The following is a 49,146-nucleotide window of genomic DNA, read 5'->3' on the forward strand; positions in this document are numbered from 1 at the left end:
GCGTTCTCGTCGCCGACTTCAGCCGGGTACTGGCCGGCCCGCTGGCCGCCGCGACGCTCGCCGACCTGGGCGCCGAGGTCATCAAGGTGGAGCGGCCGGGCACCGGCGACGACACCCGCGCCTGGGGCCCGCCGTTCGCCGCGGAGGGGACCGCCGCGTACTTCGACGCCGCCAACCGCTCCAAGCGCGGCCTGGCCCTGGACCTCGGCGACCCGGACGACGCGGCCGCGGCCCGCGAGTTGGCTCGCCGGGCCGATGTCCTGATCGAGAACTTCCGCCCCGGCTCACTGGCCAAGTACGGCCTGGACCCCACCGCCACCCGCGCCGCCAACCCGGGCCTGGTGCACTGCACCATCACCGGCTTCGGCTCCGGCCCGGGCGCCCGGCTGCCCGGTTACGACTTCGTCGTGCAGGCCGTCGGAGGGCTGATGAGCATCACCGGCGAACCGGGCGGCACCCCGCTCAAGGCAGGGGTCGCGCTGGTGGACGTGCTGACCGCGAAGGACGCCACGACCGGCATCCTCGCCGCGCTGCGGCACCGCGACCGCACCGGCCGGGGCCAGCTCGTGGAGGTGAACCTGCTCTCGTCCCTACTGGGTTCACTGGTCAACCAGGCGTCCGGGCACCTGGCCACCGGCCGGGACCCGGGCCCGATGGGCAACCGCCACCCGAGCATCGCCCCGTACGAGACACTGGCCTGCCGGGACGGGCAGCTGCTCGCGGTGGCGGTGGGCAACGACCGCCAATTCCGGATGCTGACCGAGACGCTGGGGGCGCCGGAACTTGCGTCGGATGCCCGGTTCGCCCGGAATCAGGACCGGGTGAGGAACCGTACGGACCTGATAAAGGCACTGGAGGAGCTGCTGGCCGCCGACACCCCGGGGCGCTGGGCGGAGCGGCTGACCGCCGCCTCCGTCCCGTGCGGCCCGGTCAATACCCTCTCCGAGGCACTGAAGCTGGCCGAACGACTCGGGCTCGACCCCGTGGCACTCGTCGGCGAGGGCCGGATCCCACAGGTCGCCAGCCCGCTCCGGCTCTCGGGGACACCGGTGCGCCCGCCCTCGGCGCCACCCCGCCTGGACGAGGACGGCGCCCTGCTGCGAACCTGGCTGTCGGGACCGGCCAACCACCCCCTGCCGCCGCGAATGTGACGTTCGTCACAACGCAACCCCGGCCGCAACCAAACTCGCCCGCTCGCGCTGTTTACCAGCACGGAATCAGACAACGAACCACACAACACCCCCGTATGGAGCAGCTCGTGACATCGCCGGACAACTCCGTGGCCGCTCGGTCCCGCACCCCGCACCAGCTCCTCCAGGCGGCCGGGCAGCAGGCTCCGGGCGCGCCGCGCCGTGCCCGACGGGCGCGCCGGACGCTGACCGTGACCGCCCTGTTCGCGGCGGGTGCGCTGGCGCTGTCCGCCTGCGGCGGCGACGCGTCGGCCGGTGGCGCCGACGACGGCAAGAACGGCCAGGCCGGTGCGGACGCCGCGGCCAAGAAGGACGCCTCGGAAGCGAAGATCACGGTCTCCGCCAAGAACGGCGCCACCGACGCCAGCATCAATGACACCGGTGTGAAAGTCACCGGCGGCAAGTTGACCGACGTCAAGCTCACCGTCGCCGGCACCGGCGCCGCCGTGGAAGGCGCCATATCTGCCGACGGCACGTCCTGGAAGCCCGGCGCCCAGCTGGAGCGCGGCACCAAGTACAAGGTCGTGGCGAACGCCAAGGACGCCAAGGGGCGCGCGGCCACCGAGAACGTCACCTTCACGACGGTCTCCTCGGCGAACAGCTTCATCGGGACGTACACCCCGGACAACGGCGCGAAGGTCGGCGTCGGCATGCCGGTGTCCTTCAACTTCGACAAGTCCATCACCAACAAGAAGGACGTCCAGTCCCACATCACGGTGACCTCCGACGGCGGCCAGGAGATCGTCGGCCACTGGTTCGGCTCCCAGCGCCTGGACTTCCGGCCGAAGGACTACTGGAAGGCCGGCTCCAAGGTCACCATGAAGATCGACCTGGACGGGGTGAAGGGCGGCGACGGCATCACCGGCGTGCAGTCCAAGACGGTGTCCTTCACGATCGGCCGCTCGCAGGTCTCCACGGTCGACATGAAGACCCAGATGATGACGGTCGAGCGGGACGGCAAGACGTACAAGTCCATCCCGATCTCCGGCGGCAGCTCCGAGCACCCGACCTACAACGGCCAGATGGTGATCTCGGAGAAGTTCAAGCAGACCCGTATGGACGGCTCGACGGTCGGCTTCGGCGGTGAGTACGACATCAAGGACGTCCCGCACGCCATGCGGCTGTCGAACTCGGGCACCTTCATCCACGGCAACTACTGGGGCGACCCGTCGATCTTCGGCAACGCCGGCACCAGCCATGGCTGCGTCGGCCTGCGCGACAACAAGGGCGGCGGTGGCGACACCCCGGGCAAGTGGTTCTTCGACGAGACGCTCGTCGGCGATGTCGTCATAGTCAAGAACTCGCACGACAAGACCATCCAGCCGGACAACGGCCTCAACGGCTGGAACCTGTCGTGGGCGGACTGGAAGGCCGGCAGCGCGGCCTGACCCGTCCCCGTATGACGGCGCGAGCGTGAACAGGGCGGTGGCCCGGTCCCTTCCGGAAGGGACCGGGCCACCGCCCTGTTCATCGACTTACGGGTCGACGAGGCTCAGGCGGTCAGGCGGTCAGGCGGCCTCGTCGAACCCCGTGTCGCGCGCCATCCGCTTCAGCTCCAGCAGCGCATGCTTCTCGATCTGCCGGATCCGCTCACGGGTCAGGCCGTGCTGCTTGCCGACCTCGGTCAGGGTGCGCTCGCGGCCGTCCTCGATGCCGTAGCGGGCCTTGATGATCGAGGCGGTGCGGTGGTCGAGGCGGTCGATCAGATCCTCCAGCTCCTCGCTGCGCAGCAGCGTGAGCACGGACTGCTCGGGCGAGGCCGCGGAGGTGTCCTCCAGCAGATCGCCGAACTGGGTGTCGCCGTCGTCGTCCACGGACATGTTGAGGCTCACCGGGTCGCGCGCCCAGTCCAGGACGTCGGTGACGCGGGCGGGCGTGGAGCCCAGCTCGCTCGCGACCTCCTCCGGCTCCGGGTCGCGGCCGTTCTCGCGGTTGAACTCGCGCTGCACCCGGCGGATCCGGCCCAGCTCCTCGACGAGATGCACGGGCAGCCGGATCGTGCGCGACTGGTCGGCGATGGAGCGGGTGATGGCCTGGCGGATCCACCACGTCGCGTACGTGGAGAACTTGAAGCCCTTGGTGTAGTCGAACTTCTCCACCGCACGCACCAGACCGGCGTTGCCCTCCTGGATCAGGTCCAGCAGGGGCAGACCGGCACGCGGATAGCGCCGGGCGACGGCGACGACGAGCCGGAGGTTGGAGCGGATGAAGACGTCCTTGGCCTTGGCGCTCTCCGCGGCCAGCGCCTCGAGCTCCTCACGGCTGGCACCTGCGGCGTTGCCGTCGGCGACCTCGCCGTCCAGGATCTGCTGGGCGTAGACGCCCGCCTCGATGGTCTGGGACAGCTCGACCTCCTTGGCGGCGTCGAGCAGGGGCGTACGCGCGATCTCGTCGAGGTACATGCCGACCAGGTCGCGGTCGGCGATCTCCCCGCCTACGGCGCGAACACTGTTGGCCCCGTCAGAATCGCTGGTGCTTTCCTGGCGACGGGCGACGGCACGGGTTGCCATGCGTGTGCTCCCTTTGCGATGTTGGGGTCTCCCCTGCTCGAACGAAGCCGAGAGCCCGGGGAAGGTCGCGGGACGGTGGGCGGGCCGGTGGCGGCATCGATGACCGTGCGTCCACGGCGGTGCACCGACTGCGATGGCTGTGCACCCACCGTGTATCCACCGCACATCGACTGCGATGCTTGCCGAGTGGCCCGTCCGATGGAAACAACGGCTGGAATCCGGACAGAATTCCCACGCGGCTCCGATATTTTTCTGATCATGCAGTACCCTGCCCCCTCGCAGAGGAGGTCGCATGCCGGTCGAGCACGGGGAAGTGCAGGTCAGAGCGGCCGTCGAAGCAGACCTCCAGGCCCTTACGGATCTTCACCACAGCTACATCCGTGAGACCTGCATCACCTTCGACACGGAGCCCTTCACCGCCGAGCAGCGTCGCCCGTAGTTGCTCTCCCACCCAGAAGACGGTCCCCACCGCCTTCTGGTTGCCCAGCCCGCGCCCGAGCCCGGCAACGCGCCCCTCACCCCCACACACGCGCCGCGTCCGGACCCCGCCCCTGATCCAGTTGACGCGCCCGGCCCCCGGGTGTCGCCTGGATGGAAGGGCGGGGGAAGGGCAAGCGAGAGGAGCCCGCCATGGACCAGCACGCCCGCCGGCACGGCGGCAGGGCCGCCGGCTCACACGGCACGGTCGAGACCGAACACGGCGCGACGCCGGAGACCGGCGACCGGCCCCCCGAGCAGACCTCCCGCCTGGCCGCCATGGCCGGACGCGTCCCGCCGACCGTGTCCCTGCCGATCATCGCGGCGCTCGCCTTCGGCTGCTTCACGATCTTCCGCGCACACGCCGCCGGCATGAAGGGCGGCCCCGCCCTCCTCTACGGCGTGGCCGCAGCCGTGGTCACCGGCGCCCTGGGGCTCGTCGTGGTGCACTTCCAGAGGACCATGCTCACCGAGACCCGGGCGATCGCGTACGGCGCGCTCTTCGGCGCGGCGGTGGGCTGGAACTACAGCCTCGGCGGAGAGACCGTCCTCAAGTCCTCCGGCTTCGGCTTCGCCCTGGGCGCGGTCATGCTCGTCACCGCCCTCTACATCTTCCGCACGCACCGCGTCCGCGAACCCCACGGCGAACACCGCCCCCACGAGCGCCGCTTCCTCCCCCCGGGCACCCACCGAGCCCTCCCCACCCGCTGAGGCCCGCCGCGCCGCGGTGGCAGCCACACACGTCCGTCCTCACACCGTGCACCCCGATCGCGGCTCCTTGACCTCAAGCGCGATCGAGGTCCTAGCTTCGAAGGCATGACCGCCACTCCGGACACACCACCCGTCTTCACACCCACGGAACGCGCATACCTCGCCGGGCAGCCACTGGCCCGCCTGGCAACCACCGGCCCGGGCGGCGGACCGCAGGTCCGCCCCGTCGGCTTCGTCCTGAACGACGACGGCACCATCGACATCGGCGGCCCCGCACTGAGCCGCAGCCAGAAATACCGCAACGCCCAGGCCCGTCCCGAAGTCTCCCTCCTTGTGGACGACATAGCGCCGGCCGACGACCCGGTCGCACCCGGCTGGGGCCGCGGGGTGGAGATCCGCGGCCGCGCCGAACTGCTGACCCTCGACGCACCGCCGATGTACCCCGACTTCTTCAGCAACGACGTGATCCGCATCCACCCTCGCCGGATCATCAGCTGGCACCTCGAACCGGACGCTGCGCTTGGCTGACCTTCCCACGTTGTCGTCTGCGGCGCCGTACCTTCCGTTTCGCCGTGGCGCCTGCGGCGGGCGTGGGTTTGTCGGGTGCGGGTCCGCTCCTCCGGACTGCCGTCCTGCGGAGCGGCCCCTCCCGTGAGGGGGAGGAAAGACGGTGAGTGGGGGCGTACGCGAGGGGTCCACTGCGGACACGTACAGGGTTACGGTCACCCCCACCGGTCGTTTCCCACCCACGGTAGGGGGCGCACCGCAGGACGCCAGTCCGGAGGGGCGCACCCGTGACGTACAGCCCCGCGCAGCGGAAAACAGCCCGCCGCCAGGCGCCACGGCGAGAAAGCCAACAACGTGGGAGGGCAGCCAAGCGCAGCGGAACGGCGAGAAAGCCAAAAACGTGGGAAGCAGGCCAAGCGCAGCGGACCGGCCCTACGACCTTCGGTGTACGCGGCGTAGGACGGAAGCCCGTTCCGGGGCGGTATGGGGCGACCTAGCCTCGGGGGCATGAATACGGCGAGCGGAACACTCGATGAGGCCTTACAGCGCCTGCACCTCTCCGGCCCCGAATTCCAGGGCTTTCTGGCCAATCATGGCCCGATGGCGGTCGAAGCCATGGTCCGCAACGGCCAGGCCCGCACCGTCCACCGCTGGCTCGACTCGTACGAGAGCAAGCTCGAGGACGTACCGAGGGCCCGCGCACGGATCACGGACGCCAACTGGCGGGAGGCGCTGGGTGATCCCGGCCGGGTCACCGACTGGACCACGTACTTCGCCGAGCTGCTCGGCGAGCGCCCCTGGCGTGAGGTCCTGGCCGCATGGTGGCCGCGCCTGCTGCCCGGCATCGCCGGTGCCGCCACCCACACCGTCATCCGGCTGGGGCATGCCGTCCGCGGCATCCTGGAAGGGGAAGGAGGAGGGGAAGAGGCGGCGCGGGTCGCGGAGTTGGCGCATGCGCTCGGCTACTGGGCCGCCCGCCACCTGGCCCTGCCCGTCCCCGTGCACCCCGCCGGCCACGCCACCCCGGCCGAGGCGCTGGCCGCGCTCCCCCGCATCGCCCGCCGAGAGGTTTCGGTACTGCAGGGATACGGCCAACTTCCGCACACACCGGGCTGGTTGAGCGCCACCGAGGCGCTGCACGTCCCCGAGGATCCCGAGGCCGCACGCGAGGGGCTGACCGCGCTCGTACGGGCCGCCACCCTCAACTACGCCGACTACGGCCACGGGAACGCCGTCATGCTGGTGCACGCCGCCACCGCGCCGAACGCGGTCCTGCGCACGCTGCCCGCGCTCCCCCGGGAGCTGTGGGCGGGCTCCTTCGCGGCGGCCTGGGCCGCGACCTCGGCGGTCACCGCCATCTTCGCGGCCGGCACGCCGCGCCGCCCGGCTCCGGACGCCTCCGCCTCGTCGGTCACCCCTGAGGAGATCTTCGAGCGGGCGGTCGCCCACGGTGACGAGCATGTGATCAAGTTCGCGGACACCGCACTGGACGTGGCGTCGTCCGGCGACGACGAGACCCGCACCCGTGCCGTGTCGGCTGCGCTCAACGCCGTCCAGCTGATCGAGGAAGGCGCCTGAGGGCCTGCCCCCCGGAGGACACGGGCTCGACGTGGGCCCTGGCACGGGATGGCCCGGCATGATCCGCGCCATGGGCCCCGACGTGATCGCCATGAGCCCGGACATGGGCCGGAGGCGTCGAGTTTCAGCCCCTCCCGATGTCGTCAAAAGTTAAAGAGCTCTCTGAGCGGTGAGAGAGTGGATGGTATGAGCAACAAACCCGCAGCCGAGCCGCGCTGGCTCACCGACGAGGAGCAATACGCCTGGCAGTGCTACCTCCACGCCACCACGCTCCTGGAGGATCACCTCGACCGTCAGCTGCAGCGCGACGCCGGGATGCCGCATGTCTATTACGGGCTGCTCGTCCAGTTGTCCCGCGCACCACGACGCCGGATGCGGATGACCGAGCTGGCCCAGAACGCCAAGATCACCCGCTCCCGGCTCTCGCACGCGATCGCCCGCCTGGAGAAGAACGGCTGGGTCCGCCGCGAGAGCTGCCCGTCCGACAAGCGGGGGCAGAACGCGCACCTCACGGACGAGGGGATGCGGGTGCTGGAGAAGGCCGCGCCCGGACACGTCGCCGCCGTCCGGGCCGCGATCTTCGATCGGCTCTCCCCGGAGCAGGTCGGCCAACTGGCCGAGATCTGCCGAGTGATGACCGAAGGCCTGCAACCGCGCGGCGCCGACCTCCCCTGGCTCCGCTGACGGCCACGGCCGGTCTCTGAGCGGAGCCGGAAGAGGCCGGCGCCTACGGGATCAGGGTCTACGGGATCAGCACCTACGGGATCAGGGCCTACGGGATCAGGTCAGTGCGCCATCACGGGGACGTGGACCTCGTCCTCGCCCCGGGGCGCCCCGTCGGCCGTGCCCGCGCCGTCCTCCGAAGAGGCCGTCGGCGAACCGCCACCCGGCCGTCCGGTGTTGACGAGGGTGAAGGCGATCACGCCGGCCAGCAGCAGGATGCCGACCGCCCACCAGATGGCGGCGGTGTAGCCGTGCACCATCGACTGGAGCTTGAGCAGGTCCGCCGAGCGGGCGCCGGCCGCGTGCGAGGTGGCGTACGCCGTGGTGGCGCTGGCCGCGATGGTGTTCAGCAGCGCGGTACCGATCGCACCGCCCACCTGCTGTGACGTGTTGACCATCGCGGAGGCGACACCGGCGTCCCGCGGCTGGACCCCGTGCGTGGCGAGCGACATGGCCGGCATGAACGCGGTACCCATACCGAGGCCCATCAGCAGGAACCCGGGCAGGATCAGCGCGGGGTACGAGGTGTCCAGGTCGATCTGCGTCAGCACCAGCATGCCGAGGGCGGCGAGCACGAAGCCGGGAGCCATCAGCAGCCGCGGCCGGATCCGGGTCATCAGCCGGGCACCGATCTGCGTCGAGCCGGTGATCATGGCGGCGACCATCGGGAGGAACGCCAGACCGGTCTCGACCGGCGTGTAGCCCTTTACGATCTGGAGGTAGTAGGTCAGGAAGAGGAAGAGACCGAACATGCCGATCACGGCCAGGCCGAGCGAGACATAGACACCGGCACGGTTGCGCTCGGCGACCACCCGCAGCGGCAGCAGCGGGGCCTTCACCTTGGACTCGACCAGCACGAACGCCAGCAGCAGCACGACGGCCGCGATGAACAGCCCGAGCGTCGGACCGGCCAGCCAGCCGTCGGACTCGGCGCGGGTGAACCCGTACACCAGCGACACCAGGCCCAGCGTGGCCAGGACGACGCCGGGGAGGTCCAGCCGGGAGCGGTTACGGCTCCCCGCGGGCTCGCGGATGACCAGCAGGGCGCCGACCGCGGCGACCACGGCGAACGGGATGTTGACGAAGAAGGTCCAGCGCCAGTCCAGGTACTCGGTCAGCAGGCCGCCGAGGGTCAGGCCCACCGCGCTGCCGCCACCGGCGATCGCACCGAAGATGCCGAACGCCTTGGCGCGCTCCTTCGCCTCGGTGAACGTCACCGCCAGCAGGGACAGCGCGGACGGCGCCAGCAGCGCGCCGAAGACGCCCTGCAGCGCGCGGGCGCCCAGCAGCACTCCCTCGTTGGCCGCGATCCCGCCGAGTCCGGAGGCGATCGCGAAACCGGCGAGTCCGACGATGAAGGTGCGCTTCCGCCCCCACAGGTCGGCGACCCGGCCGCCGAAGAGCAGCAGACCGCCGAAGGCCAGCGCGTAGGCGGTGATCACCCACTGCCGGTTGGCGTCGGTGATGCCGAGATCCGCCTGGGCGGAGGGCAGCGCGATGTTCACGATGGTCGCGTCGAGGACGACCATCAGCTGGGCGAGAGCGATGAATATCAGCGCTTTCCAGCGCCGGGGATCGACGTATGTGGCCGTTTCGGGCATGGGGGGATCCGCCTAGTGGTGCGAAGTGAGCGAAGAACGGGACGAGTGGTTCGGGAGCGAGGCGTGGTTCGGGACGGAAGGAGCGAGGCGTGGTTCGGGGCAGGCGAGTGGTTCGGGACGCAGGAGCTATTCAGGACGGGCGTTGCGCGCGCGACGCCTCAGGTCCGCCAAGGTCGCGGCGGAGCCGGGAAGTTCGGAACGGGCGGGCGTCTGCAGACCGTCCAGGAACAGTTGCAGATGCCGGTGCACGAACATGTCGAACCCCGGACACGCACCCCCGGGCTCCACCTGGGCAGCTCCCCATCCGGGAAGCGGCCGGGTGAGCTGGGTGATCGCGACCATCAGGTCCCCGACGTCGATGTCGGTACGCAGTCGGCCGCTGTCACGCGCGGCGCCCATGAGGGCCGCCACGGCCCCCTCCAGGCGCTCACGCGCCGCGACCAGATCCGGGTGGTCGCGGTCGACGCCGTCGGAGAGCAGCGGACACAGCGCCCCGATGCGCTCCGCCACCGCGTCGTGGGCGAAGCGCCTCAGCGCTTGGAAGGCATCGGACTCCTCGGCAAGGGCGCGCTCCGCGCGGTCCGCTGTACGGGACATGACGGAGAGCGTGACGTGGTGGATCAGCTCCAGGCGATCCGGAAAGTGACGATAGAGCGTCGCATTGCCGACCCCCGCGCGTCGAGCGATTTCATCGAGGGGGACATCGGCCCCGGACTCGACCATCGTCTCGCGGGCGGCCGCGATGATCCGTTCCCGGTTGCGCAGCGCATCGGCCCGCAGGCGGGGCGGCTTCCCCTCCTTGCCGGCCTTTTCCTTACCGGATTCCGCGCAGGCGGCGACGGTGGCCATACGGCTCTCCCTCCTCCCGATGGTCGATGGGCGATGATTCGGTGGGCGATGGACTTCCCGGATCTGCCGGACGTGTGGTGAAACGGGGAACACCTCCCCGGTTATTTCCCGGGCCGCCCGTGACCTGCGCCACACCCCCGAAGTCAGCCCCTGGGCGGGTCCCGGGTGGCCCCGTGACTCCGGTGGATGTAACCCCGCGCGCCAGCGGCCATCCGGCGCCCCAGAGTGGGTGGTATGAAGCACAAGGTTTCCGCGGTGCTGGCGGGAGCCGCGGCCACCGCGACCGCGGCGATAGCCCTGGGCTCACCACCCAGCGCCGTGGCCATACCCACGGCGCCCGGCGTCCGCCCCAGCGGCCCCTGCGCCCTGCGCGGCATCGCCGACGACGTCGGCGAATCCGCCGACACCCCGGACGGCTTCGCCCGCTCCTCCGGCCCCGTACGGGCACTGACGCTCTTCGTCGACTTCCCGGACGCGCCCGCCACGATGTCGCCCAGTGCCCGCTTCGCCGAGTTCTTCCCGGCCGTCACCGACTTCTTCCGCGACAGCTCGTACGGCAGGCTGAGCTACCGGCCGATACCGCTGTTCCGGTGGATACGCATGCCGCGGCCGCTCGCGGCGTACGGCATCACGCGCGGCGCCGACTTCGACCCGGCCTCGGAGAGCGGCTACCACGCACTGTCCCGGGAGGTCGTCCGCGCCGTCGACCCGATCGTCGACTTCCGCGACTACGACGTCGTCAACGTCATCGCCACACCGAACGCGGGCCCGCCCGCCACGAGTACGGTCCTCTCGGTCACCTTCAGCGGAGGCGACATGGGGCTGCCGACCGCCGACGGGGTGCCGTTCCGGAATGCATCGTTCATCTGGAGCCGGCAAGCCGGACCGAGCGCCTTCCGCGTCCTCAACCACGAGAACGCGCACAGCTTCGGCCTGCCCGACCTCTACTACTCCGACGCCCGCCACACCCACACCCCGCCCCTCGTGGGCCACTGGGACCCGATGGACGAGGACTGGGGCCCCAGCAACGACTTCCTCGGCTGGCACAAGTGGAAGCTCGGCTGGCTCTCCGCCGACCAGGTGCACTGCGCACCACGCCACGGGACACCCGGCGAACACACGCTCACCCCGGTCTCCAGCCCCGGCGGCACCAAGATCGTCGTGATGCCGACCTCGCCGCACACCGCCCTGGTGGCCGAGGCCCGGACCCGCGGCCTGCTCGATCCCGCGGTCTGCCGCCCCGGCGTCCTGCTCTACCGCGTCGCCGCCGATGTCCGCTCCGGCCACGGCCCGCTCCGCATCGTGGACGCCACCCCGCACAGCGGCGGCTGCTACCCGGATGACGCATACGTCCATTCGGAACTGACCGACGCCACCTTCCGCACGGGCGAGACCTACACCGACCCCAGCGGCGCGGCGGTCACGGTCCTCACCGAGAACCAGGACGGCACCTACCGGATACGAGTGACCCCGGCCCGCACCTGAGCTGTAGCCGTTGACACAACAGCGCCCCCACCTCCGGCCATGCCGGTCGTGGGGGCGCCTTCGTCATCGGCGGCTCAGACAGGGAACTTCACGCCCTTGACTGCATCGACGAACGACGACCAGGCAGACGCCGGGAAGGCCAGCGCAGGGCCGTGCGGGTCCTTGGAGTCACGGACGGGAACGACGCCGGGAACATTGGCGGCGACCTCGACGCAGGAACCACCGTTGCCGCTGTAGGAGGACTTGAACCAGGTGAGGGGGAGGGAGTCGGTCGTCACAGGGTGCCCTTTCGTACCTGCTCGATCATGGCCACTGATTCCGCCTGGGAAAGCGCTGCGGCCTGTAGTTGATGGTAGGCCCTCACCAACGGCAGTACGGATGTGATCTCCCTGTCCAAGTGCCCGTTGGTCTCGGACTCGACATAGGACATGACGGAGCGGTCGGGCAGGGTCAGCAGATTCACCAGCCGGTTGAACGGGCGGCGCTCGCCTATGACATAGGGGGCCAACTGGAGTGCGGTGTCCGGCTGGTCAGCGAACTCGATCAGGTGAGCCAACTGGCGGTCCATGACCTCGGCACCTCCGATCGGCCGTCGGATACAGCTCTCGTCCAAGACCACGATCACCACGGGCGGATTGCGCCGCACCAAAGCCGCTTGCCGTTCCACCAGGAACGTAACGCGTTCATCCGCCTGTTCGGGGCTGAGAGTGCCCCGCTTCACGTTGCCCTCTTCCATGGCTCTGGCGTACTCCGGCGTCTGGAGCAGCCCGGGGATCGCACCTACCTCGAACAGCCGGATCTCTGCCGCGCGGGCCTCCTGCCCCAGGTACTCCGGGAACCCTTCCAGCAGACTGCCGTTGCGAATCTCCCCCCATGCGCGCTCGAACGACTCTGTGGTCCCAGTTAGCCCGAACGCAACGTCCACGGCCCGCGAGAAACGGTAAGTTGGCGGTTTGCGGCCGGTTTCGACTGCCGAAATATGCCTGCCCGAGTAGCCCACCCGCTCGGCCAACTCGTCCTGCTTCCACCCCCGCGCATCACGCGCACTGCGCAGACGCGCCCCGAAGGCCGCCCGGGGCGAGGCTTCCGGGTTCAGCTCCTTCAGGTTTACCAACATGCCCTCCTTTTCTGAAACGTTGAAGACGGCTCGACTGTAGGCCACGCTGAGGGCACCCGGTAGCCGTTTCACTACAGAGAGTGGGGTGCATGACTATGGCGGTGAAGGCGGTACGGACGGCGACAGTCGTTCGAGAGCGGCTGGCGGTGCTGCTGGAGTCGATGCCTGAGGCGGTGATCCGCTGATGAGCGGCTATCAGGAGAAGCCCGTGGAGCTGCCCTGGCCGTACAGCCCGCAAGATCTCGACCCGGAGCCGGTAGAAGGCTGTGAGCGGTGTGCGGTGCTGGCCGAGGAGCGCCAACAGGAGCGCGACCAAGGTCAGTTCGGGCGGGCCGTCATCGCCGGCATGAAGATCGCCGAACATCGGCGGTGGGGCTCCCACAACGACGCCCCCGAGACCGCCGAGACGCCCGAGATCCCCGAGTCCCCCGGCTAGCCGTCCAGCCAGTGCCGTTGCCCGATGGTGATCAGTCGCAGCTGCCGGCGTGCGGTCCGCACCACCCGCTCGGCCGCGCCCGGCTCCCCGTCGCCCCCGCCCTCTCCGCCCTCCGCGTCCTCCACTGCGTCGAGCAGCGCCGTCGCCGTGGTCACCAGCCGGTCCACGTACAGCTCGGCCAGCATCCGCACCTCGTCGGGGCGCCAGCCCTCCGACTCCGGCTGTGCCGTGAGCGCCTCCGCCACCTCCTCCGCGAACCGGTCCAACTCTCCGGCGATGGCCTGCCGGACGGCACGTACGCCGCCGTGCCGCTCGCGCGCCATGAAGCGGATGTGCAGGGGGTGTTGCCGTACATGCCGCTCAACGACCGCGATGGCGCGGTCGATCCGCTCCTCGGCCAGCTCCTGCTCGGCGAGGATCGCCCGCACCATCGCATGCAGACTCCCCAGCGCCTCCTCGACGAGCGCGACGCCCAACTCGCCCATATCCCGGAAGTGCCGGTAGAACGCGGTCGGGGCGATGCCCACCACCCGCGTCACCTCCCGCAGCCCCAGGCTGCTCAGGCTCTGATCCGCCAGCAGGCCGAGTGCTGCGTCGAGCAGCGCCTGACGGGTCTTCTGCTTCTGGGCCTGCCGGACCCCGAGGGTGTGACTCATATCATCCAGTAAACAACCGTTCTCTGAATGCTTCCAGCCGTGGCTCGCCCTATGCCGGCATCACTGAGTGAACAACTGTCCTCTCAGTCTCTCGAGCGCTCCCTCTGCACCTCTACGTCTCTGCACAGCGGCTCTCGACGTTGTGAGCCTACTTCCGGCCCCCGAACGGGAAAGGCAGATCATGCTCTTCCTCGTCGCAGCCCTCGCCCTCATGGGGATCGCGCTGGGCGCCGCGGCACACCTTCCCCTCTCCGTCACCCTTGTCGCGGCGGCCGCCATCTCCGGCTGGCTGCTCGTCTTCTCCCTCCGCGAACTCCGCGCACGCCACCACCAGGCCGAGGTGACCTCCCGATGACCGCGCTCGGCAAAGCCCGGCCGCACGCCGACGGTATGGCCGTGGCCTCCTTCGTCCTCGGCCTGGTCGGCACCCTGGTCCTCAACCTCGTCCTCGGCCCCTGCGCCCTGATCCTCGGCGGCCTGGCCCTGGCCCGGGGGACCACCCGCCGCGGCCGCGCGCTGCTCGGCCTCGCCCTGGGCGTCGCCGACCTGCTCCTGCTCGTCTTCCTGGTCACCGCGGACGGCACCGTCAGCTGGCACATCCCGGGCTGACTCCGGGGGCACCCACGCGGCGTGCCCACATAGTGATCACCCCCTGGACAACGATGCGAATCCTTCTCATCATTCGATCATGACCCGTGCAGCGCTCCCACCGACCGCGGCCCGTACCAGATCTATCGGACCGTCAGCAGTCCGCGAGATACTGGCACTTACCGCACGCCCCGAGGTGGTCTCGTTCGCCGGCGGACTGCCCGCTCCCGAGCTGTTCGACGCGTCCGGGATAGCAGCCGCGTACGAGCGCGTGTTAGCCGAAGCGCACGGGCGCGCACTCCAGTACACGACCACCGAGGGAGACCCCGAGTTACGCGAGGCGGTGGCGGCCCGGCTCGGCGCGCGCGGCCTGCCGACCGGCCCCGACGACCTGCTCGTGACCACTGGCTCCCAGCAGGCGCTCACCCTCGTCGTCTCGACGCTGCTGGACCCCGGCGACACCGTACTGGTAGAGGATCCCGGCTACTTGGCCGCTCTCCAGTGCTTCGCCTTCGCGGGCGCCCGCGTGGTGCCCGTGCCGACCGATGACGGCGGACTGTCCCCCGCCGCCCTCGAAGAGATCGTGGTACGGGAACGTCCCAAACTGCTCTACCTCGTACCGACGTTCCAGAACCCGACCGGCCGGACCCTTTCGGTCGAGCGCCGCCGGGCCGTGGCCGAGATCGCCGAGCGGCACGGCTTCTGGATCGCCGAGGACGACCCGTACGGCGATCTGCGCTATGAGGGCACACACGAGCCGTGGATCTCCGCACTGCCGGCCGCGGCCGACCGCACCGTCCTGCTCGGCTCCTTTTCCAAGATCATGGCCCCTGGTCTGCGCCTCGGGTTCCTCCGGGCGCCCGTCGAGCTGCTGCGCACCTGCGTGATCGCCAAGCAGTCGGCCGACCTGCACACCTCCACCATCGACCAGGCCGCGGCGGCCCGGTACTTCCGTGACGCGGACCTCGACGCCCATCTGGCGCGCCTGCGGGCCGCCTACCGGGAGCGCCGGGACGCTCTGCTGGACGGCCTGCCGGACGCCTTACCGGCCGGCAGCAGCTGGAATCGTCCGGACGGCGGGATGTTCGTCTGGGCCCGGCTGCCGGAAGGTCACGACGCCACCGAGCTGCTCCGGGCCGCGGTCGAGCACGACGTCGCCTATGTCCCGGGCGCTCCTTTCTACGCGGGGGTGCCGGACCCGAGCACGCTCAGGCTGTCGTTCATCACGCACGCGCCCGACGAGATCGGCGAGGGACTGCACCGGCTCGCGAGAGCGTGTACCGAGGCGCCCACCGCTCCAGTTACGGGAAGGTGAAATCCCCGTCAAGGAAATGGCGTTGGGCGTCAGGAAAGCGATATGGGGCGTCGGCGGACGGAGTCAGGCGCCGAAAGAAACGGGGGTTGGACGTGAGGGCAGCACATCCAGGAAGACGGGAACCGGCAGGGGCTGCGAGGGTGTTGAGAGAACTGCCGCGGGGACGCCGCGCGGGGGATCGGCCCCGACGACGGCTTGCGGTTGACACCCCAAACGTCGGACGGCAGACGGGAATTCACGTCTGATCGGGTAACGGTCGTTGGATAAGCCTGCGTTGCTGCTCATCATGTTCCCCCAAATGAACGATGCGCTGACCACCCGGGCACACGCCCGGCCAGTCGGGTCCACCGCCCGGAAGTCAAACGGAATGGAAAAGTCAAGATCAAGAGTCTTCTCGTGTGATCCGTGTCTCGATGCGGCAAGGAACCCTGATGTCCACCTGCCGCACGCCCTTGACCTCGCACTCTTCGCGATGGGCACTTGTCGATCTTTCCCTCAGGGGCTAGTGTCACCTCCCAGTTGCTGCGAGGGCCGAGGGGCACGGCCCGTGCGACTGTTCGCCTGACATCGACAGGTCGACGCAAACCTCACGAACAACGGTGTCGTGGTTTGCGTGTATCGGCTCCCCGACGGAGCCGGCAGTGGTCTTCACACCCCCGCCAAGGGCCGGCTGGGCTCGTCATCCGGGGGGCGTTTTATCGCCGAGTGCGGCAATTCGCCCCTCCTCACCCGTGGTCGCGTCGTCTTCCTTGCGTGGGCCTTCCCCAGGACGGATCGGCGATGTCGGCGCTCCGCCGGACACTTCCTTCCGCAGCAAATTTACGACTTCATCTTCAACCGCCTTCCTTGTCACGCAAGATGGCGCACGGAGGAACCTGATGTATTACACGGTCACCAACAGCATCGACAAGATCTCCAAGCCGCTGCTGGACAGCTTTGGCCGACTGAGCGCGGACCCGTACCTCAAGGGCGACTTCGTTTTCCGCTACCGGTCCTTCGGTGAAGGACGCGTCAAGGGTGAAGAGGTCCTATGGGTCGAGGAAGGTGACTTCTTCCAGAGCTCGGACATCAATGGCTACGCCGGGGGTATGCAGCGCAGGTTCGCACCGCTGGGGCGTGAGGCCCGGGAGTTCGTCGCGCAGCTGATGGCCGATCCGGCCACGCGCACGATGTTCGGCGGCGAGGAGCTGACCATCGGTGTCCACCAGATGCGAGTCATCGCCGACGACGCGCACACCGGATATCCGGCGCCCGAGGGTTTCCACCACGACGGCTTCGACTATGTGGCGGTCACCGCGATCGCCCAGCACAACGTCAACGGCGGAACCTCCATGATCGCCGATGCCACGAGCGAGGAGATCATCGTCTTCGACCGTGCCATGAACGCCGGCGAGACCCTGATCCTGGACGACAAGGCGGTCAAGCACTACGTCTCCCCGTTCACTCCGAAGCTGCCGGGTCAGGCACGCCGCGATGTGATCGTGGTGACCGTCAAGGTCAATGACTGAGGTCGCCGCCCGGCCCGCCCAGCCGGCCGAGAGCGCATCGGCACCGCGCGGCGACTTCGGGCAGGCGCTGCGTGACACCGTCCCGGTGGCGATGGGCTACACCCCGCTCGGCGCCGCGTTCGGAATTCTCCTCGTCAACAGCGGGCTCGACTGGTACTGGGCGCCCTTGTCGGCGGCGCTGATCTTCGCCGGGTCGATGGAGTTCCTCGCCGTGGGAATGATCACGGCGGGGACTCCGCTGGTGCAGATCGCGGTGATGACGCTGGCGGTGAATTTCCGGCACGTCTTCTACGCCCTCTCCTTTCCCATGCAGTTGCTGAAGGGCTGGCGCCGCCGCGTCTACGGTGCTTTCGCGCTCACCGACGAGACATATTCGCTGCTGGCCACGATCCCCCGGGAGGAGATGACCGCGAACCGCCTGATGTTCATCCAACTCCTCAGTCATCTCTACTGGGTGGGTGGCAGTCTTATCGGCGCGCTGCTCTCCTTCGGGCTGCCGGCGTCCATCGACGGGCTGTCATTCGTCCTGACGGCGCTGTTCGTGGTGCTGGCGCAGGACTGCTTCTACAAGCGCAAGGATTCCGCTCCCACCATGATGGGACTGGCAGCGGGGTTTGTCGCTCTCACCGTCGGCGAGAAGAGCTTCCTGGCAGTGGCACTCACCGTCTATGTCGCGATGCTGCTCGGCTGGTATCTGCTCCAACGGAAGAGGGTTCCGAAGGAGTTGAGCGCATGACGGGCAGCCTCTACATTCTGTGCGCCATTCTGGTGATCACGGGTGTGACATTCGCGCTGCGCGGCCTGCTGTTCGTCGCTCTGCGGCGGGTTGCCGACAGCGACATCATGCGCTACTTCGGTGTGGCCATGCCCGGCGGCGTCATGCTCATCCTCGTCTTCTACACCGTAAGCTCCACGGACTTCTCCCACTCCCCTTACGGGCTGCCGAGTATCGCGGGTATCGCCGCGACCTCGGCGGTCTATCACTGGCGGAGGAATCCCCTGCTGGCCATCGTCGTCGGCACCGGCATCTTCCTCGTCCTCAACCGGACTCTCGGCTGAGCTCCGCAAGTCCGCCCACACCCGATGGAATTCAATGGCGCGCAACAACATCTTCCGCACCAAATCAGTCGAGCAGTCGATTGCCGATACTGACGAGCCGCGGACCAAGCTACGCAAAGTCCTCACCGCCTGGGACCTGACGGTCTTCGGGGTCGCCGTCGTCATCGGGACCGGCGTGTTCACGCTCGCCGCCAGTACCGCCGGCAACATGGCCGGCCCCGCGGTGTCGGTGTCCTATCTGCTCGCCGCCGCGGCCTGCGGGCTGGCGGCCCTGTGCTACGCGGAGTTCGCTTCGACCGTTCCGGTCGCGGGCAGCGCTTACACGTTCTCCTATGTCGCCTTCGGGGAATCCATCGCCTGGATCCTGGGCTGGGACCTCATCCTGGAGTTCGCGCTGGCGGCCGCGGTGGTCTCCAAGGGCTGGTCGACGTATCTGGCGCAGTCCGTCGAACTCGTCACCGGATCGCACCTGTCCACGACCGTCAGCATCGGCGGCGTGGCAGTCGACTGGCCGGCGGTCCTGCTCGTCGCCGTGCTGACCACCATGCTGGCGCTCGGCACGAAGCTCTCCTCCCGGGTCAACCAGGTCATCACCGCCATCAAGATCGCGGTGGTGCTGCTGGTCATCGTGGTCGGCATCTCCTACATCGACCCGGCCAACTACTCCCCCTTCATCCCGCCGGCCGCCGCCCCCGACGCCGGTAACAGCGGGCACAACCAGTCGCTCTTCTCCCTGCTGTTCGGCGGCGGCGAGACGAGCACCTACGGGATCTTCGGTGTCCTGGCCGCCGGTTCCCTGCTGTGCTTCGCGTTCATCGGCTTCGACATGGTCGCCACCGCCGCCGAGGAGACCCGCAACCCCAAGCGGGACATGCCCCGGGGAATCCTGGGCGCGCTCGCGATCGTCACCGTGCTGTACATCGCGGTGTCCCTCGTGGTCACGGGCATGCGTCCGTACACGGCGCTGAAGTCCAAGCCCGACGGCACCAAGGCCACCATGGCCACCGCGTTCGCCGACCTCGGCGTCGACTGGGCGGCCACGGTCATCTCGATCGGCGCGCTCGTCGGCCTGACGACGGTCAGCATCGTGACGCTTCTGGGCCAGACCCGGGTGCTCTTCGCGATGTCGCGCGACGGGCTGCTCCCGCGGCAGCTCGCGGTGACCGGCTCCAGGGGCACGCCCGTACGGGCCACCGTCCTGGTGGGCGTCGTGGTGGCCGCGGTCGCCGGCCTCTTCCCCGCCGACAAGCTGGAGGAGATGGTGAACATCGGCACCCTGTCGGCGTTCGTCCTGGTGTCCATCGGGGTCATCGTGCTGCGCCGGACCCGGCCGAACCTGCCCCGCGGCTTCCGTACCCCGCTGGTGCCGCTGATCCCCATCCTCGCCTCGCTGGCCTGCCTGTGGCTGATGTTCAACCTGAGCGTGCTGACCTGGCTGCGCTTCCTGGCCTGGATGGTCATCGGTGTGGTGATCTATTTCGCCTACGGCATGCGCCACTCGGTCCTCGGCAAGCGGCAGCGCGCGGCCGAGGCCGCCGAAGTCCCGGCCGACGGCACCACGGCCCCGGCCGAGGCCACGGACACGCCGGTGCGCGGCTGACCCGGATGCGCCGGTGGGAGGTCCGGTCCCCGGGGCCGGACCTCCCACCGGCGGCGCTGCCCCCTCCCCCCCCCCGTTCTGCCGCCTTCTCTCCTCAACCGCCCGACAGGAGCTACGTCTTGATCGCCACCTACACCATCCAGCAGTGGCTGTTCGCCGAGGCCCGCGGCCGCTACGACATCGACCTCGCCGAGAGCGGTGTGCAGTTCCAGCGCCTGCGCGACCTCGCGCTCGACCCCGAATGGGAGCTGGACTACAGCATCGACCAGGGTCAGCCGGAGCTCCGGGAGGCCGTGGCCCGCCTGTACCAGCGGCCGTGGTCCGACGACGACATCGTGATCACTCATGGCGCGCAGGAAGCCCTCTACCTGCTCTACCGCAGCCTGCTGTCCGCCGGTGACCACGTGGTGACCACCAGCCCCGGGTGGCAGCAGTCGTGGGAGGTACCCGCGCACATCGGGTGCGAGGTGTCGGTCCTCCCGCTGACGCCGGGCGAGCCTTTCGACGCCGAGGCCCTGGCCCGGCTGATCACTCCGCGGACGAAGCTGCTGGTGCTGAACAGCCCCGGCAACCCCTCCGGGTACCGCTTCACCGAACAGGACTGGAAGGTCCTCCTCGATGTCGCCCGCGCGCACGACCTGACCGTGGTCAACGACGAGGAGTACCTCCTGGACTTCGCCGAGTCCATCGTCCACCGCTACCCCAAGGCGCTGTCGGTTTCGGGGCTTTCGAAGGTGTACGGGCTTCCGGCGCTGCGTATCGGATGGGCCGTCGGAACGCCGGATGTCATCGCCGCGATGGTCAACTACAAGCGGTACACCACGGTTTCGAACTCGTGGGTCTGGGAACGCGTCGCGGCGGATGTGCTGAACGACCGGGACCGGCATGTGCGGCGGTACCGCGAGTTCGTCGACGGCGGCATCGGCCGGCTGACCCGGTTCGCGGAGGAACACGCCTCGCATGTACGGCTGGTGCACCCGGCCGGTACGCCCTTCGCCTGGTTCAACCTCCGCACGTCGGCCGCCTCTCAGGAGGTCGCGGAGCGGCTGCTCGACGAGGAGCGGGTCCTGGTCATGCCCGCCGAGGTCTTCGGCTCCGAGGCGGGCCTGAGGATCAGCTATGCCCGGCCGGCCGACGTCCTCGACGAAGGACTCAACCGCCTGGGCAGGCTGCTCACCGGCCTGCCGGCCGCGCATTGACAGTGAGGTGCAGGGCGGTGCGGGGCGGTGCGCGGGGCCGGCCGGCCGGCGCACCGCTGCCGTGCGGCTTTCGTGCGTCACACCGAAGTCACCGCTTTTTTGCGGCGCTTTTACGCGCGTCCCAGCTCACGCCAACTAGCCGTCATGAATTTGTCGTTCGGTCGCCAAAGCTATTGACGGAGATCATCTTCGCCTGGTGAACTGACGTCGCGGAAACGGGAAAAACACTTCTCGCCGCCAGTCGCAGTATCGCGGTTACCGCCATCAATGAATTCCCTGCAGCCCGTCGGCGGCCGCAGATTATGAGAGATGAGCAATGACACAGCGTACCGATTTCTCCCTCAGTGAAGTAGAGCTCAAGCAGTTCCACCAGGACGGCTTCATCGGCCCGTTCGATCTGTACGAGAAGGACGAGATGGAGGCCAACCTCCAGGCTCTCCGTCCCAAGCTGCTGAACACCAAGAAGGCCATCTACAGCCAGGACAAGGCGGTGTCCGGCAACACCAACCTGGCCAACTACGACCGGCACCTGGACGTCGACTTCCTGGCGGAGCACATCACCCGCCCGGAGATCGTGGACCGGGTTTCCAGCATCCTGGGCCCGGACACCATGTGCTGGCGTTCCGAGTTCTTCCCGAAGTACCCGGGCGACGAGGGCACCGACTGGCACCAGGCCGACAACTTCTCCAACGTCGCCGGCTCGAAGTACCCGCAGATCCTGTGGCCCGAGGACGCCGAGTTCGGCGGCACCATCACCGTGTGGACCGCGTTCACCGAGGCGAGTGTCGAGAACGGCTGTCTGCAGTTCATCCCCGGCACCCACACCTCCATGAACTACGACGAGTCCAAGGTCATGGAGTACGACGAGAACGCCATCAACAGCGTGGAGAAGGGCGGCGTCAAGCGCGGCTTCTTCGGCTACGACTACCGCCAGCTGCAGAAGGACCCCAACTGGGAGCCCGACGAGTCCAAGGCGGTCTCGCAGGTCATGCGGCAGGGCCAGTTCATCGTCTTCTGGTCGACGCTGATGCACGCCTCGCACCCGCACAGCGGCCTCACCGACCAGATGCGCCTCGGCTTCGCCGGCCGCTACCTGCCCACCCAGGTCCAGGTCTACCCGTACTCCGAGGGCCTGGAGGAGTTCGGCGGCAAGGCGAGCCTGGACAAGTTCGGCAACGTGCTGACCTCCGGCAAGAACGAGTACCGCCACAACCGCTTCGTCGACAGCACCGTGAACGGTTTCCGTTTCCCGGTCCGCCAGAAGGGCTGAATGCAGTGAGCACGATGGAGACGCAGGAAGACGTCGAGCGCTGGGTACTCGCCGTGTGCCAGGAGATCGGCCTGCGCGCCGACAGCACGGACGCGGACTTCTTCGAGGCCGGCGGCAACTCCCTGTCCGCGATGCGGATCATTTCCCAGGCCGAGGAGAAGTACGGCGAGGACGCGCTGCCGCCGGACGACCTGTTCGCCCGGAGCCGCATCGGCGATATCGCCAAGTCCATCATCGCCAACAGCACGTCGGCCGGCGCCCCGGCCGAGGGCTAGGGCCACGCGATGCAGCCTGACGACGACAAGTGGGTCATCACCATCAAGCAGGCCGTCGAGCGGCCGAGTGTCAGTCTGATCTGTTTTCCCTATGCTGGAGGCAGCCCCGATCTCTTCAGGGCCTGGTCGGATGGCTTTAGTGACGATGTACAGCTTCTCGCCGTCAGGCTGCCCGGCCGGGGAAACCGCATCAAGGAAGCCCCCTACCAGGACTGGGACGTCCTGCGCCAGGACACACTGGACGCACTGGCGGACCACCTCGCCGGTCCGCACGCCTTCTTCGGCCACAGTTTCGGGGCCCGCCTCTCGTACGAACTGGCCCAGCTGACCGCCGAGAAATTCCCCGGTATGACCCGCCGGCTCTTCCTGTCCAGCTCCCGGAGCCCGGATCACCCGCAACGCCGGCCCTTTATGCATGAGATGTCCGAGAGCGGGTTCATCGACGCCCTGCGCGAGATGGGCGGAACTCCCGCGGAAATCCTGGACAACAAGGTCATGATGCGGTTCTTCCTGCCGAGCATCCACGCCGAGATCCGGCTCGCGGAGCTCTGGCACGACCGCCACAAAACCCCGCTGGATATCCCCGTCACCGCCATGTACGGGCGTACCGACCCGATCGACGACTACGCCAGCATGATCGGCTGGAAGCAGTTCTCCCGGCAGGAGAGTGAACTGTTGGAAATGCCCGGGGGACATTTCTTCCTAGAAACGCACCGCCCGCAGGTGCTGGATGTCATCAACGCACGCTTGCAGGGGGCCGCCGGACCATGCTGACGTACGACGAAGCGGCGCTCGCGGCGCACCGGGAACTCAACCGCACCGCCGCCCCGTTCCCCGACGACCAGAGCGTCAAGGAGCTCTTCGAGAGCTGCGCCGCACGACGCCCCGAGGCCACCGCCCTCATCCACCGTGACACGCACGTCAGTTACGCCGAGCTGAACCGCCTGGCGAACTGCCTGGCCGAACGGCTCCGCCAGGACGGCCTGCGCCCGGGAGAGACGGTCGGGGTCTGCCTGGGCCGGTCCGTGGAGCTGATCGTCGCCCTGCTCGCGGTGGTCAAGTGCGGTGCCGCCTACCTGCCGTTCGACGCTTCCTGGCCCGACGAGCGGGTGCTCGGCCTGCTGGAGAGCGCCGGCTGCGAGCGGGTACTGACCGGCCCGGACGGCGCCCTCGCCGAGCGCCTGCCGCACTGCCGGGTGACGGCGGTGGCGCGGGACGCGCTGACCGGCGCCCCCGCCGACCCCGATGTCCGCGTGTCGCCCGACGCCCTCGCGTACATCAACTTCACCTCGGGCTCCACGGGCCGCCCCAAGGGCGTACCGATCCGCCACCGCGGCATCGCCCGCCTGGTGTTCGGAGCCCGGTACACCCGGCTGGGCGAGGCCGCGACGCTGCTCCAGCTCGCGCCGGTCTCGTTCGACGCGGCGACGTTCGAGATCTGGGGCGCACTGCTGACCGGCGGTACGTGCGTGCTCTACCCCTCCGCGTTCGTCCGGTTCTCGGAGTTCAAGCGGGTGGTGGACACCCATGGGGTCAGCACCGTCTTCCTGACCACGGCGCTGTTCAACACCCTCATCGACGAGGCTCCGGAGACTCTGGAGAACGTGCGGACCATCCTCACCGGCGGCGAGGCCCACTCGCTCTCGCACATCGACAAGGCCCTCGCCGTCTACGGTCCGGACCGGCTGGTGAGCGTCTACGGTCCGACCGAGTGCACCACGTTCGCCACCTACTACCCGGTGCGCGCCGTCGGGCCGGAGGAGTCGAGCCTGCCCATCGGCCGGCCGATCCAGAACACCCGGGCCTACGTCGTGCACGACGGCCGGCTCTGCGGCCCCGGCGAGACCGGCGAGGTCCTGCTGGCCGGCCCCGGGCTCTCCCCGGGCTACCTGGGGATGCCGGAGGTCACGGCCGCCCAGTTCGTCGAGTACGAGATCGACGGCGTCCGGGAGCGGCTCTACCGGACCGGCGACCGCGCCCACCTCTCGGCGGACGGGAACCTCGTCTTCCAGGGCCGGCTGGACGACCAGGTCAAGATCAACGGCTTCCGTATCGAACTGGGCGAGGTCGCCCACCACATCGGCCTGCACCCGGACGTCAAGCAGAGCCATGTCACCGCCGCCCCGCACCCGGCCGGCGGCAAGGAGCTGCTGGCCTTCGTGGTGCCGGCCACCGAGCACTGCACACCGGAGGCGATCCGGCAGCACCTGAGCCGCAGCCTGCCCGCCTACATGGTCCCTTCCGGCATCCACCTGCGCGAGAGCCTTCCGCTCTCGGGCACCGGCAAGGTGAACCGCCAGGCCCTGCTCGCCACCCTCTGAACCGCACCCTCTGCACCGCGCACACGAAAGGAGTCGTGCCATGACCATCAGTAAGCGTGCCCGGCAGTTCCAGGAGACGCTGCGGGAACGCGGCCTCGACCTGACCGTCGTCGAGCTGCCGGACTCCACCCGCACCGCCGACGACGCGGCGCGTGCGTTGGGCTGCGAGAAGGGGCAGATCGTCAAGTCGCTGGTGTTCCAGGACACCGCGACCGGCGCCCCCGTGATGGTCCTCGCCAGCGGCACCAACCGCGTGGACGAGAAGGTCGTCGCCCAGCAGCTCGGCAGCACGGTCGGCAAGGCCGACGCCGACTTCGTCAAGCGGGTCACGGGGTACTCCATCGGCGGCGTCCCGCCCCTGGGGCACAAGGAGAAGCTGACCCTCCTCGTCGACCAGGACCTGCTGGACTTCGACGAGACGTGGGCGGCGGCCGGCACCCCGCACGCGGTCTTCAAGATCCCCGGCAAGATCACCGGCATCCTCCCCGAGCACCAGGTGGTCGCGGTCAAATGAGCACGACGACGGGCCGCACGCCCCTGCCCCATCTCACCGGCGAACACGACGACGTCCGGACCCGCGTACAGCGGCAGCTGGCCGAAGCGGTACTCCCGCACGCCGACTCCTGGGAGCGGCAGGGGTACATCGACGCCGACGCCTGGCGCGCCCTCGGTGCGCAGGGACTCCTCGGACTCGCCCACGACGGGCCCGCATTCCTGGACAGCGCGGTCCTCCTGGAGGAGCTGGGGCGCACCGGGTACGCGGGCGTGCGGGCCGCCGTCGGCGTACACGCCTACATGGCGACGTCCTACCTGCGGATGTTCGGCACCGACGAGCAGCGGGACACGCTGCTGCCGGCGGTCGCCCGGGGCGAGCGGATCGCCGCGCTCGCCATCAGCGAGGACGGCGCCGGCACCGACCTGCGTCACCTGAGCACCCGGGCCGAGGTGCTCGGTGAGGACGGCTACCGCGTCAGCGGCCAGAAGTACTACGTGGCCAACGGCTCCCGGGCCGGCTTCTACATCACCCTGGTCAAGACCCGCGAGACCACCGGCGACCGTGGCCTGAGCGGGGTCAGCCTGCTGGCCGTCGACGCCGACGCACCGGGTGTCACGCACACCCCGCAGCCGATGACGGGCTGGCGCAGCGCCGATGTCTGCCGCGTCGACTTCGACGACGTCCTGGTGCCGGCCGACCGGCTCGTCGGCCGCCGCGACTTCGCCCTGATGCACCTGATGAAGGGGCTCGACTTCGAGCGGCTGGTGGCCGGCCTGCTCGCCGTCGGCGGCGTCGGATACTGCCTGGAACTGCTGAACCGCTTCGTGCGCGAGCACCAGATCAAGGACGTACCGCTCGCCGCTCACCAGGCGGTCCGGCACAAAGTCGCCGAGCTGAACAGCGACTTCGAACTGATCCGGACCTACGCGTACCACGCCGCGTGGCTGCACAGCCGTGGCCGGCTCGACACGCGTACCGCCTCGGTGCTGAAGCTCAGGGCGACGGAGCTCGCCGTCACGGCGGCCCAGGCCTGCGTCCAGTACCACGGCGCCAGGGGGTACCTGGACGACGCGGCCGCCGCACGCCTCTACCGCGACGCGATGGCGGGCACCATCGCCGCGGGCGCGAGTGAGCTGCTGCGCGACATGATCTTCGAAGCCCACTGATATGACACCCGAACCGACCGCCGAACCGACCGCCGAGCGGCCGGCCGCTGCCGCGGACTCCACCCGTCCGGTGTCCCGCCGGCGCGTGTGGACCGCCGCCGGGGTGACGGTGATCCTGCCGGCCCTGGTGATCTGCGGCGCCGCCGTATGGGCGTGGGGCGGCGGTCCGGCGGACGCCCCCGGTTCCGGGACGGTGCACCGGCTGGACGCCACCGGGCACTTCTTCCTGGCCGCCGCCGTCGTCCTCGCCGCGGCGCTGGCGGGCGGGGCGTGCGCCCAGCGCCTGGGCCAGCCCCGGGTGATCGGGGAGATCTGTGCCGGTCTCGCCCTGGGCCCCTCGCTGCTCGGCAGCCTGGCCCCCGACGCCACCGGGTGGCTGTTCCCCGGCCCGTCGGTGCGTCTGATGGAGGGCCTGTCGCAACTCGGGCTGGCGCTCTTCATGTTCGGTGTCGGACAGGAGCTGGCCGGGATGCGGCTGCGGGGCACCATGGGCCGCACCGCCCTGGTGAGCCTGGCGTCCCTGCTCGTCCCCTTCGGGCTGGGCGCCGCGGCGGCCCTGCCGATGGCCGGTGCCTTCACCGGCACCGCGGGGAACGAGACGGCCTTCGTCCTCTTCGTGGGCTGCGCGATGAGCATCACCGCCTTCCCCGTACTCGCCCGGATCCTCGCCGACCTGGGCCTGACGCGTTCCGAGCCGGGCCGACTCGCCCTGGTCGTGGCCGCGATCGGCGACGGCGGGAGCTGGCTGGTGGTCGCGGCCATCGTCACCTGCGCCCAGGGGGGCGGGGTGCACGGCCTGGTGGTGAACGGCCTGGGTGCCGCGCTGGCCGCGGTGTTCTTCCTGTGGCCGCTGCGCCGCTGGCTCGCCCGGCGGCTGCCGGACACGGAGGACGGGCGGGGCGCCGTCGGCGTCACCGTCCTGCTGGTCGCCGGAGTCGCCGCCGCCTCGACGCTCACCGCGGCCCTCGGCATCCACCAGCTGATCGGGGCCCTGCTCTTCGGACTCGCCTGGCCGGTCCGCGGTCAGGGCGCCGCGCTCGCCGACCGCGTGACCGGCATCGCGAAGACCGTGCTGCTGCCGTTCTTCTTCTTCGGTTTCGGGCTGGCCACCGACCTGACCGCGCTGCACTGGGACGCCACCACGGCGGCGGTCTGCGCCGGCCTGCTGCTGGTCGCCACCGTCGGCAAGATCGCCGGCCCGGGGCTGTGCGCCTGGCTGACGGGCATGGACCGGCGCCCCGCGCTGATCCTGGGGATGCTGCTGAACGCCCGGGGCCTGACGGAACTGGTGGTGATCCAGATCGGATTCCAGGCCGGCCTCGTCGACGACGGCATGCGGGGCGTACTGACCCTGGTGGCCCTGGTCACCACGGTGATGACCAGCCCCCTGCTCCGTCTGCTCGGCTGTCCGCCGTCGCACCGGCTCCCCGTCCCCGTCCCCGTCCCCGTAATGGACATACCCGAGAATCCGGACCCGTCCAAGGCCCCGGACCCGCCCAGGAACACGAACATGACCGCTTCGACTGCAGGAGGTACGCGGTGAGCAGGAAGGTGGCCGTCATCGGCGGCGGCCCTGCCGCGGTGAGTACGTTTCTCCACCTCACCCGGGTACGCGACATCGCCTCCGTCTGTTTCATCGCCCCCAACGACATCGGCTGCGCCCCGGCCTTCGGCTCCGGCGGCCCGATGCTGCTGTGCAACACCTCGGTCGACGTCACCTCCCTGCGGCCCGACGGCACGTCGGAGCTGCTGTCGTACCTCGCGGCACGCGGCTGGCCCGTCCACCGCGAGGACTTCGTGCCCCGCTACCTCGTCACCCAGTACGCACGCGAGAGCTACCTGCGCCACCGGGCCGCGGCCGAGCGCGACGGCGTCAAGGTCGGCCACGTCCGCGGACGGGCCCGGTCGGTCAGTGGCCACCCCGGCGACTACCGCATCGGCCTGGAGGACGGCACCGCCGTGGACGCCACCGACGTGGTCTTCGCCCTGGGCGGCGCCGTACCGCGCCTGCCCGCCTCCCTGCGCGCCACCGCCACCGCCCCGCGCCTGCTGACCAGCCCGTACCCGGTACGCCGCCTGCGCGCCGTCCCCGCGGACGCGAAGGTACTCGTCCTGGGAACCAAGCTCTCCGCGATCGACGCGGCGCTCACGCTGTGCCGGGCGGGGCGGCGCACCGTGATGGCCTCGCCCTCGGGCCGGCTCCCCGCCGTACGCACCCGGCTGTGCCGCGACACGGCGGCCGGGCTGGGCCGGGAGTGGGAGCGGCAGCTCGCCGACGGTGCCGACGGTGCCGAAGCGGCCGCCATGGCACGGCCGCTGATCCGGCTCATACGGACGCTGAGCGGCGGCGAGCCGCTGCGGCCGCGGCTCAGCGACCACACCGACGCCCACGAGCGGCTGCGGCACGAGACACAGCTGGCCGAAGCCGGCCAGGTCCCCTGGCAGGACACCATCGCGGAGGTCATCGACGGCCTCAACCACGCACTTCCGGACCAGCCGGAGCCGGTCCGCCGGCAGGTACTCGCCACGCACCGCGCCGCCATGTCCCGCTACATCTCGTCCATCCCCCTCGACAACGCCCGCCGGCTCCTGTCCCACCTGGACGCGGGGCTGCTCACCGTCGCCGACGGCTGTCCCGAGCGCATCGACCCGCACCCCGACGGCTGGACGGTCACCTGGCCCGACGGCCGGACCGAGCACATCGACTGGGTGGTGTGCGCGACCGGATTCCAGGTGCCCGCGCTGTCCGTCGCCCCGGACGGGCGGCTGCACATCGGCGAACCGGCGGCCCCCGGTGCCCGCGCGGCGCAGGTCACGCCCGGCCTCAGGGTCCACCGCGGCCCGGACCACGCCCAGGAGCGGATGTGGGCCGTGGGCTCGGCCGCGGGCACGCGGGTGCCCGTCGTCAACTACCTCCGGGCCGCGGCGCAGCACGCGCGCGACGTCGGCCGGATCCTCGACGCGGAGGCCACGGCCTCCTAGGCGGGCACGACAAGCGCCAGAACAGCCCCAGACACCAGAACAGTCCCAGACACCAGAACAGCCCTCAGCAATCCCGAAAGGCCCGTTCCGTGATAGCACTCGTCAATCCCGTGTCCACCGGCGCCGAGCTCGCCATCGCCTTCCGCGAGGAGGGCGCACCGTGTGTGCACGTCTATACGGAGGACCTGCGCGACGCCTACGAGGCGGACACCGTCGCCGCCACCCGGCTGCTCCTGGACGACGCCGAACGGACCGCGCGGGAGCTGGCCCGGCTGGGCGTGGACACCGTCATCGCCGCGAGCGAGATCGGGGTCGCCCCCGCCGACAAGCTGGCCGGGCTGCTCGGCACCGAGCACAACGACCTCGCGCTGAGCACGGCGCGCCGCGACAAGTACCGGATGGTCGAGGCGCTGCGCGCGGCCGGTCTGCCGCACGCCCGCACCGAGACCGTGACCTCCGCCGAAGAGCTGTCGAAGGCCCTGGACGGCTGGGGTGACGCGTACCCGCTGATCATCAAGCCGGTCAACAGCGCGGGCAGCGACGGGTGCACGGTCTGCCCCGACCGCGAGACCGCCGAGGCCGCGTACGCCGCCATCACCGGCTCGCTCAACCTCATGGGCGAGATCAACCACGAGGTCATCGTCCAGCAGTTCCTCCAGGGCACCCAGTACATCGTCAACACGGTCAGCCTGAAGGGGCGCCATCTGCTGACCGAGCTGTACGCCGAGCGCATCGACTACGTCGACAACGCGCCCATGCTCCGCCACATCATCTCCCGCCCCGAAAGCGCGGGCCGGGAGGGCGAGTTGGTGGAGTACGTGCTGGCCTGCCTGGACGCCCTGGGCGTCCGCGAAGGCGCCGCGCACACCGAGGTGATGCTCACCGCGGACGGGCCCCGCCTGGTGGAGGTCAACTCGCGGGTGATGGGCCCGTGCCTGGCCCCGGACCCGTATCACGCCGCGTTCGGCTACAGCCACCAGCACCTCACCGTCGAACGCTTCCTGCGCCCCGGTGACTTCGAGCGGCGCTTCGCCCTGCCCTACGGGCCCGCCCGCACCGTGGCCAAGGTCTTCCTGCGGCCGCACCGCGAGGGCGTCCTGGAGGCTGTCGACGGCCTCAGGGTGCTCCGGCGGATGCCCGGCTTCCACAGCATCGCCCGGCTCCCCGAGGTCGGCGAGGTGCTCCGCGACCGCTATCTGACGACCGGGGCGTGCGGGATCGCCTTCCTCGTCCACGAGGACGCGGCGCTGCTGGAGAGCGTGCTGGAGTCGCTGCACGAGATCGAGGACGGCGGCGACTTCTTCCGGGTCGCGGAGGGCGGGGCATAACATGCCGGCCATCCTGATCTCGGTATCGGTGCTGATGCAGGCGGGCTGTTTCGGCTACCTGTCCGGGCGGCTCACCCCGAGCGGCAGCCTCCTGCTGTCGTGTACGGGATTCTTCCTGTCCGCCCTGCTGTTCACCGCCGTGCACCTGCTCCGCCGGGCACGGCGCCGAGGGCCCGCACCGGCTCCGGCACGGGCCCTGACCGAGGTCCCGCCGGCCGCCCCGGCGGACCGGCAGCGCATGATCCGGCTGATGCTGCTGATGAACCTGGTCACCGCCACGACCTTCGTCAGCTTCTACGTCTCGCTCGCCTGGATCCCGGCGACGCTGGCCAGCGGCCTCGAAACCGCCGTGGGCCCGCTCGCGCTGGCCCTGCTCACGCTCACCCTCCGGCTCGGGGAGCGGCCCCGCCCTCGCGTCTGGGGAACGGCGGCGGCCCTCGCCGCCGCCGGCGGGGCCCTGGCCTGGAGCCTGACCGACGGGGCGGACCTCGACTGGTCCGCCCTGGCCGGCCTCGGCCTGGTGATCGTCGCCGGAGTGGGGGCGTCCGGCCTGGCGCTGGTCTCCAAGGCGCTGGGCGGGCTGGGCGCCGATCCGGTCACCGTCACCGCGCACCGCTTCCACCTCACCTACCTCGGAGCCGGTGCCCTGTTCCTGCTCCAGGGCCACTCACCGCACGACAGCGGCATCCCGCCGGCCCTGATCCCGCTGCTCGGCGTCGTCGCCATCACCATCCCCCTCTTCGTCCTGCAAATTGGCCTGCAACGTGCGCACCCCATGGCGGCCATGACAATCTTGACGACACTGCCCGGCCTGACCTACCTCTCCGAGACCCTCTGGGGCGGCAGCGTCAACATCGCCAGTCTGGCGCTCACCGGGCTGCTGGTCGTCCTCGCCGCCGTGTCCGCGACACCCCGGCGGAGCGGTGAGGGCGATGGGGGTACCTCCCATGCCTTTCAGGCTATGGGGGAACACCGGCCCCCCGAACTCTCTCTGGCCTCCGTGGAAAACAAGGACACCTCCTGACCGTGACTCAGCCCATGACTCCACGCCTGACTCGACGCATGACGCAGCGCATACGCTCGGCCGCCCCCGCCACCGCCGTCACCGCCGGATTCCTCGCCGTCCTCATCGGCGTCACCAGCTCCGTGGCCATCGTCGCCGCCGCGGCACAGGCCGCGGGCGCCACCCACCAGCAGCTCACCTCGTGGATGCTGGCCCTGGGCATCGGCATGGGCGTCACCTGCCTGGGCCTCTCGCTGCGCTACAAGGCACCGGTCATCACGGCCTGGTCCACCCCCGGCGCCGCCCTGCTGGCGACCGGACTCAGCGGGGTGTCCATGGGGCAGGCCGTCGGCGCCTTCCTCTTCTCCGCGGTCCTGGTCGTCCTCAGCGGCGTCACCCGCTGGTTCGAACGCATCATGGACCGGATCCCGGTCTCCCTGGCCTCGGCGCTGCTGGCCGGGGTGCTCGTCCAGTTCGGCACCGGGCTGTTCACCAAGATGCAGGAGAGCCTCGTCGTGGTGCTCCCCATGTTCGCGGTCTACCTCCTCGGCAAACGGTGGCTCCCCCGCTACGCCGTCATCGCCGCCCTGGCCGTCGGCGTGGCCGTCACCGCGGCCCAGGGCTCCTTCTCCACCAACGGGCTGCACCTGGCCCTCGCCGAACCCGTCTTCGTACGCCCCGAGTTCTCCTGGCAGGTCATCATCGGCGTGGGCCTGCCCCTGTACGTCGTCACCATGGCCTCGCAGAACCTCCCCGGTGTGGCGGTCCTGCGCAACGCCGGCTACCGGACCCCCATTTCCCCCCTCCTCACCTGGACCGGCGTGGTCAACGCCCTGCTCGCCCCGTTCGGCTGCTTCGGGCTGAACCTGGCCGCCATCACCGCCGCGATCTGCACCGGCGAGGAGGCCCACCGCGACCCCCGTAAGCGCTATGTGGCCGGCGTCTGGGCAGGCGTGTTCTACCTGGGCGTCGGCCTCTTCGGCGGCGTCGTGGGCTGGCTGCTGGGCACGCTGCCCACCGCGCTCATCATGGGCATCGCCGGCCTCGGCCTCCTCGGCACCATCGGCAGCTCGCTCAGCTCGGCACTGTCGGACGAGCGCACCCGCGAGGCCTCCGTCATCACCTTCCTGGCCACCGCCTCGGGAATGACGCTCTTCGGCATCGGCTCCACCTTCTGGGGCCTCCTCGCCGGCATCCTGGCCGCAACGGTCCTCAACTGGCGCCGCGGCCCGGCCCCCGCCCTCCCCCACACTCCCCCCAAGACCCCCAAGCCCCTCCCCCAAACAAAGACCACAAACACCCCGAACCAACCAAGCCAAGACGAAAACAAGGGCAAAGGCGAAGCCGAAGACGAAGCCGTCCTCGTCCCGGCCCCCCGCGCCAAGGGATAACCCCTGCGGAGATCACGGAACACCCCCTCCAAAAGATCGCGAACGCCCCTCCCCCCTCGCCCCCTCGACCGCCCCCTCGACCGCCCCCTCCACCGCCCTCTCCACCAGCCCCTGCGCCCTCCGCGACCCAATCCAGATGCCGATCAAGAGCCACCCGCTACACTGTCCGCGGTGGCCCAGCCCTCCCGGGCGAAGCCGCCGCAGCCCTGTCGGCACTCTGCCTGAACCCCGGCCGCACCATTCACCGGGTTCTGGACACGTTTTCCGACAACCCCGCCTCCGTAGCTCAGGGGATAGAGCACCGCTCTCCTAAAGCGGGTGTCGCAGGTTCGAATCCTGCCGGGGGCACAGAGAAGCAGCAGGTCAGAGGCCCTGCCGCCCGAGTGGGCGGCGGGGCTTCGGTCGTTTCGCAGATCACGGCCAGGGCGGCGGTCAGACGCCGGCGGGCGCTGCCGTGGTGGGGAGAGCGGGCAGGCGGGTGGTGGCCAAGAGGGCTGGGGCGCTGCGCGCGTAGCGGCCCGGGCTGGTGCCCAGGGTGCGTTTGAAGTGGCGGTTGAAGTGCGACTGGTCGTAGAAGCCGGTGGCGGCCGCCACCAGGCGCGGGGACATGCCGCCGAGGAGGAGTCTGCGGGCGAGGTCGATGCGGCGGCTGGTGAGGTACTGGTGGGGGCCCATGTCGAATTCGCGGCTGAAGACGCGGACGAGGTGGGCGGGGTGGACGTGCAGGGTCTCGGAGGCTTCCTGGAGGCTGACGCCCTCGACGAACTTCGCGTCGAGAAGGTCGCGCAGGCGGTAGGCGATGGCGGCGTTGCGCGCGGGGCCGCGGTCCTCCACGCGTCCCCGCAGGTGGTCGCGGAGCCGCTCGGACACCAGGGCCAGCCTGGTCTCCGCTTCGAGTGCGTCGCCGGCGTGCTCCAGCGACTGGTGCAGGAGGTGGATGCGCCGGCGCAGCAGTGGGTCTTCCAGGACCGGGCTGTCGACCGCCAGTCCGATGAGGCTCTCTTCCAGCTGCGAGGAATCGAGATATAAAACCCGCTTGCGAAAGCCGGTCGGGGTGACCGAGCGTCCATTATGTGGGACGTGCGGAGGAAGCAAGGTGACCATCTGATCCAGCGCACCGTGTTCATGGCGGTCCAGCTCATATCTGACCATGCCGTCGTCGACGATCAGCAGCGTCCAGGAAGCGTGCGTATGCATGGGATAGACGTGGTCAGTGATGCGCGCGTGGAAGACCTCATCGATTCCCGCCAGAGCGGGACGCCAGGCGCGGACCTGCGGATGATCATGCATGCAAGGATCGTACAAGACATGGCCAGGGCCGTCAGGGTTTGATTCATGCATGGAATCCATGAACGAGCCTGTTCGTTTTGAGACAAAGATCGCCGTGGTCTTGCGTGATGACCTTAAGGTGTGGCAGCGCCTCAACATGACCGCGTTTCTGGTGAGTGGAATCGGCCGAGAGGTGCCGGAAGTAATCGGCGATCCGTATGCGGATGCCGACGGTACCGACTATCTGCCCATGTTCCGGCAGCCGGTTCTGGTCTTCGAGGCCGGCAAGGAGGCTCTGACCAGGTCGCATCAGCGTGCCATCAGCCGGGGCGTCCCCCTTTCGGTCTTCACCACCGACCTTTTCACCACCAACAACGACCGGGACAACAGGGCCGCTGTACGAGCCGTCCACCGGGACCAGCTGGACCTCGTCGGCATGGCCGTATACGGGCCGCGCAACGCCGTGGACAAAATTGTCAAGGGTGCCCAGATGCACCCGTGACGTCTCGTTAGGGGCTCAACGTGGAAAAAGAAACACAACCGCGGAGTGAATCCGCCAGCGCATACATGTACCTGCTGGCGACCATGGCATTCTTTGGCAGCGCTTTCGCTGGCTCCAAAGCAGTGGTCGCTCACGTTCCCCATCAGATTGCGGCCGCTCTGCGATTTGGTGGCGGGGCACTCATCCTGCTTCTCCTGCTCGTGTTCATCGGGCGGAAGACTCGGGGCGCGGTGCTCACCCGACAGCAGATCGTGCGCGCGGCGGCGGTGGGCCTCATCGGAGTGTTCGCGTACAACCTGTTCTTCTTCTGGGGCCTTTCCCTGGCCCCTTCCATCGACGGAAGCATCATCGTTCCGGTACTGAGTCCGGTCATCACCACGGCCATTCTTCTGGCCCTGGGCCGGGAGAAAGCGTCGGGTGCCAGGATCGGCGGACTCGCCCTCGGCGTCGCCGGTGCCGTGGTGTTCTTCATCGGGGCAGGGGGCACCGGCGTCGACGCGGGCGGGTCCCGGCTCACCGGGGACCTCGTCTTCCTCCTCGGCGCGCTCGCCTGGGCGATCTACAGCATCGCGTCGAAGAAGGTCCTGGTCGGTATGGACCCGCTGCGCGCCACCACCTTCGGCACGCTCGCCGGGGCACTGGCCCTGCTGGTCTTCGCCGCTCCGTCGTTCCCGGACGTGGAGTGGAGTGCACTGTCCTCGGTGACGTGGGTGAACATCGCCTACCTCGCCATAGGCCCCACCGCCGTGGCCTACCTCTTCTACTACCGGGGGTTGCGCGTCGTCAGCCCGTCGACCGCGACCGTCATCATGTTCACCGTCCCGGTGTTCGGCGTGACCTGTGCCGTCACCTTCCTCGGTGAGTCCTTCAGCGGACTACAGCTGGCTGGCGCCGCCGTCATGCTGGCCGGCGCTCTGCTGGCCGTGACACAGGGCCGATTCCGGCAGGGCAGCAGCCGGCGCGCGACGGAGCAGACGGCCCGACCGGCCGAACCCGTTCGCGCGGTGGAGTCCGACGGTCAGGAATCCCTCAACAGAGGCTGATTCGGTCACCTTCGGAAGTCGGACTCCGTAGTTCACACCGTCTCCAGGGGGGAGCGGTGTCCCTACCTCAGCACCCGTCCAGGGCCCCACCCCGGCCCGGGCGGGCGCTCGCTTCTCCACCCCCACGCGTATGCGATGCCGCGTGCGCGGCAATCATGCTCATCCGTTCGGAAATGCAAGATCGGGGTTCTCCACTTCATGTCGTCTGAAGTCGAGTTTCGGGTGTTGGGGCCGCTTGAGCTCATGGTGAGCGGACACTCGGTACCACTGCGAGGAATGAAACATCGGATAGTGCTCGGCACACTCCTGACCGCGGAGAGCCGGCGCACCTCTATCAGTCGTCTCATCGATGCCGTATGGGGGACCACTCCCCCGAGCACGGCCGGCAAACAGATCCGCAATGCGGTTTCCGACCTGCGCGGCATTCTGGCTCCCAGCGGAGCCGTCATCACTCCTGCCGCGGACGGTTATCAACTCGACATCGGCGCGGCCAGGTTCGATCTCCGGGAGTTTCACCGCCATCTGGGGCGGGCGCGCACTCTTCTGGGCCATCAGCGGCCGGCGGACGCCATCGCCGAGTTCCGTGCCGCACTCTCCCTGTGGACCGGCCCGATGCTCTCCGGAATCGAAAGTGCCGCCCTGCAGGCCCAGATAGCAGGGGTGAACGAGGTCCGGCTTTCGGTCGCCGAGGAGTGCATCGACCTCGAACTCGCCCAGGACCGGCACAAGAGTCTCATCAGCGAACTCTCCATATGGGTGGCCGAGAATCCGCTGCGCGAGCGCATGGCCGCCCAGTACGTGTGCGCCCTGTACCGCTCCGGCGCCCGGGCCCGCGCCTTCACCGTGTACGAGCAGGTGAGGCGCCGTCTGGCCGAACAGCTCGGGCTGAGCCCGGGCCCGGAACTGCTGGAGATCCACCAGCTGATGCTGCGCGAGGACACCGACGCGGCGGGAACCTGCCCGGCCATCTCCTCGGTTCCGGCCGCTTCCTCCACTGCCACCACTGCCACCACTGCCGCCACGGCCGCTCCGGACACCCTGCCGTCCGAGATCGCGCACTTCGTCGGGCGGGCCGGTGAGATCGAGGTGCTCCTGGCCGACGGGCTCCGTTCCGGTGCGCAGCGCGTGGTGTCCGTGGACGGCATGGGAGGCGCGGGCAAGACCGCCCTGGCGGTGCACGTCGCCCACCGCCTCGCGGGCCACTACCCGGACGGCCGGATCTTCCTCGACTTACGAGGCCATAGCTGCGACCGCGCGCCGTTCGGCCACCGGGCGGCGCTGCGCCGGCTGCTGCTGCTCTCGGGGCTGCCGGAGGCCGAACTGCCCGTACCGGGCGAGGAACTCGTACGGCTGTGGCGCAGCCGCACCGCGGACCGGAACATGCTGGTCATCCTGGACAACGCCGCCGACGCGGAGCAGATCGGGCCGCTGCTCCCGGCGGGAGACGGCTGCCTGACGCTGGTGACCAGCCGTCGCCGGCTGACCATGACCACGCTGTCCCCGACCCGGGTGCTGTCCTTGGAGCCCCTGTCCCGGGAGGAGGGGTACGAACTGTTCTGCCGGGTGCTCGGCGACCGCCACCCCAAGCCGCTGCCGGATGCCGTCGACGGTATCCTGGAGCACTGCGGCGATCTGCCGCTGGCCGTCTCGGCCGCCGCGGCACGGCTGCGAAGGCGGCCTTCGTGGCCCGTGGCGCATCTGGCGGACCGGCTTGCGGACCGGCGGATGCGGCTCGCCGAACTACAGACGGAGCACGGCGGCCTCATCGCCTGTTTCGATGCTTCGTACCGGCATCTGAGCGCCGGTCAGCAGCGGCTGCTGCGGCTGCTGGGCGCGGCCGAGGGGGACGGGACGGACGTGGGGTCCGCCGCACTGGTGGCGGGGCTGCCGCCCTTCCTCGCCGAGCAGCTGCTTGAGGAACTGGTCGACGAGCACCTCCTGATGGAGCCGGAGCCCGGCCGGTACCGTATGCACCCGCTCATGAAGACCTACTGCGCGCAGCTGACCGGCCCGGACGAGGTGGCCGGACCGATGCCCGCGCCGCGCGGCATGCCGGCGCAGCCGCTCGTCGCCTGACTCACCCACGCCTCTCCGGCCTCTTCCCCTGCGGGCTTCTTCCCGCGTGGGTTTCCTCCCTCGTGGGTTTCCTCCCGCATGGGCTTCTTCCCCGTGGGCTACTTCCCCCTGAGCTTCTGTCCCCGTGGGCTTCTTCCCCTGAGCTTCTCCCCCTGTGTCCTTTGTGTCCTTTGTGTCCTTTCGGAGTGTTCTCCCATGACCGGAAACATCGTCGCGGACTTCTTCCTCGCGCTCTCGCTCACCCTGGGCGCCGCCCGGATCTTCGGAGCGCTCGCCCGCCGGGTGGCTCAGCCCGCCGTCGTCGGTGAGATCTGTGCCGGGCTGCTGGTCAGCCCGATGGTCCTCACCCGGGCGGGTGCGGACGCCGTACTGTCCGCCGAAGTGACGCCCCTGCTGGGGGCTTTGGCCAACGTGGGCCTGGCCACGTTCATGTTCCTCATCGGCTACGAGATCGACGGCGCCTTCCTGCGGCACCGTAGGAAGGCCACGCTGGGCGTGGCCACCGGGGCCGTCGCCGTCCCGTTGGCCGCGGGCGTCGCAGTGGCGATTCCGCTTGCCCAGGCATATGCCCCGGGCAATCGCACGGCCTTCGTGCTGTTCGTCGGTGTGGCCATGTCGGTCACGGCCTTTCCCGTGCTGGCCCGGATCCTCGCGGACCGCGGCCTCAGCAGACACCCGGTCGGCAGCCTCACCCTGGCCGCGGCGGCGGTCGGCGACCTGGTCGCCTGGATCTGCCTGGCGGCCGTCGCGGCCTACGCGGGAGCGGCCGGGCAGTGGCAGCTGGCGCTGCTTCCGGTGTACCTGGTCGTGCTGGTCGCCGGGGTGCGGCCGCTGCTGGCGACGCTCCTGGAGCGGGCCCGGCGGCGGGGCGTGGCCGCCGAACGACTCGTCCCCGCCCTGGTCGTGGGTCTGGCGCTGTCCTGCGCCGTCACGGAATGGCTCGGGGTCCACTTCATCTTCGGGGCGTTCGCGTTCGGCGCGGTCATGCCGCGCAACGCCCTGGACGGGGTGCGGTCGACGATCATGCGGCACATGGAGCAGGTGGGGCAGGTGCTGCTCCCGCTGTACTTCGTGCTGGCCGGCACCAAGGTCGATCTGTCCGCCTTCGGCGTCACCGCACTGCTCACCCTGGTCGCCGTGATCGGTGTGGCGGTGCTCTCGAAGGCGGGCGGCGCCTACGGCGGCGCCCGGCTCGCCGGGCTGCCGCATGCCGCGGCGCTGCCGGCCGCGGTGCTGATGAACACCCGGGGGCTGACCGAGATCGTCATCGTCGCCGTCGCGCTGGACATGGGCCTGATCAACCAGGACTTCTATTCGATGATGGTCGTGATGGCCGTGGTGACAACGGCCATGACCGGGCCGCTCCTGAAACTCTTCGGCGTACTGCCGCAGGATCCATCAGTTCACCAGCCGGACCTGGCCGCCAGTTCTCCAGGGGCGCTGCCGAAGAAAGCCGCGAAGACGGGCTGAGGCCCGCCTGAGGACCGGCCGGGGATACATCGAGGACGACCCCTCATAACTTTACGGTCATCACCGGTCGGGACGTTGGAACTCACCGCCGGCGGCACTGTACTGCAGTTATTCAAGGGAGGCATGAAATGACCGAGGCGCCACCGTCACTCCTCACACCGTCACGGCTCAGGACCCCTGCCGGACCACGCCGTGCCGAACAGAAATGGTGGAATGCACAGCGCGGCTCGGCCATGCCTTTCCAGCGTTACGCACGATCGGGAGGCCGACTTCCGCATGAGCTGACGGACCGCACCTGGCCGACGAAGTCCCTGGTCCAGGCGCCGCTGTGGGCCTCGGTCGACCTGCGCGACGGGAATCAGGCGCTCAGCAGCCCGATGGACATCGAGCGCAAGAGCCGGATGTTCGACCTGCTGGTGCACATGGGCTTCAAGGACATCGAGGTCGGTTACCCGTCGGCCAGCGACGCGGATTTCTCCTTTCTGCGGATGCTGATCGAGCAGGACCGGATTCCTGATGACGTCACGATATCCGTCTTCACGCCGGCCCGGCCGGAATTGATCGACCGGACCTTCGAGGCCATCGAGGGCGCGGACCGGGCCATGGTTCATCTGTGCCATGCGACCGCCTGTCTGTGGCGTGAGGTCGTGTTCGGAATGAGCACGGACGAAGTGCGGCAGATGGCACTCCGCTCGGCGGAGCACATTGCCCGCCGCGCGGACGCCGCCAAGGGAACCGAGCTGCGTTTCGAGTATTCACCCGAGACGTTCAATGTGACGGAGCCCGAATTCGTGCTCCAGATGTCGAATGCCGTCACGTCGATGTGGGATGCGAGCCCGGACCGCCCGGTGACGCTGAACCTGCCGACGACGGTGGAGACCGACTCGCCGAACGTCTTCGCCGACCAGATCGAGTGGATGCACCGCAATCTCGAACGGCGCGACGCGGTCATCCTCTCGGTGCACCCGCACAACGACCGGGGCACCGCGGTGGCCTCCGCGGAACTGGCCGTCATGGCGGGCGCCGACCGTATCGAGGGCACCCTCTTCGGCAACGGCGAGCGGACCGGCAACGTCTGCCTGGCCACGCTGGCCCTCAACCTCTTCAGCCAGGGCGTCGACCCGCAGCTGGACTTCTCCGACATCGACCACATCCGCCGTACGGTCGAATTCGCCAACCAGCTGACCGTCCCCCCGCGTTACCCCTACAGCGGCGACCTGGTGTACACCGCGTTCTCCGGCACCCACCAGGACGCCATCGCCAAGGGCCTGGCCGAGATCGAGCGGCGGGCCGCCGAGGCGGGCACTTCCACCGCGGAGGTGCCATGGGACGTCCCCTACCTGCCCATCGACCCCAAGGACGTGGGCCGCACGTATGAGTCGGTGGTCCGCGTCAACAGCCAGTCCGGCAAGGGCGGTGTGGCCCACGTGCTCAAGAGCGCGTACGGGCTGGACCTGCCCCGCGGGATGCGGGTGGAGCTGGGCCGTCAGGTGCAGCAGGTGGCCGACGGTGACGGAGTGGAGATCACCGCCGAGGAACTGCGGGCCATCTTCGCGCAGACGTACCTCGACTGTGCGCAGCCGACGCTGCTGCTCAAGGAGTTCCAGCTCACCGGCGAGACGGACACCGTCGCCGTCGACGCCCTGGTCGTCCACGGCAACGGCACGGAGAAGCGGCTGACCGGATCGGGCGCGCACGCCGTCGCCGCCTACGCCCATGCCCTCGCCGGCACCGGCCTCGACGTCGAGGTCGCCGAGATCACCGGGCACGTCCTGAGCGACAGCCTCGGCACCCGGTACGCCGCCTACGCGCGGATCGGCCTGGACGGCACGCCCTGGTACGGCGCCGCGATCGCCGACGACGAGGAGAGCGCCCGGCTGGGCGCGGTCACCTCCGCCATCAACCGCGCACACGCCTGACGCCCCCTGCCCGCCCCGCACTTCTGTGAGCCGAGAGATGGATTTCAGCTTCGTCGAGAGCAAGAGGGACCACGGCCGTGACTGCTTCGTGTACACGGGGCACACCGACCTGGACCTGCTGAGCATCGCGAGCCTGCGCGGGCGGGCGGACCGGGACCGGTTCGGCCTGCCCGTGGCCGGGCCGGACCAGGACACCTTCACTCCGCACACCACCCACCTGCTGGTCATGGTCGAGGGCGAAGTGGTCGCCGGCGCGGAGCTGGTCGCCTACTCGCCGCTGGGGCTGCCACTGACCGAGTGGCCGGCCCTGCAGGGTGTGCTGCGGCACAGCGGCCGGCTGGTGCAGTGCCGCCGGCCGGTGGTACGCCCCGAGTTCGCCGAGACCCCCCTGCCGGATCTGCCGTTCGGTGCGCTCGGCGGTCTGCTCAAGGGCTGTCTGCAGTGGGCGGTACTGCGTGACGTCAGCGATGTCGTCGTGGAACTCGCCGGCGGGCGGGCCGCGGACCGTCTGACCCAGCTCGGTTTCACGCCGGTGGAGGGCTCCGGGCCGCCGGCGGAGCCACGGACGTACCGGCTGCACGTCAGCCGGCTCGTCGCCCGCGGCTTCCAGGCCGGCCACCCCTTCTACCGCTACCTGCTCGAGTACGACGAGAGCGTCCTGGTCGGCGAGACCAGCACCACCGCCGCCGCCTGACCCGCCTCCGCTCGTACGGACCACCGACCCCCCGGACTCTGGAGAGGAACGGACCGACATGTCCCTCAAAGGCAGACTCCTCGCGCTGCCGGAAGTCCTGCTCGTCCACCGGGCCTTCGAGGCCCACGCCCGGCAGCACCCCGACCGGACGGCCCTGACCTGCGGCGCCGAAGAGCTGACCTTCGCCGAGTTGAACGCGCGGGCCAACCGGTTCGCCCATCACCTCATCGCCCTCGGCGCGGGCCGCGGCTCGGTGATCGGTGTGTGCCTGGACCGCACCCCGGAACTCCTGGTCGCGATCCTCGGCACGCTGAAGGCCGGCGCCGCGTACGTACCGCTGGACCCCACCTACCCGGCCGAGCGGCTGCGGCTCATGGTCTCCCAGCTCGACGAGATCAAACTCAGCGTCGTCTCCGCCGAGACCCGCGACCTGATCGCCGGGGCACCGGGCGAGCTGGTCCTCCTGGACGAGCTGGAGCCGTCCGGACGGCTGGACGCCCACCCTGCCACCGACCCCATCGTCGACCTCTCCCCCGACGACCTGTGCTACGTGGTGTTCACCTCCGGTTCCACCGGCACGCCCAAGGCCACCGCGGTACGCCACGAAGGCTGGTACAACCTGCTTGAGTGGCTGCGCGTCGAGTACGGGCTGGACAGCTCGGCCAGCGGGCTCACGGTCAGCTCGTTCGGCTTCGACATCAGCCAGCGCGGCCTGCTGGCACCGCTGTTCTGCGGTGCCGCCCTCCACCTGCTGCCCAGCCGGGTCTTCGACCCGGGCATGGCGTACCGGCTGATCGAGACCCATGGCGTCCGGCAGCTGCACTGCGCGCCGAGCACCCTGTACGTGCTGATCGACCACGAGCGAGCGCTGGGGACCGACGCGCTGACCCGGGTCGGCCACGTCTTCATCGGCGGGGAACCGCTCACGGTCTCCCGCATCGAGGACTGGGCCACCCAGGAGGGCAACACCTGCGTCCTGCTGCACCAGTACGGGGTGGCCGAGTGCACGGACGTGGCGACCTCCCACGTGCTCACGGACTACGCCCGCTACCGCGGTGCCGCGACGCCGGTGGGCGAGCCCGTGTACAACACGGAGATCCACCTGCTCGACGACGAGCTGGGTGAGGTGCCGGACGGCGAGACCGGCGAGATCTGCATCTCGGGGCTCAGCGTCAGCGCCGGCTACCTCAACGCCTCGCCCGCGGACACCCGGCGGTTCACCGAACTGCCCGGCGAGGACGGACCGGTACGGCTCTACCGGACCGGCGACCGCGGCTACCTGACACCGGACGGGGAGCTGGTGGTGGTCGGCCGGGTCGACGCCCAGGTCAAGATCCGCGGCATGCGGATGGACCTCGGAGACGTCGAGCACGGCGTCCGCTCCCACCCGCTCGTCGACGATGCCGTGGTCCTGGCGCTCCCCGACGCCTCGGGCGAGCTGCGTCTGGTGGGCTTCGTCCTGTCCTCCGCCGACGCGCCCGACACCCGGGCCCTCTACCGCGACCTGCTGAACACCCTGCCCCGCAACATGGTCCCGCAGGAGTTCACGGTCCTCGACACCTTCCCCCTCAGCCCGAACGGGAAGACCGACCGCCGGGCCCTGGCCGCCCTGGCCGGCGGCTGACCCGCACCGCCCGGCCGGCCCCGCGTCCCGCGGCCTCCGGCGGGCCTCCCGGAACCACTACCTCGTCTCCCAAATCCCCATCAAACACAGCCCATTGAGCAAAGGAACGGCTTCCGCATGACCATCGACCAGCAGTACCCGGCCTCGGCCGCCGCCCAGATCTCCGGCAACGCCGTCATCCCCGAGGACATCAAGAAGGACATCGAGCAGTTCAGCGTCGACGGCTTCACCGGTCCGATCAAGCTGTACGAGCCGGAGGAGGCCGCGGCGCTGATCCGGGAGATCCGCATCAACAACCAGGACTCCTCGCGCGCCCTGTACAAGAACAGCGTCAACTACGACCGCCACTTCGACATCCCCGAGCTCAGCCGGCACATCACCCACCCGACGATCGTCAAGTACCTGACGGCGATTCTCGGTCCGGACGTGCTGAACTGGCGTACCGAGTGGTTCCCGAAGTTCCCCGGCGCCAAGGCCACCGAGTGGCACCAGGTGCGCGACTACAGCTACGCCAACGGCAAGCCGCAGCTCCTGCCGACCGAGTCGGAGTGGAACGCGTACATCGACATCACGGTCTGGACCACCTTCACGCCGGCCACCAAGGACACCGCGTGCATGAAGTTCGTCCGCGGCTCGCAGCGTGACTGGATCTTCGACGAGCACAAGGCCACCGACGCCGGCCGGAGCACGGACTACGACGTCGCGCACGCCGACACCGGCTTCTTCGGCTACGACTTCGCCGACTTCAAGATCGACCCGAACTGGGAGCCGCGTCCCGAGGACGTCGTCGAGCTGGAGATGAAGCCGGGCGAGGCCGTCATCTTCACCGCCTCCTGCGTACACGGCTCGACCCCCAACAACACCGAGCGCGAAACCCGCTTCGCGATCGCCAGCCGGTACGTCCCCACCCACGTCCGCGTCTACCCGGACCAGGACTCGTTCAGCGCCCACGGCGCGACGTTCGACCTGTCCGAGTACGGCAGCGTCCTCGTGGCGGGCGAGAACCGCTACGACCACAACCGCATCCGCACCGAGAACAACCACGGCACCCCGTTCGGCTGGACCGCGGGCTGAGCCCCGTCTCTTCTTCACCGGAAAGGAAACAGAACGTGATCGCATCGAAGATCCACGCCATTTGGAGTCGCGAGCTCAACCTGGAGGAATTCTCCGACACGGACGACTTCTTCAGCCTCGGCGGGCACTCGCTGATCATGACCCGGATCCAGCGCGAGATCCTCTCCGAGCTCGGCATCGAGGTCCCGATGGACCAGCTCTTCCGCAAGTCCACGGTCGCGGAGATCGCCGAGCACATCGCGTCGGCCCGCTCGGCCGCCTGACCCCGGGTCCGTCCCGCTGCTGACCCTGGCGGTGCCGCCGGTGACCGGGCCTGGGCCCGGTCACCGGCGGCACCGCCGTCCCCTTTCCCACCACTCATCTCCCACCACTAAAGGAAGAGCCCTCAGTGCAGCTATCGAGTCGGGGCCGGCAGATGTCCCGTCTGTCGGGCATCCGCAGCATCATGGAGGACATCGCCGCGGCCGGCCGGGACGGAAGCGACAGCGAATGGCTCAACCTCAGCCCGGGCAATCCCTCCCACATCCCCGAGGTCGTCGACGCCTGGAGCCGTCTCGTCCAGGAGGCGCTGGACGACCGGTTCATCGAGTCCAGCACCCGGTACGGACCCTCGCGCGGCGCCCCCGGCCTCGTCGACGCCATCGTCGAGTACTTCAACCTCACCTACGGTTGGTCGATCGGCCCCGAGAACGTGGTCGTGGGGCCCGGCAGCCAGATGCTGTCCTTCATCGCGACCACCCTGTTCACCGGTCCGGACGCGGACGGGGTGGTGCGGCCGCTGGTCCTGCCGCGCCTGCCCGACTACACCGGCTACCAGGGACTGAGCCTGGACCCGGGCGGCATCGTCGGCCTGGAGCCGCTGATCGTCCCGGAGGGCCGGCACTCCTTCCACTACGCGGTGGACACCGAGGCACTGGCGCAGCAGAGCCGTATCGGCATGATGCTGCTCTCCAACCCGGCGAACCCCACGGGCAGCAGCATCGACGCCGGCGAGCTCAAGGCCCTGATCGAGACGGCCGAGCGGCACGACGTACCGCTGGTCGTCGACCACGCGTACGGAGAGCCCTTCCCCGGCGTCGTCCAGACCCGGCTCGCCCCGGTGCTGCACTCGCACGTCCTCAACCTCTTCACCCTGTCGAAGGCCGGCCTGCCCGGTGAGCGGATCGCCTTCGCGATCGGCCCGGCGGAGCTGATCGACCCGATGATCTCGTTCCTCGCCAACTCGACGCTGCACGCGCCGCAGTTGCTCCAGGCCGCGGTCGAGCGCTCTCTGACGACCCGGCAGATCGACACGCTCACCACCCGGCACATCAAGCCCTACTACAAGTCCAAGCGGGCGATGGCCGAGGAGCTGCTCACCGAGACGCTGCCGGACTCCCTGGACTGGCGGCTGCACTCCTGCGACGGCGGGATGTTCTGCTGGCTGTCCATCGACCACGACTGGTTCGACGACCTGGAGCTGTACGAGCTCCTCAAACGCAAGCGCATGTTCATCGTCCCCGGCCGCCACTTCTTCGTCGAGCCGCTGACCACGCCGTTCCTGAGCACGCACGGCAGACGCTGCATCCGGCTGAGCCTGAGCCCCGACGAGTGGGCGGTCGCCGAGGGCGTCAACCGGCTCGGTGAGGCACTCGAAGAGATGCGCGTGAGCGCACGGACCGGGAAGTGATGTCCATGAACACCTGGCTGCGCCGCCATCCGGTGGCGGAACCCGTCGTCAGCCGTCTCGTCTGCCTGCCCCATGCAGGCGGCACCGCCGGCTCCTTCGCCGGGTGGGCCGGCCGGCTGCCGGCCGGGGTGGAGCTGATCGCCGTGCAGTACCCGGGCCGGCAGGACCGGCTCGGCGAGGAACCGTTCGGGGACATGGCCGAGATGGCCGAGCAGGTGGCGCGGGAGCTGAGGCCACTGCTCGATCTTCCGATGGCGCTCTTCGGGCACAGCATGGGCACCGGGCTGGCATACGAGGTGGCCGGCCTCCTGGAGCGCGAGCACGGGTTCGTGGTCGACCATGTCTTCGTCTCCGCGCGGCCCGCGCCCCACCTGATCGACGGGGAGCACCGGCACCTGCTGAGCGACGAGGAGCTGGCCGCGGAGATGCGCGGGCTGGGCGGTCCGGACGCGGAGGCGTTCGACCACCCGGAGCTGCTGCCGTTGATCCTGCCGCCGTTGCGGGCGGACCTGGCTCTGCTGGACCGCTACCGGCCCGAACGGCCGGCCCCGCTGCGGGCGCCGATCACGGTGTTCGGCGGCGAACGCGACGACTCATGTCCGGTCTCGGATCTGCCGTCCTGGGGAGAGATCACCACCGCCGGAGTCCGGGTGCGGATCTTCCCCGGTGGCCACCACTATCTGCGGGACGCCGAGGACGAGGTGGTCGCCGCCGTCTCCGCGGAGATCCTCGCCGCACGACAGCGCCGTCGGCGCTCGGCCTCGCTCGCGTAAAAGGTGCCGGGCCCCAGGGGTTTCCCCGGGGCCCGGCACCTTTTACGTGGCTATCGCTTTGTACGTGGCTCGCTTTGTACGTGGCTATCGCTCGGCTCGGCCCGGGTGGTGGCCTGTGGTGGCGTCGACGTAGTCGGGGACTTCCTCGTGGGTGTCCCCGACCGTGAGCGTTCCCGTGGGTTCCACCATGAGAATGCGGGACTCCGCATCGGACACGGGCTTGTGCTCGGTGCCCCGCGGCACCACGTACGTGTCTCCCTTTCCGAGCGTCACAGCACGCTCCACACCGTCCTCGCGCAGATGGATGGTCAGCCGGCCGGCCACCACGATGAAGAGCTCGTCGGTGTCCAGGTGGGCGTGCCAGAGGTATTCACCATGGAACTTGGCCACCCGGACGTCATAGTCATTGAACTGGGCGACGATGCGCGGGCTCCACAGGTCGCTGAACGAATCGAGCGTCTCGTACAGATTCACCGGTTGGGTGGTCATCGTGACGTGCTCTCCTTCCGGACGACGCGGCCGGCGAGCGCGTCGCCGATCTCGTCCGTGGTGCGGGCGGTGCCGTCCCTGCCCTCCAGGTCCGCCGCGACGGCCTCCTCGATACGTACCGCCTGCGGCTCGTAGCCGAGGTGGCGCAGGAGCAGGGCGACGGACAGGACCGTGGCCGTGGGGTCGGCCTTGCCGGTGCCGGCGATGTCGGGGGCGGAGCCGTGCACCGGCTCGAACATCGACGGGAACTGTCCGGTCGGGTTGATGTTGCCGGAAGCCGCCAGGCCGATACCGCCGGTGACGGCCGCGGCGAGGTCGGTGAGGATGTCGCCGAAGAGGTTGTCGGTGACGATCACATCGAACCGCTCGGGCTGCGTGACGAAGAAGATGGTCGCCGCATCGACATGCAGATAGTCCGTGGTGACCTCCGGATACTCCGCGCCGACCCTGTCGAAGATGTTCTTCCACAGATGCCCCGCGTAGACCAGGACGTTGTTCTTGTGCACCAGCGTCAGCTTCTTGCGCGGACGGCCGTTGGCCCGCTCGTAGGCGTCCCGGATCACCCGCTCGACACCGTAGGCGGTGTTCACACTGACCTCGGTGGCGACCTCGGCGGCGGTACCGGTACGCAGCGAGCCGCCATTGCCCGTATACGGCCCCTCGGTACCCTCCCGCACCACCACGAAGTCGATCTCCGGCCGCCCGGCCAGCGGAGTCGCCGTATTCGGCAACAGCTTCGACGGACGCAGATTGACGAAGTGATCGAAGGCGAAACGCAGCTTGAGCAACAGCCCGCGCTCCAGCACCCCCGACGGCACGGACGGGTCACCGATCGCGCCCAGCAGGATCGCATCATGCTGCCGGAGCGACTCCAGCTCGGCATCCGGAAGAGTCTCACCGGTCGCGTGCCACCGCCTGGCACCGAGGTCGTACTCCTTGGATTCCAGCTTCACGTCCTGCGGAAGGACCGCGGCCAGGACCTTCAGCCCCTGGGCGACGACCTCCTGGCCGATGCCGTCACCGGGGATCACCGCGAGGTCGAGGACGCGGGGCTCGGGGCGGGTCGTGCGGGGCTTGTAGGAGGGGCGGGCACTTTCATACGCGGCGACGTCCGCTTCGTTCTGGAGGGTGAGGCTGATGTCGTCCAGGCCTTCGAGCAGCCGTCGGCGGGCGTTCTCGTCCAGCTCGAAGCCGGCCTCGATG

The 49,146-nt window shown here is 69.5% G+C and carries 48 protein-coding genes and 1 tRNA gene (1 of these 49 cut by a window edge); 40 read left to right on the forward strand and 9 right to left on the reverse strand.

Going from position 1 to position 49,146, the window contains the following annotated elements; translation table 11 throughout:
* Both AZE13_RS19625 and AZE13_RS19630 read left to right on the forward strand, forming a co-directional pair.
* Window positions 1-1,151 carry the 3' portion of a CaiB/BaiF CoA transferase family protein gene (locus tag AZE13_RS19625; protein WP_066933250.1) on the forward strand. 55 nt of this gene lie to the left of the window's left edge, so only the last 1,151 of its 1,206 coding nucleotides appear in the window; the start codon falls outside the window, past its left edge; it ends in the stop codon at window positions 1,149-1,151.
* 95 nt (window positions 1,152-1,246) lie between these two features.
* Window positions 1,247-2,578 carry an Ig-like domain-containing protein gene (locus tag AZE13_RS19630; RefSeq protein WP_079124159.1) on the forward strand — a complete coding sequence of 444 codons (1,332 nt, stop codon included), beginning with the start codon at window positions 1,247-1,249 and terminating at the stop codon, window positions 2,576-2,578.
* Window positions 2,579-2,698: 120 nt separating this feature from the next.
* Here AZE13_RS19630 and AZE13_RS19635 read toward each other — a convergent pair whose 3' ends face one another.
* Window positions 2,699-3,700, reverse strand: a complete 1,002-nt coding sequence (locus AZE13_RS19635) for an RNA polymerase sigma factor RpoD/SigA (RefSeq protein WP_066933252.1) — start codon at window positions 3,698-3,700, stop codon at window positions 2,699-2,701.
* 292 nt (window positions 3,701-3,992) lie between these two features.
* Here AZE13_RS19635 and AZE13_RS19640 point away from each other — a divergent pair, with 292 nt between their 5' ends.
* The 5 genes from AZE13_RS19640 to AZE13_RS19660 all read left to right on the forward strand — a co-directional run bounded on the left by AZE13_RS19640 (window position 3,993) and on the right by AZE13_RS19660 (window position 7,657).
* On the forward strand, window positions 3,993-4,139 hold the full coding sequence (locus tag AZE13_RS19640) for a GNAT family N-acetyltransferase (RefSeq protein WP_398780173.1): 147 nt from the start codon (window positions 3,993-3,995) through the stop codon (window positions 4,137-4,139).
* A gap of 191 nt (window positions 4,140-4,330) precedes the next feature.
* Window positions 4,331-4,888 (forward strand): hypothetical protein, encoded by a 558-nt coding sequence (locus AZE13_RS19645; protein ID WP_066933255.1) that lies wholly within the window; start codon window positions 4,331-4,333, stop codon window positions 4,886-4,888.
* Window positions 4,889-4,993: 105 nt separating this feature from the next.
* Window positions 4,994-5,416 carry a PPOX class F420-dependent oxidoreductase gene (locus AZE13_RS19650; protein WP_066933258.1) on the forward strand — a complete coding sequence of 141 codons (423 nt, stop codon included), beginning with the start codon at window positions 4,994-4,996 and terminating at the stop codon, window positions 5,414-5,416.
* Window positions 5,417-5,902: 486 nt separating this feature from the next.
* Complete coding sequence (locus AZE13_RS19655) at window positions 5,903-6,973, forward strand: questin oxidase family protein (protein ID WP_066933261.1); 1,071 nt, start codon at window positions 5,903-5,905, stop codon at window positions 6,971-6,973.
* 186 nt (window positions 6,974-7,159) lie between these two features.
* On the forward strand, window positions 7,160-7,657 hold the full coding sequence (locus AZE13_RS19660) for a MarR family winged helix-turn-helix transcriptional regulator (protein ID WP_066933265.1): 498 nt from the start codon (window positions 7,160-7,162) through the stop codon (window positions 7,655-7,657).
* 101 nt (window positions 7,658-7,758) lie between these two features.
* On the opposite strand, the gene AZE13_RS19665 is transcribed toward AZE13_RS19660, so the two are convergent.
* Complete coding sequence (locus AZE13_RS19665) at window positions 7,759-9,297, reverse strand: MFS transporter (protein ID WP_066933268.1); 1,539 nt, start codon at window positions 9,295-9,297, stop codon at window positions 7,759-7,761.
* A 126-nt stretch (window positions 9,298-9,423) separates the two neighbouring features.
* Window positions 9,424-10,146 carry a TetR/AcrR family transcriptional regulator gene (locus tag AZE13_RS19670; RefSeq protein WP_066933270.1) on the reverse strand — a complete coding sequence of 241 codons (723 nt, stop codon included), beginning with the start codon at window positions 10,144-10,146 and terminating at the stop codon, window positions 9,424-9,426.
* A gap of 234 nt (window positions 10,147-10,380) precedes the next feature.
* Here AZE13_RS19670 and AZE13_RS19675 point away from each other — a divergent pair, with 234 nt between their 5' ends.
* Entirely contained in the window at window positions 10,381-11,631 is a 1,251-nt protein-coding gene (locus AZE13_RS19675) for a M6 family metalloprotease domain-containing protein (protein WP_079124160.1), read from the forward strand.
* Between the two features lie 74 nt (window positions 11,632-11,705).
* On the opposite strand, the gene AZE13_RS19680 is transcribed toward AZE13_RS19675, so the two are convergent.
* Window positions 11,706-11,909, reverse strand: coding sequence for a DUF397 domain-containing protein (locus tag AZE13_RS19680; RefSeq protein ID WP_066933276.1), 204 nt, complete (start codon window positions 11,907-11,909; stop codon window positions 11,706-11,708).
* Window positions 11,906-12,745 carry a helix-turn-helix domain-containing protein gene (locus AZE13_RS19685; RefSeq protein ID WP_066933447.1) on the reverse strand — a complete coding sequence of 280 codons (840 nt, stop codon included), beginning with the start codon at window positions 12,743-12,745 and terminating at the stop codon, window positions 11,906-11,908. The genes AZE13_RS19680 and AZE13_RS19685 overlap by 4 nt, the downstream gene beginning before the upstream one ends.
* Before the next feature lie 187 nt (window positions 12,746-12,932).
* Here AZE13_RS19685 and AZE13_RS19690 point away from each other — a divergent pair, with 187 nt between their 5' ends.
* Entirely contained in the window at window positions 12,933-13,184 is a 252-nt protein-coding gene (locus tag AZE13_RS19690; RefSeq protein WP_066933280.1) for a hypothetical protein, read from the forward strand.
* Here AZE13_RS19690 and AZE13_RS19695 read toward each other — a convergent pair.
* Window positions 13,181-13,840: a TetR family transcriptional regulator gene (locus tag AZE13_RS19695; protein WP_066933283.1), complete on the reverse strand. Its 660-nt coding sequence runs from the start codon at window positions 13,838-13,840 to the stop codon at window positions 13,181-13,183. The genes AZE13_RS19690 and AZE13_RS19695 overlap by 4 nt on opposite strands.
* 142 nt (window positions 13,841-13,982) lie before the next feature.
* Here AZE13_RS19695 and AZE13_RS36380 point away from each other — a divergent pair, with 142 nt between their 5' ends.
* The 20 genes from AZE13_RS36380 (at window position 13,983) to AZE13_RS19790 (ending at window position 33,689) form a co-directional block, all read left to right on the forward strand.
* Window positions 13,983-14,195, forward strand: a complete 213-nt coding sequence (locus AZE13_RS36380) for a hypothetical protein (protein ID WP_147264685.1) — start codon at window positions 13,983-13,985, stop codon at window positions 14,193-14,195.
* Entirely contained in the window at window positions 14,192-14,449 is a 258-nt protein-coding gene (locus AZE13_RS19700) for a hypothetical protein (protein ID WP_066933286.1), read from the forward strand. Before AZE13_RS36380 ends, AZE13_RS19700 begins: the two co-directional genes overlap by 4 nt.
* A gap of 79 nt (window positions 14,450-14,528) precedes the next feature.
* Window positions 14,529-15,743, forward strand: a complete 1,215-nt coding sequence (locus AZE13_RS19705) for a PLP-dependent aminotransferase family protein (RefSeq protein ID WP_079124161.1) — start codon at window positions 14,529-14,531, stop codon at window positions 15,741-15,743.
* A gap of 878 nt (window positions 15,744-16,621) precedes the next feature.
* Window positions 16,622-17,251: a 2OG-Fe dioxygenase family protein gene (locus AZE13_RS19710; RefSeq protein ID WP_066933291.1), complete on the forward strand. Its 630-nt coding sequence runs from the start codon at window positions 16,622-16,624 to the stop codon at window positions 17,249-17,251.
* Window positions 17,244-17,987: an AzlC family ABC transporter permease gene (locus tag AZE13_RS19715; RefSeq protein WP_079124162.1), complete on the forward strand. Its 744-nt coding sequence runs from the start codon at window positions 17,244-17,246 to the stop codon at window positions 17,985-17,987. Before AZE13_RS19710 ends, AZE13_RS19715 begins: the two co-directional genes overlap by 8 nt.
* Window positions 17,984-18,310 carry a branched-chain amino acid transporter permease gene (locus AZE13_RS19720; protein ID WP_066933294.1) on the forward strand — a complete coding sequence of 109 codons (327 nt, stop codon included), beginning with the start codon at window positions 17,984-17,986 and terminating at the stop codon, window positions 18,308-18,310. Before AZE13_RS19715 ends, AZE13_RS19720 begins: the two co-directional genes overlap by 4 nt.
* 34 nt (window positions 18,311-18,344) lie before the next feature.
* A complete protein-coding gene (locus AZE13_RS19725) occupies window positions 18,345-19,910 on the forward strand; it encodes an amino acid permease (protein ID WP_066933297.1) in 1,566 nt (521 codons plus the stop codon).
* 119 nt (window positions 19,911-20,029) lie between these two features.
* Complete coding sequence (locus tag AZE13_RS19730; RefSeq protein WP_181690386.1) at window positions 20,030-21,109, forward strand: pyridoxal phosphate-dependent aminotransferase; 1,080 nt, start codon at window positions 20,030-20,032, stop codon at window positions 21,107-21,109.
* A 316-nt stretch (window positions 21,110-21,425) separates the two neighbouring features.
* Window positions 21,426-22,379, forward strand: coding sequence for a chlorinating enzyme (locus AZE13_RS19735; protein WP_066933300.1), 954 nt, complete (start codon window positions 21,426-21,428; stop codon window positions 22,377-22,379).
* Window positions 22,380-22,393: 14 nt separating this feature from the next.
* On the forward strand, window positions 22,394-22,654 hold the full coding sequence (locus AZE13_RS19740; protein ID WP_066933456.1) for an acyl carrier protein: 261 nt from the start codon (window positions 22,394-22,396) through the stop codon (window positions 22,652-22,654).
* Between the two features lie 9 nt (window positions 22,655-22,663).
* Window positions 22,664-23,428: a thioesterase II family protein gene (locus AZE13_RS19745; protein ID WP_066933303.1), complete on the forward strand. Its 765-nt coding sequence runs from the start codon at window positions 22,664-22,666 to the stop codon at window positions 23,426-23,428.
* On the forward strand, window positions 23,422-24,975 hold the full coding sequence (locus tag AZE13_RS19750) for an amino acid adenylation domain-containing protein (protein WP_066933306.1): 1,554 nt from the start codon (window positions 23,422-23,424) through the stop codon (window positions 24,973-24,975). Before AZE13_RS19745 ends, AZE13_RS19750 begins: the two co-directional genes overlap by 7 nt.
* 40 nt (window positions 24,976-25,015) lie before the next feature.
* Window positions 25,016-25,489 (forward strand): YbaK/EbsC family protein, encoded by a 474-nt coding sequence (locus tag AZE13_RS19755; protein WP_066933309.1) that lies wholly within the window; start codon window positions 25,016-25,018, stop codon window positions 25,487-25,489.
* Window positions 25,486-26,637: an acyl-CoA dehydrogenase family protein gene (locus tag AZE13_RS19760; RefSeq protein ID WP_066933312.1), complete on the forward strand. Its 1,152-nt coding sequence runs from the start codon at window positions 25,486-25,488 to the stop codon at window positions 26,635-26,637. Before AZE13_RS19755 ends, AZE13_RS19760 begins: the two co-directional genes overlap by 4 nt.
* A 1-nt stretch (window position 26,638) precedes the next feature.
* Entirely contained in the window at window positions 26,639-28,180 is a 1,542-nt protein-coding gene (locus AZE13_RS19765) for a cation:proton antiporter (protein ID WP_066933315.1), read from the forward strand.
* Window positions 28,177-29,619 (forward strand): FAD/NAD(P)-binding protein, encoded by a 1,443-nt coding sequence (locus AZE13_RS19770; RefSeq protein WP_066933318.1) that lies wholly within the window; start codon window positions 28,177-28,179, stop codon window positions 29,617-29,619. The genes AZE13_RS19765 and AZE13_RS19770 overlap by 4 nt, the downstream gene beginning before the upstream one ends.
* 89 nt (window positions 29,620-29,708) lie before the next feature.
* Window positions 29,709-30,947: an ATP-grasp domain-containing protein gene (locus AZE13_RS19775; protein WP_147264686.1), complete on the forward strand. Its 1,239-nt coding sequence runs from the start codon at window positions 29,709-29,711 to the stop codon at window positions 30,945-30,947.
* A gap of 1 nt (window position 30,948) precedes the next feature.
* The gene (locus AZE13_RS19780; protein WP_066933325.1) at window positions 30,949-31,971 is read left to right on the forward strand and encodes a hypothetical protein; all 1,023 of its coding nucleotides are present in this window, start codon (window positions 30,949-30,951) and stop codon (window positions 31,969-31,971) included.
* A 38-nt stretch (window positions 31,972-32,009) separates the two neighbouring features.
* Window positions 32,010-33,341, forward strand: a complete 1,332-nt coding sequence (locus tag AZE13_RS19785) for a benzoate/H(+) symporter BenE family transporter (protein WP_079124165.1) — start codon at window positions 32,010-32,012, stop codon at window positions 33,339-33,341.
* 275 nt (window positions 33,342-33,616) lie between these two features.
* Window positions 33,617-33,689: transfer RNA gene (locus tag AZE13_RS19790), tRNA-Arg, on the forward strand.
* An 84-nt stretch (window positions 33,690-33,773) separates the two neighbouring features.
* On the opposite strand, the gene AZE13_RS19795 is transcribed toward AZE13_RS19790, so the two are convergent.
* The gene (locus AZE13_RS19795) at window positions 33,774-34,631 is read right to left on the reverse strand and encodes a helix-turn-helix transcriptional regulator (protein WP_066933328.1); all 858 of its coding nucleotides are present in this window, start codon (window positions 34,629-34,631) and stop codon (window positions 33,774-33,776) included.
* A gap of 49 nt (window positions 34,632-34,680) precedes the next feature.
* Between AZE13_RS19795 and AZE13_RS19800 the strand changes: the two genes are divergently transcribed.
* The 11 genes from AZE13_RS19800 to AZE13_RS19850 all read left to right on the forward strand — a co-directional run bounded on the left by AZE13_RS19800 (window position 34,681) and on the right by AZE13_RS19850 (window position 47,454).
* The gene (locus AZE13_RS19800) at window positions 34,681-35,112 is read left to right on the forward strand and encodes a DUF2000 domain-containing protein (protein WP_066933331.1); all 432 of its coding nucleotides are present in this window, start codon (window positions 34,681-34,683) and stop codon (window positions 35,110-35,112) included.
* Between the two features lie 65 nt (window positions 35,113-35,177).
* A complete protein-coding gene (locus AZE13_RS19805; RefSeq protein ID WP_066933333.1) occupies window positions 35,178-36,155 on the forward strand; it encodes a DMT family transporter in 978 nt (325 codons plus the stop codon).
* 276 nt (window positions 36,156-36,431) lie between these two features.
* Window positions 36,432-38,231 carry a BTAD domain-containing putative transcriptional regulator gene (locus tag AZE13_RS19810; protein ID WP_220127585.1) on the forward strand — a complete coding sequence of 600 codons (1,800 nt, stop codon included), beginning with the start codon at window positions 36,432-36,434 and terminating at the stop codon, window positions 38,229-38,231.
* A 195-nt stretch (window positions 38,232-38,426) separates the two neighbouring features.
* On the forward strand, window positions 38,427-39,701 hold the full coding sequence (locus AZE13_RS19815) for a cation:proton antiporter (RefSeq protein ID WP_066933339.1): 1,275 nt from the start codon (window positions 38,427-38,429) through the stop codon (window positions 39,699-39,701).
* Window positions 39,702-39,934: 233 nt separating this feature from the next.
* On the forward strand, window positions 39,935-41,620 hold the full coding sequence (locus AZE13_RS19820) for a 2-isopropylmalate synthase (protein ID WP_079124168.1): 1,686 nt from the start codon (window positions 39,935-39,937) through the stop codon (window positions 41,618-41,620).
* A 37-nt stretch (window positions 41,621-41,657) separates the two neighbouring features.
* Window positions 41,658-42,314, forward strand: a complete 657-nt coding sequence (locus AZE13_RS19825) for a hypothetical protein (protein ID WP_066933345.1) — start codon at window positions 41,658-41,660, stop codon at window positions 42,312-42,314.
* Between the two features lie 58 nt (window positions 42,315-42,372).
* Window positions 42,373-43,938, forward strand: a complete 1,566-nt coding sequence (locus AZE13_RS19830) for an amino acid adenylation domain-containing protein (RefSeq protein ID WP_066933348.1) — start codon at window positions 42,373-42,375, stop codon at window positions 43,936-43,938.
* A 117-nt stretch (window positions 43,939-44,055) separates the two neighbouring features.
* On the forward strand, window positions 44,056-45,012 hold the full coding sequence (locus tag AZE13_RS19835; RefSeq protein ID WP_079124169.1) for a chlorinating enzyme: 957 nt from the start codon (window positions 44,056-44,058) through the stop codon (window positions 45,010-45,012).
* Window positions 45,013-45,047: 35 nt separating this feature from the next.
* Window positions 45,048-45,275, forward strand: coding sequence for a phosphopantetheine-binding protein (locus tag AZE13_RS19840; RefSeq protein WP_066933351.1), 228 nt, complete (start codon window positions 45,048-45,050; stop codon window positions 45,273-45,275).
* Between the two features lie 125 nt (window positions 45,276-45,400).
* Entirely contained in the window at window positions 45,401-46,681 is a 1,281-nt protein-coding gene (locus tag AZE13_RS19845; protein WP_147264687.1) for an aminotransferase class I/II-fold pyridoxal phosphate-dependent enzyme, read from the forward strand.
* Window positions 46,681-47,454, forward strand: a complete 774-nt coding sequence (locus AZE13_RS19850; protein ID WP_066933357.1) for a thioesterase II family protein — start codon at window positions 46,681-46,683, stop codon at window positions 47,452-47,454. The genes AZE13_RS19845 and AZE13_RS19850 overlap by 1 nt, the downstream gene beginning before the upstream one ends.
* 84 nt (window positions 47,455-47,538) lie before the next feature.
* On the opposite strand, the gene AZE13_RS19855 is transcribed toward AZE13_RS19850, so the two are convergent.
* Together AZE13_RS19855 and AZE13_RS19860 are read right to left on the reverse strand one after the other, a co-directional pair.
* Window positions 47,539-47,943, reverse strand: coding sequence for a cupin domain-containing protein (locus tag AZE13_RS19855; RefSeq protein WP_066933360.1), 405 nt, complete (start codon window positions 47,941-47,943; stop codon window positions 47,539-47,541).
* Complete coding sequence (locus AZE13_RS19860; protein ID WP_066933462.1) at window positions 47,940-48,974, reverse strand: 3-isopropylmalate dehydrogenase; 1,035 nt, start codon at window positions 48,972-48,974, stop codon at window positions 47,940-47,942. The genes AZE13_RS19855 and AZE13_RS19860 overlap by 4 nt, the downstream gene beginning before the upstream one ends.
* Between the last annotated feature and the right edge of the window lie 172 nt (window positions 48,975-49,146).

The sequence above is a fragment of the Streptomyces sp. NBRC 110611 genome (genome assembly GCF_001590865.1).
Classification (GTDB): Bacteria; Actinomycetota; Actinomycetes; order Streptomycetales; family Streptomycetaceae; genus Streptomyces.

Coding starts and splice junctions, on each gene's coding strand:
- AZE13_RS19630 (WP_079124159.1), top strand. CDS start 1,247: ATGGAGCAGCTCGTGACATCGCCGGACAACTCCGTGGCCGCTCGGTCC.
- AZE13_RS19635 (WP_066933252.1), bottom strand. CDS start 3,700: ATGGCAACCCGTGCCGTCGCCCGTCGCCAGGAAAGCACCAGCGATTCT.
- AZE13_RS19640 (WP_398780173.1), top strand. CDS start 3,993: ATGCCGGTCGAGCACGGGGAAGTGCAGGTCAGAGCGGCCGTCGAAGCA.
- AZE13_RS19645 (WP_066933255.1), top strand. CDS start 4,331: ATGGACCAGCACGCCCGCCGGCACGGCGGCAGGGCCGCCGGCTCACAC.
- AZE13_RS19650 (WP_066933258.1), top strand. CDS start 4,994: ATGACCGCCACTCCGGACACACCACCCGTCTTCACACCCACGGAACGC.
- AZE13_RS19655 (WP_066933261.1), top strand. CDS start 5,903: ATGAATACGGCGAGCGGAACACTCGATGAGGCCTTACAGCGCCTGCAC.
- AZE13_RS19660 (WP_066933265.1), top strand. CDS start 7,160: ATGAGCAACAAACCCGCAGCCGAGCCGCGCTGGCTCACCGACGAGGAG.
- AZE13_RS19665 (WP_066933268.1), bottom strand. CDS start 9,297: ATGCCCGAAACGGCCACATACGTCGATCCCCGGCGCTGGAAAGCGCTG.
- AZE13_RS19670 (WP_066933270.1), bottom strand. CDS start 10,146: ATGGCCACCGTCGCCGCCTGCGCGGAATCCGGTAAGGAAAAGGCCGGC.
- AZE13_RS19675 (WP_079124160.1), top strand. CDS start 10,381: ATGAAGCACAAGGTTTCCGCGGTGCTGGCGGGAGCCGCGGCCACCGCG.
- AZE13_RS19690 (WP_066933280.1), top strand. CDS start 12,933: ATGAGCGGCTATCAGGAGAAGCCCGTGGAGCTGCCCTGGCCGTACAGC.
- AZE13_RS19695 (WP_066933283.1), bottom strand. CDS start 13,840: ATGAGTCACACCCTCGGGGTCCGGCAGGCCCAGAAGCAGAAGACCCGT.
- AZE13_RS19700 (WP_066933286.1), top strand. CDS start 14,192: ATGACCGCGCTCGGCAAAGCCCGGCCGCACGCCGACGGTATGGCCGTG.
- AZE13_RS19705 (WP_079124161.1), top strand. CDS start 14,529: ATGACCCGTGCAGCGCTCCCACCGACCGCGGCCCGTACCAGATCTATC.
- AZE13_RS19710 (WP_066933291.1), top strand. CDS start 16,622: ATGTATTACACGGTCACCAACAGCATCGACAAGATCTCCAAGCCGCTG.
- AZE13_RS19715 (WP_079124162.1), top strand. CDS start 17,244: ATGACTGAGGTCGCCGCCCGGCCCGCCCAGCCGGCCGAGAGCGCATCG.
- AZE13_RS19720 (WP_066933294.1), top strand. CDS start 17,984: ATGACGGGCAGCCTCTACATTCTGTGCGCCATTCTGGTGATCACGGGT.
- AZE13_RS19725 (WP_066933297.1), top strand. CDS start 18,345: ATGGCGCGCAACAACATCTTCCGCACCAAATCAGTCGAGCAGTCGATT.
- AZE13_RS19735 (WP_066933300.1), top strand. CDS start 21,426: ATGACACAGCGTACCGATTTCTCCCTCAGTGAAGTAGAGCTCAAGCAG.
- AZE13_RS19740 (WP_066933456.1), top strand. CDS start 22,394: ATGGAGACGCAGGAAGACGTCGAGCGCTGGGTACTCGCCGTGTGCCAG.
- AZE13_RS19745 (WP_066933303.1), top strand. CDS start 22,664: ATGCAGCCTGACGACGACAAGTGGGTCATCACCATCAAGCAGGCCGTC.
- AZE13_RS19750 (WP_066933306.1), top strand. CDS start 23,422: ATGCTGACGTACGACGAAGCGGCGCTCGCGGCGCACCGGGAACTCAAC.
- AZE13_RS19755 (WP_066933309.1), top strand. CDS start 25,016: ATGACCATCAGTAAGCGTGCCCGGCAGTTCCAGGAGACGCTGCGGGAA.
- AZE13_RS19760 (WP_066933312.1), top strand. CDS start 25,486: ATGAGCACGACGACGGGCCGCACGCCCCTGCCCCATCTCACCGGCGAA.
- AZE13_RS19765 (WP_066933315.1), top strand. CDS start 26,639: ATGACACCCGAACCGACCGCCGAACCGACCGCCGAGCGGCCGGCCGCT.
- AZE13_RS19780 (WP_066933325.1), top strand. CDS start 30,949: ATGCCGGCCATCCTGATCTCGGTATCGGTGCTGATGCAGGCGGGCTGT.
- AZE13_RS19785 (WP_079124165.1), top strand. CDS start 32,010: ATGACGCAGCGCATACGCTCGGCCGCCCCCGCCACCGCCGTCACCGCC.
- AZE13_RS19795 (WP_066933328.1), bottom strand. CDS start 34,631: ATGCATGATCATCCGCAGGTCCGCGCCTGGCGTCCCGCTCTGGCGGGA.
- AZE13_RS19800 (WP_066933331.1), top strand. CDS start 34,681: ATGGAATCCATGAACGAGCCTGTTCGTTTTGAGACAAAGATCGCCGTG.
- AZE13_RS19805 (WP_066933333.1), top strand. CDS start 35,178: ATGTACCTGCTGGCGACCATGGCATTCTTTGGCAGCGCTTTCGCTGGC.
- AZE13_RS19810 (WP_220127585.1), top strand. CDS start 36,432: ATGAAACATCGGATAGTGCTCGGCACACTCCTGACCGCGGAGAGCCGG.
- AZE13_RS19815 (WP_066933339.1), top strand. CDS start 38,427: ATGACCGGAAACATCGTCGCGGACTTCTTCCTCGCGCTCTCGCTCACC.
- AZE13_RS19820 (WP_079124168.1), top strand. CDS start 39,935: ATGCCTTTCCAGCGTTACGCACGATCGGGAGGCCGACTTCCGCATGAG.
- AZE13_RS19825 (WP_066933345.1), top strand. CDS start 41,658: ATGGATTTCAGCTTCGTCGAGAGCAAGAGGGACCACGGCCGTGACTGC.
- AZE13_RS19830 (WP_066933348.1), top strand. CDS start 42,373: ATGTCCCTCAAAGGCAGACTCCTCGCGCTGCCGGAAGTCCTGCTCGTC.
- AZE13_RS19835 (WP_079124169.1), top strand. CDS start 44,056: ATGACCATCGACCAGCAGTACCCGGCCTCGGCCGCCGCCCAGATCTCC.
- AZE13_RS19850 (WP_066933357.1), top strand. CDS start 46,681: ATGTCCATGAACACCTGGCTGCGCCGCCATCCGGTGGCGGAACCCGTC.
- AZE13_RS19855 (WP_066933360.1), bottom strand. CDS start 47,943: ATGACCACCCAACCGGTGAATCTGTACGAGACGCTCGATTCGTTCAGC.